The organism is Ehrlichia minasensis, assembly GCF_004181775.1.
Taxonomy (GTDB): Bacteria; Pseudomonadota; Alphaproteobacteria; order Rickettsiales; family Anaplasmataceae; genus Ehrlichia; species Ehrlichia minasensis.
This window is the reverse complement of sequence record NZ_QOHL01000008.1, coordinates 1-49,140: the sequence shown is the minus strand read 5'-3', so window position 1 is coordinate 49,140 and position 49,140 is coordinate 1. Positions and strand designations below refer to the sequence as shown.

The following is a 49,140-nucleotide window of genomic DNA, read 5'->3' as shown; positions in this document are numbered from 1 at the left end:
AAGGTACAACTTGTTCAACAGCAGGTGCTATACCAACTGGTATTTTTTCTCCTTTATCACTACTAGCATCACTTTCATCATCGCTATCGTATTCCTCACTATCACTAGATTGGCTATCATCTCTACTTTGCACAACACGTTGTTTTGGTATTACACCCTCTTGAGCAACATCAGAGCGAGTGAGCTCTCCTTGAGATGCCACCTGTTGTCTATCAATGGAAAACATATTATCCAATTCATGAAATTTTTGGGTCAATTCACCATGCAAATAATTTATTTCTCGCGGTAATGCATTCAATTGTTCATCATTAATTAAACGTATATATTGTTCAATTGCATTACTACATATTCTATATATTAAATCTCTATGTTCGTGTAAAATTTCTAATCCTTCTAACTCTCTTAATTCATATAAATCAATAGATAGTTCTAATAATTTCTTTAAATCATCTTGGTATGTTTTAACTAGCTCACTCTGATCTTTTAAATTACCATCTTTTTCCAAAACTTCTTTTAAAACTTCACTATGAGCCCCTAACGCACTGCTGAATGGTCCTAACAAACCAACAATATAAAACCTATGTTCCAAATCATTATGAAAACTAACAACTTTAGCAGATAATTTCCCTAATGCTAGCATTTTAAACATAAATTCATATTTATCAAATTCATATTTACAGACTTCACAAATTATACTCTTACATTCTGGAAGAAATTCTGCAGCACATATATTAACACCTTGTAAGTATAATTCTTGTAAATTAGTTTGATATTCTTTAACACATAACTCTAGAAGATCTCTATCAGCATTTCCATTATATAACATCTTCACCATTGATTGATGATACCCTAATAATAAGTAATAAGTATCAGCCATAACTTCTACAATACGTGCAATATCTTCTTGATCATTAACACCTATATATTCATAAATTCTGCCCTCTAATCTATCTATAGTACTTCTAGCATTTAAAATTTGAATTTTCAATCCTTGTGGACATAACTCACCCACTAAATCTAATAATGACCTTAAATTTTTTACTTTTTGACTCTCATGTGACCTACCATCTATTGAAGATGTACGTTGCTCACCAGGAAACATACTATCAGAAACTGCTGCTGCTGTTCTACTATGATCAGTACTTGCATGCATTACTCCACTACTTGGACTGGTACGAGTACCTTGTAACGTTGGAATATCACCATCTGCGTGCGTTCTACTCAATTGAGATTCAGATTCACTAACAGGACGACTACCATGATCACGTGTATCACCTCTATCCAATAACCTTGATGGTTGATGCTTTGGAACTGATACAACATCTTTATCTTGTTGAATATCTCTTTGAACTTGCCCAGCATGTCCATGATCAGGCCTATCATCCTTAGAGTGTGATGATGCTGCTGCACGTTTTTGAGCCTTAGAAGGTGATTCTTTATCACGCCACCTACCACTCTTTAAAGCATCTTCTAACCTTATCCCACCAACATAAGTTATGCAGCGGTTGAAATTTATCCCTTCAGCACGAGCACCATATTTTTCTATATCTTTATCAGATAGTGATATAGTACCGTCAGATTTCACAATAACATTGACTACTTGCTCTTTAGCTCCTTTTGGCACAATAGGAGTCCAATACAATTTAAGTTTTACAAATCCTTCAGTAACAACATAATTCTTCTTTTTCCCAACACTTTGTACATAACCCCTATTTTCATTAGAAAAATTAAATTTTACCGTATTTAATCCATGTGTTTTACAAAAATCACCATTCAATAACTGACCTATACGCAATTTAGCACTACACATATCAGCAGACAAGACACCACCTACTATATCAGCACGTACATCTTCGTATTTCATGCCTTTTCCTAATTTTACAAAAGGCTTTAACTCAGATTCACATTTGGATTTAATACCTAAATATTCTTCTTTACCAGCTATTAAAGATTCTAAAACACTAACTTTCTGATTCGCAAATTTTTCAGCAAGTTTCCCCTCATTATCAATAGATTCTGCAAGCATAATTGGAGAAATACTCATCTTATTTTTTGTATTAAGTAAAGCTCCACGAGATGCCAAGAATTTCACAAGTGCAACATGTTGCTCTCTGACAAGTTCAGGGTTAGACATCATAAAAATTAACAATGCATGTAAAGGTGTATTACCATTTTTATCTTTCCTATTAATGTTAGTTCCAGTTGACAATACTGCTCTAACAGCATCTTGTGACCCAGTAATAACAGCTTTACATAGTGACGAATTACCATGTATATCTACGTTATTTATACCAATAACTGCATAATTAGTGCGCAGGTAATCATATAACGTACCATTACCAGACTCAGCACAATTTACCAACATAGAATTAAAATCACACAACTCTGCTATTCTCTTCTTTCCTAACAACTCTTCTAGTTTCTTAAATAGAACATCAGCACAAGGAATACGTGGTATAGCTTCTATGCAATTTTCAAGTCTTGAATTTCTATTATTAAATAATAAATCTTCTAGTAATTCTTTATCTTTGTCTTTCAAAGCAGATATAATTGTCTCAAAAAGTTTTAATACTTTGTCATTACGAGCATTGATTTTCCCAGAAGCAATATCTTGACACAATTTCTGTAAAACATTATTGCCATCACCATCTGTATTAGCTAAAGTCTTTCTAAGACATTTATCATTTAATATTTTATTTAACCTTGAATAATTTGTATCAGCAACATCCTTATATTTACTCGCTTCTTCAGATAAAATACGTTCACAAACATCATAAAATACATTACTGAATCTATTCTGTAAAATTCCAGAATTCTCAACTAAATTACTAAGACTATAAACAGAATCACGTGCAAAAAAGTTATTTTGTGCAGCAGCAAGATTTTTTTCTTCTTGATCACTCATTCTAGAATGAGCCAATAATGAGCTCATAAACTCATCAATACCACTACTTTCAAGATCAACTTCTGAATCATTTAACCCCTTTACTAAATCACTCAATCTATCAAATACTTTACGACCTTCATTATTTTTATGATTAATATCAAAACCATAATCCATGCACAGTCTCAAGAATAGGTGTCGTAATTCTACATTAAGCAACATTTTTGGATCACGTTCAAAGTATCCTACAAACTGATGCAACATGTTATTTCCTTCACCATCAGTAACATTTGGATTTAATTTCCTGCCAGAATTCATACAAGATTCTATCAAATTAATATCACCACGTAAAAAAGCACGTTCAATAATAGATAGATCACTTGATAGAGTCTTGTGTTGAAATACTAATGCACTAGGAGCACTATTAATTGCCCTAATACACCTAGAAGTATCTCCACTTCGAATCAAAGATTCTATTTCACTTTGACTATCCAATATTGCTTTCTTACTGCTGCTAACAATAATTTCACTTTCCGGTAATAAATCATCTGATAGATCTTCTTCATCACTAAATGCACCCAGTTGTTTTGAACCTTGAGAATCAACAGTTCTTTCATGATCACCTGTCAGATGTGATCGCTCATCTACTGAATAATCATCATCACTATCAAAAGGCATCACAACCTGAGATGACAATGATGGCATATTATCTTCTTCTTCATCAGGTAGCGTAATTAATGGATCTAATGTCTCATCACTCTGATGTACTTCTGCTTGAACAACTTGAGTAGATGTTTTCAAAACAGGTTCTTCATCTGACATTTCACTATCACTTTGATATGCTGCTGACTGAACAGCTTGACCAGCAGTTCCTGTCATAGTTGTCGGAAAACCTAATGCAACGCTCTCTTCATCCTCAGGTAATCTAGTTAATGGCTCCGATGTCGCATCACTTTGAGGTACATCTGACTGACCAACTTGAGTAGACGTCCTCGTCATAGCCGTTGGAGAATCCAACTCAACTCTCCCTTCATCTTCAGGTAATTCAGTCACTGATGCCGCCTCACTCTGAGGTACTGCTGACCGAACAGTTTGAGGAAACGCACTTGATGGAGATTCACGTCCTGCAGTTTGAGATTCACCAGATGATAAAATATCTTTATACTCCTCAAGCTTAGCTTGATAAGCTAATAACCTTGCTTTTTCAACAGGATCACTAGTGTTCTTTATTACATTCAACAAAATTTTACTTAGTGCAGTCTCACCAACTCTTTCCTCAGAAACAAGTCTTTTCAATAATACATGTCTAAGTTGTACATTTCTACTCGCAAAAATAGCTCCCATCACCCGTGCATCATAACTTTTTTGTGGTAACCTTGTAATACTTTTATCTACCCTTCGAGATAATACAAATTCAAAGATTTCCTCACGCAGTCTAAAATCTGGTACTCTACTACTAGCAGCATAATCTAATAACCCTCTTCCTTTCTTATCTGAAACCTCTGCTAATTTTCCATTTTCTTTTAACAAATTTTGAATTTCAAAAATACCTTCATCATCTTTCATTGCACTTTGAGCACACAGATGAACTATATTAGCTCCATTTGCTGTTTTTGATGCTATATCCCCACATGGTTTAATCCTCTGATAAATCCTATAATCACCATGAAGTGCAGCATATTGAAAAAAAGACAATCCATCAGAATCTCTAACCTGATTAACAAGTGCACTAAGCTTTTTCTTATTACCTGTTTCTACTGCATGCTTATAAACTTTTGCAACTATCTCACTTAAAAACGCAACATTTTCTTTATCAACCGAGTGAAATATATTATCTTTCTTAGGATGAGCAGAACGTATAAAGTTTTCTACATTAAATTGTTCAATTACATAACCATACAAATCTGGATATTTCTTATAAACTTCATCTGCATTACTTAAAACTACACGTAACAGACATCCATCCACTTTCTTAAGCTTTGCTTCATTTAAAAGCTGACTGTACTGTTTTAATAGAGCATCTTTAATACAATTTATTACTTCAACATCAGCACCTTCCCTTACTGCAAAATCATATATTGTTTCAGAAGAACGAAATTCACATCCATAATTCTTTTTTAATTGTGCAGCAATTTCCTTATATGGTGATAATTTCACATCATATTGTTTTATCAACAAATTACCATCTTTTTCTATAAGTTGTTTTAACAATTCAACATGATTAGACAATATTGCACCATGAGGCAGTACACTCCCATGTAGTATTTCTTCAGGATTATCTCTTAAATAATCATGACATACATCTAATAAATCATTGAAACAAACAGCTAATCCTAAATCAGAAAGTGCTTTCCCACTTCTTAACTTAAATACTTCTCTTCCGCTTCTAATTAAACCTTTTAACAAAATTGGATTATTTAATTCAATAACTCTATCAATACTAAAATTCTCTTCAAGTATTCTATTATATGATTCAGGATTAAGACTAATAAAAGCTTCAAATGCCGTAGGACTACTTATCACTTTATTAAAAATTTTATTTAACAAATTAGGATCAGTAGTTTCAGCAACTATAGCTGATAAAATTGTTTCTAGGATTTTAATGTTAACATCTAATTTGCTATCAATAATACCTGTTAATTCATCTAATAACTCTTGCTCTGTATAATACTTAGTTAAACACTTTACAAAATTTTCATCATTCTGCTTACAAGCATAAGCGAACAAGCTATGTCCTACTATTCTATGCCTTTTTAAATTAATAGTATATTTATCAGATTTGGACTCAGTAGCATAGTATTTCAACTTAAACAATCTTTCCAGTAAATCACTATCTTTACTGTCAATAACATTTTTTATAAAAACTTCATTAGTCATTAAATTTCTTACTTGCGTTTTAGAATTCTCAACTCTATCAATAAAGTCCATACAAATTTTTTTGTATCCTTGCTGAAGCGCCATAGCAAAAGGAGTAATACCTTTCTCATCAGGTTGAAGAAATGCACTGACTAACACATCTAATGGAAATCTCTTATCACGCATAATATGTGCAGTTAAGTCAGGCTGCTGTGATAATATACAAGTATGAAAAATATTCTGATGACTGTCACCATATGCTTCTTTCAATTCCTGAGGATCAATCTTTTTAAGAAAATGCTGAATCATGTGTACGTTATTTCTAATAACAGCAGCTTGTAGAGGGCTACATACAGTAGCCATCCTATTTCCATTTAATGGACTCTTAATACTAGAAAATGCATCCTTTGTTTTCCTTTCATTCTTTATATTATTATATCCATTCTCTAACTTATCCCACTGCTTAGGGTTTCCAAACGCTGCCATTAAAGTAAATATACTATGCCCTAAATGTCCGTGACTTCGTTTTGCATAATTACTTGGATTACTACTAAAAGTATCAAGAATCTCTCTTTTAAATTTCTCAACATCACCATCTGCTACTGCTGCTACATATTGTGATAAAGCACCAAATTCATTAACTGTAATTTTCAGAGGAGCAACAGTACCAGAATCAATACCACCTCTCCTAGCTGAATCAACAGCTGATGTATCTCTTATTTTACTCCTAGCTCCATATAGCTGTGCAGGATCGAGCTTAACCTTTTTATTTTGTTCTACCAATGCAGGATAAGCTCGAGTACAATATTCTGAAAGTTCAGCATTACCACATACTACAGAATTATTGAATATATCGGATATTAACTCATCCCTTACTGATTTATCAAGACTATCAATAAAATCTTTGTTCTCTTTTAAAATACCTATAACATACCCAGAATCAATTCTTGAAATATTATTAAAAGACATTTTAAAAGTATTAATTACACTTCGATCTTGAGCATAATCTTGTTTAGCCTGCACTATAAGCTTCTTATGTACTGAAATTATATACCTTACTAAATCTTGCCTTGATAAATCTGACGCAACTTCTAATAAATTTTTTCCATCTTTTTCAGAATATACAAGAGTTGGATTGCCATCAATTAAAGATTTTAGTTTATCTACACCCCCATTACTAATACACTTAAAAGCAAAATCTACAATTTTATTTTTCAGTATAACTACATTATCGTACTGCAGCTGCGTAGATAAAGCACCACGCATAAGTCTAGATAATTCACTAAGCTGCTCAAATGAAGATTCTTCAAGAACACGATCAAACAAGTCACCACTATTAGCTAATATGTCGTGTAACCTTATTGAATTTGGCTGTGATATCAACATTGCAATAACAAGCTCAGGATGCATATAAGTTAAACCTTCCTGCTCTACATAATACAATATCGCATCAAATGCACATTTCACATCAGTCAGTACACTCAATAAAAAATCGACATCCCTTATCTTAATTATTCCATCTCCAAGATTTTTAACGTCAGGATTTTCTTCATCAATAACAGCTGAAAGCAAATTAACATTGCGAGACTCAACTGCATGTCTTATCGTACCAATATCAACACCTAATTGAACACAAATGGCGTAATATTTATCTGCACTTTCCACATCAGAAAATCTCTTATACCCTTTAATTACTCTAGAAATTAGCTCTGTATCACTTGTTGAATAACTACCAAACATTTCTTTACAATGCAAAAGCATAGAAAAATTACTATCAGTTAAGTTTTCAAACAATGCATACTTCAGCTCTTGTATTTCTTGCTGTATATTACTTTTTTCTATTTCAGTTTTTAACGCATCTATAGCTGCTTTTATTATGTTAATCCTTTTTCCTAAATTCTCTTCTGATTGCTTCAGCTGTTGTATCTCTAAACTTAATTCTGATGATAATCCTCCTACCTTACCAGATTCTTGCTTATTTCTTATTGTCTGTTGCAGTATTCTTCTATCATTTTCTACTTGCTTTAGCCTGTTCTGTTGTTCTTTTAATTGTTCACTTAATAAATTTTTTGATACAACAATTTCAGCATCCGACACCATTCTTTCTAATACTTGCAACCTTAATTTGTTCTTTTCTAGCAAATGTACTCTATTACTTTGTATTCTCCCTAAATCTAAATCATCAATCAACATTTCACAAACTGGTATTGGTGCTCGTAATCCATACTCTAATGATAGACCACCTGCTATTCTCCTTTGTTTCATTATGTCTCTGATAATACTCTCTTCTAGTGATGTTTGTGACTGTATTAATGCAATTCTATATGCTACTAAGTTTCTTAACTCTCTTGTCAATGACATCCCTGAAAGTTCCACTTTCGCTAATTGTTCTTTTTTATCTAATTCTAAAGATTCTTTTTTTATACTTTCTATCTGACTTCTCATGCTAGACATAGAGTTTGTCAAATCCAGTATTTCATGTACACATTCCAACTGCTTATTCAATAGACTTATTTTCTCACGAACCTGACTTGTTTGTTGTTTATCCTGTAACACAGTCAATTCATCTGATATTTTACTCCGTAATAACAATTGCCCTTCTAATACTTCTTTAATTTTTAAATCTTTATGTTTTTTAACCAACAACCGATCTTCAGCCATTAATTCATCACAATCTTTTTCTAAATCTTCTAATTTTTCATCAAATGACCGTGTTACCGCTTCATGCGGTAATATCTCACGCATTTTTGATATTTGATTTAAACATTGCTGTATAATTTTTTGCGAAGCTGCAGATTTCTCTTTCATATCTTGTAATACTTGTGAACTCATCCGCAATTTCACAACACCTAGACTGCTTAATAGTTCTTCATTACATATTTTCTTATCTTCATATTTTTGTAATAATTCTTTACATCTTTGTTCCATTTCAGCTAACATAACACGATTTAACGGTTCTTTGACTTCACTGATTACTTTACTAAAATTCGACACTATAGCCTTTAACTCATGATTCAAATCTACAACTGAATTTATCTTCTTTTGTACAATTGCTATATTATTTGAACTATCACCTAACATTTGTATTGCAGCTTTACAATCACGAATCTCTTTTTCAAGATCCTCTGTATTTACATTACTTAATCCCCCTGCTTCAGCATTTATCTTCAATTCATCCAATTTAAATTGCGCCATTCTCACTTTAGATATTAACCTATTTTTGCGTTCTTCATTGCTTTTTAATCGTTCTAAGCACGCTTTTAAAAAATTATCGTATAATTCATTACTAATAGTGTATTCTTCTGATGCTAGTTTTGATATATCCTTCTGGCATTTCAACAACCACTCCATACATTCTGTAACTTGATCTGATTTACATTTATTAATCAGATCTTTCCTATTACGCACTCCTTCTAAATATTCCTTAGGACTACTTCCTAATAACACTTCGAGTACAACATAATTACTATGTTTTATTGCTAAACTAATTACAGTATCATCACTCTTAGTACGTTGTAGTAGATCACCTTTACTTAATATTTCTCTAAAATCAATATCATGTTTTAAATCATCAACTAAATCAGATTGAACAAGCAAATGCAGCGGAGTTTCACCAAACCTGTTATTTTGCAATAACAAACGATCAAGCCATGTTACTTTTGATGACTTTTTATTACCATCTACGTATAATGACTTTAACTTATTGATTACGAGATTGACTACTTCTCTTTGACCAGGTTCAGCAGCATAATTCCCAAAAAGACAATGTAGTATATTACTACCATCATTTTCTACAGAATGAACATACTGATCTGCACTTTTCTGATTAAAAACTATATCACAACATTCATGATCATTAGAAAGTATAGCATTAAATAAAACATTACGACCGCGTACATCAACAACACCCCAATCAACTTCTTGTGACAACTTTGATCTACGACTTAAATTGTGTTTTTGAAATTTATTTAAAAAAACATATCCAGCCTTTGCAGCCATAAGTAATGGAAAATTTTTACCAACATCTTGGCTGTTTATTATATCACTATTACAATGCCTCAGGATTAAATCAAACATTTCAATGTATTTATGGTCATTCGTGTCCTTATACATTTTTATTATGTATTGTAATATGCCATTTGTACCATCTACACTACTATGCAATGCACGACCTTTACTAGCACTATTTGCAGAGTCAAGGAATTTTTTGACCTTTAATAAATCTCCAGATTTAACAGCATCGTGTAATGAACTATAATCTTTCATACTTTTTCCAACCTAAAACATTTCTAAAACATTATTAATCATACATTTAAAACTAAATAAATTATTATAGTATTAATAAAAAGATTAACTTTTTAAATAATTATACACCAGTCTTACATTATTAGCAATTTTATTTAATAAATATAAAAACATATCTTACCATATTAATAAAGATATTAATTTCTTATGATTAATCATACACTACAAAATCACATAATACTACTATTTAATAGCAGATATATTAAGCGGATCTATCCACACTACATTACCACTACTATTAGTGTATATCATATTCACTCTATTATTTTTTACATTAATAAACAAAAGAGCTGGTAAAGATAACAATTCCATCTCCATAATTGCATCACCAATAGTCATAGTTTTTACCACCACATCTTCCTCTATAACTAATCCAGAACCATCACTGTTATCAACATTATAATTGTCTATTTCATTACTATCAAATACGTACCCAAAACATTTCATCTGTGCCTTTACAGAATTTTTATTATGACGATATTTATTAATCTTTTCAGTCTTATGTTTCTGTAATTTACCACGCAAGTAATCTATAGAATTATCTATTGCATGATATGCTGTATCTGAAGTTTTAGAAATTCTAATAAATTCGCTTTTGATATCACTAATACTTATTGTAGAATTAAATAAATTTGCATCTTTAGATAAAGTTACTTTTACATTCACTGTTGAATCATCTGCAAAAAACTTTGTTATGTAATCCTTAACTGACTTTTCAACATAAGTCTTAATATTATCAGTAACATCAAAACCTCTAGTAGTAATCATTATCTTCATAATCATACCTTAACAAACTATACTAACAAATAATATGCTAAAACACTAAAAATTTACTATACATCATCATATCACTTTGATATAATGTGGTGGTTGTAGTATGGTTTCATGTATTAATATGTTAACAAATTCTATATTTTCTTTAACTCAAGACAACTTAATGTCTTACATGAATGAGGTACACACATTTCCAATCCTATCTCCTGAAGAAGAAGATAGATTAGCAAAAAATTGGTATGAAAACGGTACTGTTGAAGATGCTCATAGGCTAGTCACTAGCCATTTAAGACTAGTAGTAAAAATCGCATCAAGTTTCAAAAATTATGGGTTACCACTTATAGAGTTAATAATGGAAGGAAATATAGGATTGATGCAAGCTGTAAAAAAATTTAATCCTACACTCGGTTTTAGGTTGTCTACTTATGCAATATGGTGGATCAAAGCTTATATTAAAGACTACATACTTAAATCTTGGTCATGCATTAAAATCGGCACAACACAAGCACAAAGGAAATTATTTTTTAGCCTAAGGAAAATTAAACAAAAACTTTTTAAATATAATAACATCACGCAAGAAGATATAAAACTAATCGCAAATGAATGCTCTATCTCTGAACAAGAAGTAGAACAAATGAATAGGTATTTTACTTACAGGGATAGGTCATTAAATGAAGTAGTATTTTCCAGTGACAACCAAAAAGGAGTAGAATTACAAGAAATTATTAAATGTGATACACCAAACCAAGAAGACATATATCTGTTAAATGAAGAAGCAAGTCTAAAAGAAACACTTATAACACAGGCTTTATCAACATTAAATGAAAGGTATCGAGACATATTTATAAGAAGAAGATTGACAGAAAATCCAGATACTTTAGATGTATTAAGCCAAGAATACAAGATATCAAAGGAGAGGGTGAGACAAATAGAAATGCATGCTTTCACTAAAGTGAAAAATTTTATCATGCTTAAAAAGGAAGAACTTGGATTATTATTTATATAAGATAAAGCATTACACAGTAAGTCTTTAAAAATTCAAATAGATTGTTAGACATTTCTGTATTAATGAGTAAAAAGCCTATTATTACGATAATGTAACAAAACATTATTAGGTATTTCATTATTTAAACTGTAAACTCAACTAGTAAAGAAAGAAATTTTTAAAAAGATAAGTTATTTAGTAGTACTCTATTACATTTCACATAAACATTAAATAAAGTATATAATACACACATTAAAAGCAAGTTTTATCAGATTGCATAACACAAGATTATAACATATACATTTTTCACATTATTAAAATAAAGAGCTAACTATGAATACATCAACTAAAACAACCTTTACTTTAATGTAAATTAAGTAACAATAAAAAAAGATAATACAAAGCACTAGATATAAAAAGACAAATACTACACATACCTAGAAGAAAAAATAATTTTTATAGAATATAATTAAGATACTTAAAACTAGTATCCTTGTCTTGCTTTAAATCTTGGATTTTTTTTATTGATTACATAAATACGTCCCTTCCTGCGTACAACTCTGCAATCTTTATCCCTTATCTTTGCAGATTTAAGTGATCCAATAACTTTCATCTTTCTCCTATACCTATATATCAACAATAAAATTGTGCACTACACTTTGGCGGAGAGAGAGGGATTCGAACCCTCGATACGATTTAGTCGTATAACGGTTTAGCAAACCGTCGCCTTCAGCCTCTCGGCCACCTCTCCCGTTAACATTTTACAAAGTTATCTATAAAAATGCAGGGCGTAACGTATTATAAAACTTGCCAAGCAAATTTCAATAAAATTCTAACAATAAATTAACATTCTCAAGTACATCTTATAAATAATTTTAACATTACTAAAATAAAAATTCTGACAATATTGCTGAAGAAAAGTATTATTTATAAATTCTGCACATGTATTATCAGATTTAGATACAGTTATAGTATACTAAATAATGTTCCAGTACCTGTTTTTTCCTACCTTGAAAGCAAAGTTAATAATATTATGTACTAGAGAACGTGTTAATGTTATGTCTATAGTAAAATATTAAAAAAAACACAAAACAAACTGCTTCCTATATACCAAATCAAGAATATATAATACATCAAACATAAGAGTAATATTATTATGACAGGAAACTTTAGCAACAAAGAAAAAGCTTTCATCCAACAAAAAAAATTAGATGAATTCTCTTATACAATTGATGACATAATGACAAAATACCAAATAAAATTCGAAAATAAAATGGAAGATATAACATCTAATTTTTTAATGAATTTTCAACATTCTCTAGAACAAGAGCTAATATCATTAATAAAAAAAATATATTCTAACAACTCTCAAAAACTCAATAAATATCTTATTGAACAGTTATTAAACCCTAGTAGTTTACAAAGTTTAAATCAACAGGAAAAAGATATTATTGCTAAAATATTTAACAAAATTTCTTTCAGTATACTAGAAAATTTAGTTTTTTAATAAAATCTCAACAACAAAAAAAAGCGGTCTATATAACAATGGAGTCACATGCTAGAAAGTTCTATGTTGTGTATTACACGCAAAACTGTACCAACATCTCTACCTATTACATTATCAGAAGTAAAATCTTTCCTACGTATTAACAACAATCAGGATGACACATTAATTAACAACCTAATCACTATGGCATCTGAATATGCACAATGGTATATAGAAAAATCGTTAATGAAACAAACATGGGAAATTTCCTGTAGTGGATATATACCTGGGAAAATACAACTTCTATTTAATCCAATAATAAAAGTCAACCATGTAAAAATAACACACACAAATGGAACAGAAGAACTGATAAATCAAAAATATTATTACGTTGATACAATACAATCATATATTTCATTTAATAAACAAACTCATGGTAACAAAATAGAAATTGTATATGAAGCAGGTTATACAGACAATACATCAATACCAGCACAAATTAAACATGGTATACTGCATCACGTTGCCATATCATATAAAAATAGAGAATCAGAAAACATTAACAACCTAACCTTCATAAAAAACATATACTCCCCTTTTCGTGAACTAAAGTTAGTTTTATGACAGAAATAATAATTCTCAACTCAATTATAAAATTACTAAAATCAAATAATCATCTCATGAGTATTGTAAGTAACATATATGACATTATACCTAATAAAGTATCACTACCATATGTACACATATACATAAGTAACTTAAAGACACTCAATGCATTTAATAATAATATGTCAAAAATACAACTATCATGTAAAATCTACTGCTACCACTTTGGTACACTAAATAAAACACTAACTATAATTACTAATTTACTAGCACATTACAAATCTAATACAAATGATCTTAAGTATAAGATTATCCCAGAATACACGCACAACATACATCAGAATAACGATATTATATATGCATTATTAAATTTTACCATCTTAGCAGAAAAAACACATGTCAATACAATTACAAATTAAGGATTATAATAATTCTTTTTTTTCCTTAAATAATATAAAAAGCTTACGAATTAGTTTACATAATAAAAACGAGTATATTAAAAATATTCACTTATTAGGATGGAAAAGTGCTTTAGAAAATTCAGGCAACAAATACGTAATTTTTAAAATACAAGGTATTGTAGATTACTCACCTGCAAATCAGCTTTTACAACAATTTTCTTTTAATAACAACACTATTGAATTAAAAATAATTATCAATGAAAAAGAAACAATATCCGCAAAATGCACTATTGAACTTTATGAAAGATACTATGAATCAAGTAATTTTGACAATTTCAATACAGTTTTAGTAAGCTCTGAAAAAGTAATTTTTAATAATTATTAATACAATTAATTTATATTTTAATATATTAATATGTATTAAAATAGTTACAGTGTTACAACAACAACAAATATACAAGATAATAGATAGTTGTAATAACTATCATAAACTTTGTAAGATCAATAAAGAAATTATTGCTTTACTAAAGATAGCACAAGATGAATCTTTACTAAATGCTTTTTCTGAAGTTAAACATGAAGCACCAAAAGAAGAAGAAAAAATAGAGAAACAAGAGCTTGAAATTGAACAAGAAAATAATGCATTAATATTAGAAAATGATGACAACAATAAAGACACAGAAGAGATTAAAAATCAGATAAAATTAAAACTTAACATTCTTATGTCAGTAATTGCACACAAGATGGATCCTGTACAACGAGCAGGAGAAACTGTTCAATCAAACAAAAAAGATTCAAAAAGATTTGGTAGATCAGCAGCAAAAGATCTATCAATGGTAACAACAGCATTATTTAAAATGATTTTAAATCAAATAAAACTTATATTAGAAGTAGCAATTACAAATGAGAAATCTGAAAATCAACAACTTGATTTCCAAAAAGAGATTCATATAAACCCAGAACAACAATCACATTTACCTAATTTAATATCCCAAGAAGATAATCAACAAAGCAGAAGTAGATAAAACGAATCAACATTATATAATTACTAATATAATTAAAATACTTAAAGATAATATAAAAATAAAAATGTGACATCTGAATTAATAAAAGATTTATATGAATATATTAATATTTATGATGCATCTAATGTATCAATATAAAACATGCTTCTTCCACATAAATTAAAAGTTAAAGCAATATACCATCATATTGATAGATCAGAGAATATCAAAGAATTATTATATGCATATAAAAAATTAATTAAAATAAAAAAATATTTATATAAAACAAAAAAAATATCTAAAAAGATTAACACAATAAGCATTAAAAAAAAATTATGTAAAGAACATAAAAAAAATAATTTATCAACCCATATAAAAAAGGAAATAAAAAAAGAAATAAGAACTTTATTAATGTCAACCATAGCTCATGAAATGGATCCAGTACAACGACCTGGACAAACTGTGGATTCAAACATGAGAGGAGCAAGAAAATTTGGTAGAAGTCATAAAGTAAAAAAAAAAATAGAAATAAACGTAAATCAAAAAGTACATTTTTAAAATTACTTAATTTTCTATTTAATCTTATAGTACCAATGCCTTCATGTGTATTAAGTGCTGACCTAATTATCAAAAACTGCATAATAAAAAATTCACAATACATAATACACAAAAAAAATTACAGAAATTCAAAAGACAACAACAATAAACCAAGCAGAAAAATTACTGATAAAGCATTTCAACACATATCAATACGATAACATACTGATAAGTATGATTTATAGCATATTAATTAAACATCAAACAATACAACTAAAATAATAAACTACAAGCAGTATTACTCAGTACACAACATCTATAATAACGAAAATATATATCAAAATAACTATATTATTGACAAAAAATGTCTTATAATTTCTTAGACTTTCTAAAATTATGCTTTAAAACAGTATCACCAAATAACAAAATAATAAATAACTGGCATATCAAAATCATAGCAGACAGATTAGAAGCCACACTCAATGGAAAAATTAATCGATTAATAATTAATATGCCTCCAAGATTTATTAAATCTATATGCGTTAGTATAGCATGGCCATCCTGGATACTTGGCTTAAATCCTCAAACTAGAATTATAGTTGCAAGTTACTCTCAAGTACTGAGTGAAAAATTATCTTTAGATAACAGATATATACTACAATCTGAATGGTACAAAAAATTATTTCCACATGTAATATTATCAAAAGATCAAAACACTAAACAAAAATTTCAAACAATACAACGAGGTTATAGATTTGCAACATCAGTAGGAGGAAGTATTACAGGAGAAGGTGGAGATATTCTAATTATAGACGATCCAATGAACCCTATGCAAGCATTAAGCAAAACTTATAGACAACGTGTATGTCATTGGTTTGAACAATCATTTATGACTAGATTAAATGACAGAAAAAATAGCATTGTTATAATAGTAATGCACAGATTACACCATGATGATCTCACTGGATATTTACTATCAAAAAAACTCTATAATAAATGGCATTTACTATCGTTACCACTGATAGCAGAACAGAATAATACTTTCTATTCTATTACTTCACCATGGAAATTTAAACGTGGTAAAAAAACAAGAAACATTTTACATACAAGAAAAGAAGGAGACCTTTTATATAAAAAATACGGGAAAAAATACATTGAAGAATTAAAATCAGAACTTGGATCATATGCATTTGCAGCTCAATATCAACAAAATCCTATTCATTTATCAAATGGAATAATAAAATATGTATGGCTTCAAAGATATAATTCATATAACCATCATGAAGATACTAATATAACTCAAAGCTGGGATACAGCATCTTCTTCAAGTAAGACAAGCAATTATAGTGTATGCACAACATGGTCTTATAAAAACAATTGTTTTTTCTTATTAGAAGTATACAAAGCAAAACTAGAGTATAAATCATTAAAACAAGAAATTATCAATTTAGCAAATCATTGGAAACCAAACGCAATACTTATAGAAAAAAAAGCAAGCGGATTACAAATAGTTCAAGAATTAACCGACAATTGCACAATACCAATAATAGGTATTGTTCCAACAACCGACAAAGTAACTAGATTTTACAATATTATACCAATATTTGAATCAAGAAAAGTATTCTTACCAAATGATGCATCATGGCTTAGTAATTTCGAACAAGAATTACTATCATTTCCAAACACACAAAATGACGATCAGATTGATAGTATCACACAATACTTACACTGGGTTCAGAATAATATTACAAATACTTTCAACATAAGAGAAATATAGCAATGTATATCATTAATCTTGAGCACTATATTCCAAAATAACACAATTAATAAAAAATTAATTCATGAACTATATCAATTCTACAAGATATAAAAACTCCGAATGAAATAGAAGTAACGACACTTTTATTAAAAATAACCTCACAATTTTAAACATGACCTTACCGCAATACAAACATTGAACATAATAAGTTACTACCATTTTTTCTATATAACAAATTTAGCAATTTTGAACACTATTCAACAAAACAACTAAATCAACATCAAATTAATTCATAAACAATATTTGTACTACAATATGTAAATACTCTAAATACAATAGAGGCCATTATCACTGATGACAAATTAGTAATCTTCAATAATATTATAAATCATACAATACTACTATCATATTGATAGCAACAACATCTATTAATCACAATTTCACAAATACTTGAAAACGTCAAAAAAGTAACAATCATTGCTACACACTGCATAACAATAAGACGAATCATACATAGAGTATGTGCTAATATAAGATAACAATAATATTAGAATTTAAAATATTACTTTATATATTAGTCTTAAGTATCTTATATATTGATGTTATTAACTGAGTAAGTTCATTAGAATTAATTATAAAAGGTGGCATAACATATATTACATTATTAAGAGGACGTATCCATATATTTAATTCAACTCCTTTACTTATAATATCATTTTTATTAATTAATCCATCTTTTAATTCTATTACTCCAGTTGCACCTTTTACTCTAATATCACTCACATAATCTAACTGTTTAAACACTTCTAATTCTAACTTCAACTGATTTTCAATTAAGCTAATACTTTTTATCAAATCTTGACTTTCAAAAATATCAAGAGATGCATTTGCTGCAGCACAAGCCAATGCATTTGCCATAAAAGTTGGGCCATGCATAAAAGCATCCTCTATATTATCTGACAAAAATGCATCATATATCTCCTGTGTAGTTAAAGTTGCAGCTAATGTACAAAATCCACCTGTTAATGCCTTTCCAATAACCATAATATCTGGAACAATATTAGCTTGATCACATCCAAACATAGTACCAGTTCTACCAAAACCTGTAGCTACTTCATCCGCTATAAACAATATATTGTTAGCTTTTGCAATATCATAAATTTTTTTTAATATATTTGCAGAATGAATTAACATACCACCTGCTGCTTGCAACAGAGGTTCTAAAATCACAGCAGCAACTTGATCTCTTACAGAACATATTGTGTTTGCAAAATTCTTTACCTCATCTTCAGTACTTGGTAAAGGCAAAATAAATTGTGAAGGGTGGTATTTTTTGAACTTAGTAGTACCATGAATTTTAGTAGGATCAGATACTGACATACATCCCATTGTATCACCATGATACCCATTAATAAAAGATACAAAACTACACTTATTCTGATTGCCTAAATTTTGATGATATTGCACTGCCATCTTCATAGCAACTTCAACAGCAGTTGACCCAGAATCAGAAAAGAAAACTTTTTTTTGCTTAGGAGAAATTGCCACAAGTCTAGATGCTAAAACATAGCTCTGTTCATGTGCTAATCCAGAAAACATTACATGAGACAATTTAGCAACTTGATCTTGAACTTTTTGAACAATATGTGGATGAGAATATCCGTGACATACACTCCACCAACTAGATATACCATCAAGTAACCTTTTACCATCTTCCAATATTATATAACATCCAGCAGCAGATTTAACCTTTAATGGCAAAGGTGAATTTTTCATCTGTGCATAAGGCATCCAAATATTTTGATACCCTTTATTAAACCATTCACAATTATCAATATACATACTCACTTAATAGCACTTATTAATCATATACAAAAAAAATACGACAATACATACTTTTAGCAAGTAAAAACATATATGTCTAACAGAAATAATAAAATCATTCAATATGAAACTTCATTACTCATAACTAATAAAAAGTAACAACATAATTCCATATTCACATCACTTACACATTAAGCAATAATACTTTCACTTAAAAAATTAATACTAATTCTTAACTAATTCTCATTATTTTTAGATACACACAAACGCTTACTTCAACACAAAAAGTTACTGAAAAATCACATACAAGACAATAACTTGAGGTACATATTACATAAGACTAATATCTATTTTACATAGCACTCTAAATCAACTAACTCTTCCTATTTAAATGTAGTTTTGAACACTATTTATAAATACAAGCTACTAAAAAGTAACATAAATACTAGTGAATATATATCACATAAAAACTCATAGAAAATATTTAACAATTTTTACTGATCACTCAAACACATCAAAGAAGTATTACCACCTAAAGCTGTAGTGTTAATGGTAACTACTTTTTCTGTAAGGAATCTATGTAAATAATATGGACCACCTGCTTTAGGACCAGTACCAGATAATCCTTGCCCACCAAATGGTTGTACACCTACTACAGCACCAACCTGATTTCTATTAACGTAAACATTACCAACATTTATATTATCAATAATATTATCAACATTGCTTTGTACTCTACTCTGTACAGCAAATGTTAAACCATATCCTGTATCGTTAATTTCACTCAAAACTTTATGTAAATCTCCTTTTTTATAACGTATTATATGTAATATTGGACCAAACACTTCCCTTTTCAACTGAGATATACTTTGTATTTCATATACACATGGAGCAAAGAAATAACCTTTTTGACACTCCTCTCCTAATTTCACTTGACATAACAATTTACCTTCCTGTGACATTCTATCTGCGTGAGCTATCAACATCTCTTGTGATGCTTTATCTATTACAGGTCCTATATCTGTTTTTAATAACATAGGATCTCCTATAACCAAATCTTCCATAGCACCACAAATCATTTCAATTTGTTTATCTGCTACTTCTTCTTGCACAAATAATACTCTTAATGCTGAACATCTTTGCCCAGCACTTTTAAATGCTGATGTGATAACATCATCTGTAACTTGTTCTATTAATGCAGAAGTATCTGTTATCATAGTATTTAAACCACCTGTTTCAGCTATAAATGGAATAATACCACCTTCTTTTTCTGCAATAAATTGATTAATTACTCTAGCAGTCTCTGTCGAACCAGTAAATGCCACACCACCTATTTTGTCATTCTTTAATAATACTTCTCCTAACTCTTTACCATCACCTAATAATAAATGTAGCGCTTCCTTCGGTACACCAGCATCATACAACAACTTCACTGCTTCATATGCAATTATAGAAGTTTGTTCAGCAGGTTTTGCAATTACTGTATTCCCTGTAACCAACGCAGCAGCAATAGGACCAATAAATATTGCTAGCGGGAAATTCCAAGGAGATATACATACAAATACTCCTCTACTTCTAAAATAAAGATAATTATCTTCCCCTACAGGACCAGGTAATTTTTTAGATTGTTCTAACTCTTGTCTTCCAAGAACTGCGTAATAACGCAAAAAGTCAACAGTTTCCCTTATTTCAGCAATAGCATCAGAAATAACCTTACCACCTTCTCTAATGAGCAACATAATCAACTTTGCTTTATTTGCTTCTATTAAATCAGCAGCCTTCTCTAATATAGAAGCACGAGTAGATACTGGAACATTAGACCAGTCTTTAAATGCACCATATGCTATGTCTAAAGCTGATAATGCCTGCGTAGAATTTGCAAATAATGCTTCTCCAACAAGATCTTCAGAGTTATTTGGAGATAATACTTTTATAAAATTACCATCAAATTCCTCTCCATTTATAATTGAAGATGCTTTAAATTTACAATTTTGATAATTTTTCATCTCATCATTAAAATTAGCTAAAGTAACAGAATCAGTAATATCAATACCAGAAGAATTTATCCTTTCAGGACCAAATATATCTTTTGGTAACGGTATATTAGGATGAGGTAAATATTCCAATTCTTTTGCCTTTTCTAATGGATCTTCTATTAATTGCTCCAGTGATACATTACTATCATTTAACTGATTAATAAATGAGCTATTTGCGCCATTTTCTAATAATCTTCTAATCAGGTAAGGTAATAAATCTTGATAACTTCCAACAGGAGCATAAACTCTACATTTAATATTTGCTGCTAACTCCTGTGTTACATATGCATATAAACTAGTTCCCATACCATGTAACCTTTGGAATTCAAATCCTGGATGATCCTTGTTTGCCATTTCTAATATTGCAGCTAATGAGTAAGCATTATGTGTAGCAAAACATGGGTAAAAAGTATTTGGCTTACTTAAAATCTTATTAGCACATGCCAAATATGAAACATCAGTATACACTTTTCTTGTAAATACAGGATAACTACTTAATCCTAATTCTTGAGAATTCTTTATTTCATAATCCCAGTACGCACCTTTCACAAGCCTTACCATCATTTTGTGACAAGACCTTACTGAGATATCTTCTACAAAATCTAATACTGAAAATGCTCTTTTCTGATATGTCTGTATAGCTAATCCTAAACCTTCCCACCCATTTAAACTACTTTCAAAACGCAATTTTTCAAGTATCATTAAAGATATCTCTAGCCTACTCGCTTCTTCCGCATCAACACATACACGAATGTTATATTCCTTTGCTAATCTACATATTTGAAGTAATTTATCTACTATTTTATCTAATACATCATCTATCTGTGAAAACTCATACCTATTATGTAATGCGGATATCTTTACAGATACTTCATCATAATCTACTAACCTGCCTGTATCATGACCAACTTTGGATTTTCCTATACTATCAACTGCTTGCATATATTCATTAAAGTAGCTTTCTGCATCTTTTTTCGTTTTTGCAGCTTCTCCTAATATATCAAATGAATACAACTCACCTTCTCTTCTACTATTAAGTGCTTCAGTTATATTCCTTCCTTTTATAAAATATTTACCTAATGTACACATTGCTTGTTGTATTGCCTTTCTAATTATAGGCTCACCCATTGTTTTCAATAAATTATTTATTGTACCAAACCACTTTGCATTATCATTGCTCTCTTTTAATACTACACCACCTATAAACAAACCCCATGTTGCTGCATTAACAAACATAGACGAGGAACTACCTATGTGATTACTCCACATGCTATTTCCTATCTTATCCTTTATTAAATCATTTATAGTACAATCATCAGGAATTCTTAATAAAGACTCTGCCAAGCACATAAGAGCTATACCTTCTTCATTTGATAAGCCATACTCCTGCATAAACGCATCTATTATGCCTAAATTTTTATCTACCCTTATTTTCTCTATTATTTGTTTTGCAACACTATAAATCCTGATTTTAGAATCTTGTGATATCTCGGTTTTTTCTGTCAAATATCTTGCATAACTATTTTCTTCTGTACGATACAACATTTGCATCCGTTTACGTATTTCATTCGGCGCTTGTAATGCACTTATCATTTCCTATATCTCCCATTAATACCTACACTTGCAACAGCAATATATTTAGTTAACAATCAGAACACTCTAACAAAACAATCAACAAACTGATAGTTAAACATACATAAAAAATCAAACATTTTGTTTATCATAAATATTAACAATATTCTATAAAATTTTATATTTTTAAATGCTACATGAATACCTTAAATGACACTGCCTTGAAAGAATATAAAATCAGTAACACACATAACAAAAAATATATATCATACTTTAAACCCATTACCATAAAAAACAAACATTACTTAATCTCCTTATAATAACAAAACTATAATAAATAAACATATTTTAATTTTAACAATAACTTACGTTATTACATTCTATTTTTTAGAAGTATTTCTAACTTTTAGAAGCATATTTGACTGAATATAATCATTCTGATTTAGTATTTTCGTTAGTATAAACTACATATCTTAATTCATTAATATTCATCTATATAAATTGCGATCAATACTTAAGCTCATCAATAAAAAAATTATAGATATACACATATTTACAGCATAATAATGTTTATTTATCAGATTCAATTAACATACTATCACTGTCACTAAGTATACAATTTTTTCCTTTCATTTTTAAGTAAAGTAACATATCATACTGAAAGCAGTATAAAGAATTAGGTATTCAGTATGTTTAAGCTATTACATAAGAGGTTTTTAATTACTGGTGCATCCGGTGGTCTTGGTCAAGCTATAACAAAAGTTTTATCAAATGCAGGTGCCACACTTTGTATCTCAGGAACCAGAGAGTCTGTATTAGAGAAAATTGCTGAACAATATCCAAATACATATGTTCTACCTTGTGATTTAGCCAATAACGAACAAGTTAATAATTTAGTTGATAACGCTTGTAAAGCTATGTCTGGGATTGATGGAATAGTATGCAATGCTGGTATTACTTTAGATAAATTAACATTACGTACTACCGATGAAGATTGGAATAAAGTTATCAACACAAATTTAACAACGACTTTTAAGTTAAACCGTAATGCATGTCGTGCAATGCTAAAAAACAGTCAAGGAAGAATCATTAACATATCCTCAGTTGTAGCATTCACTGGTAATCCAGGGCAAACAAATTATTCAGCATCTAAAGCTGGTATGATAGCTATGAGTAAATCAATAGCAAGAGAATTTGCAAGCAGAAATATAACTGTAAATTGTATAGCACCAGGTTTTATTAAAACACCAATGACAGATGTGTTATCAGAAGAACAACGCAATAATATTCTAACACATATTCCTATGAACAGAATGGGTACACCAGAAGAAGTAGCTGCAGTAGTTTTATTCTTAGCTAGCGATGAAAGCAGATACATTACAGGTCAGACTTTACATGTAAATGGCGGAATGCTAATGTATTAATATAGTAAAAAAATGTTTTTTTTTAAAAAATCAACCCACAAAACTAAATACTACATAGCATTTTGTGCTAATATAATATATTTTGGAGTATTTTTATTTGCAATCTTTATACAATTAATAAGGTTTCCTTCAAAGCTTAGTACTAAAGATCTATTATTGATAAATGTATTAATGGTGTTATCAGCACGTATTGTTCTGTTTTTATTATCATCTTACGAGCTAACATGCACATATTACAATGATAAACAAAGTTCATTATCGCAATATAAAAAAGCAGCACATATAGCCGAAGTCATTAGCACTATACTTGCAATAACAATACAGGTCATTGCAGTAGCTCATGTAGCAAAAGGTGATTTAGAAATAGTATCAGACAAAAAATCAACAATTCACATTAAAGGAGCTGTAGATTTTGTTTCTATCCTAATAAAGTTACTAATAGCATCACCATTGCTGATATACTTTTACTATAATAGGATGAAAGAAAATCAACATCCAACACAACAAAAAAAAATAAAATATCTATTTTACCTATCTATAACATCACTAGTCATAAGCTATATAGCCTTCATTGGAAAAATTATTAATGTACTAGAACAGACACAATCTTTTTCATTATTTAATACAGAAAACTACAGCAATAATGGGCCTACTAACTTTCCTCTTGGACCAATAATTAGAATATCATGTATCGCAGCCAGTATCATTATATTATCAATAATCTTTGGAATAGAATCATCCATTAGCTCAGTACTTTCAGATACTACAACACACTCTCAATATCAAAGCTTAGAACAATCTGGTGGCTAAGGAGGGACTCGAACCCACGACCAAGAGATTATGATTCTCCCGCTCTACCAACTGAGCTACCCAGCCCCTTAAAGTTAAACTGTATAACATAAGATTTGAATAACTGCAATACAATTATTTAGCATTTATCACCAAAAACTTCTAATATAAATACTTATTGCATTACGATTAATATACAATTTAGGAGTTATTTTATGATATTAAAAAACATTTCCGCAACAAAAAATATATTGTATACTACCACGCTGGTATAAAATCTTATATATAAGAAAGTTTTTATGACAAATATTATTAAAAGAAAGTCTTCTAGTTATACAAAATTTCACCTAATATCAATAGTAATTATTTTATCACTATGGAATATATTCTTCATAATCAAATTAATCTCAAGCATTTCACAGCATACTAAAAATCTCATATTGCCATACACTGCAATATTATCAATATCTTCAATATTACTTTATGGTATTAACATAGCATACAACTTAAGCATAGTAATAAAACACTTGCAAGAAAAAGAAAAATTACCAAAAAAAAGTTTAGCACCTTTTATAGGTATAATTGGAGAAGGAGTAAGTTTATTAGGGATTAATATTATATCAACTATCGGAATATTAATTTTCCCATTTAATAATTATATGCGTATAGCTTCTTCTATATTTAGCATGTTATCCTCAGTGTTTATTATAGAATATGCTTCCATTTTTTTAAACACAAACATTAAACAGTACAAAAAATTAAAAAATGCAAATAAACCTACAAAACATACAGTCTGGTCAATGGCAAATTGGGTTGGAGCATTAATGATATCAATAGCAAATATAAGCTTTATATCTACAAGTTACCTTGTCAAACATGACAGCAGTGATATTTTTAAAATCGTACTATTCTCAGTATATATCTCAATTATAATCTCTTTACTCTTTTTGAAAAATGCACAAGAAAAAGATACTTTAACATCATCAATAACAGAAATAAAACCTACACAACTTAATGAAAAAGTAGAACAACAATACCTATTACAAACTTGAAATGTACAAATTACATATGTAAATACACTTTATAAATTTCACACAATAAATTTATTATTACACACAAATCACTAATGAGAAGTATACCAATCAATATACTCAATTATACTTACAATTTAATGCTATACATAGCTTAAGTAGAATAGAAGATATACTCAATAAAGAATAACACAAGATAATAGCTATCTCCACAACCTGCGTAATAATAGTAAATTACTTATAATAAAACAACACTTGTATACGCATATTTTATAACCTTATCAACTAAGTTCATAAATGACAACTAAATATACAAAAAAGTATCTGCAAATCAAATACTTAAATTTAATTATTAGCACTCAAGTGTACATATAACTGGAGCATGATCAGAAGGTGTATCTAGCCCTCTGAGTTCATCATGAATAACACAAGATAATAGCTTATCTACAGCTTGTGGTGATAATAGTAAATTATCTATCCTTAAACCTTTATTTTCTTGCCACGCACCAGCTTTATAATTCCACCAAGTAAATTTCTGATCATGCTCATTCAATATACGAAAAGCATCTGTAAACCCAAGATTTAAAATAGAACGAAACTTTTCCCTCTCATATTGATGAAAACATAATCTACCATCCATAATTTCAGTAGAATACACATCTATAGGGTAAGGTGCTACATTATAATCACCACCTAATATTAAAACCTCCTCCCTATTTAGTAAAAAAAGTGCACGATCTATCAATTGATCAAAAAATCCAAGCTTATACTGAAAAGCATCAGAATCAACACTTTGACCATTAGGAACATATATACTCGCAACACGCACTTTAACTTCATTATATAAAACCACACATTCTAAATAACGAGATTCCTGATAATTATAAATAAAATTTTCTGAGCTTAACTCATAACATAAACTAGATTTATCATTAGATGAAAAGATACTTGTAATCAATTGCCCAACTATAGGGTACTTTGTTATTACAGCCACACCATTTCTAGCTTTCTGACCATTCACATAACACTTATACCCTAAAGATTCTAAATCAAAAAAAGGAAACTGATCATGTGTACATTTTATTTCTTGCAATAATGCTACATCAACATCATATTTGACTAACCAACGACATAAATGATCCAACCTTTTTCTAATAGAATTAACATTCCATGTAGCTACCTTTAAAATCATTGTAATAAAAAAACCACTACTATCAAGTCAAATATTTGCCATTAATGTCAACAAATCTATGAGTTAAGTCACAAGTCCATACAGTTGTATCAAAACTACCTGTATTGATATCAACTTCAATATAAATATTTTGATTATTTTTTACATATTCATTGACAGAATTTCTATCATAAGTAGCACTAATTTCACCATCTACCAGTATAATACTATCACCTATTTTTAATGAAACTTCATTTTTATTAAATGGTTCACCAGCTTTACCTATAGCCATCATGATCCTACCCCAGTTAGCATCTCCACCTGCCATAGCAGTTTTTACAAGCAAAGAATTTGCAACTGAAAACCCTATTTTTCTAGCAGAACTTAATGACGCAGCATTTCTAATATTAATTGTAATAAATTTTGTTAACCCTTCTCCATCTTTTACAATAAAATGCGCAAGATCTAATAGAATATCCTTTAAAGCAGCCTTAAAATCATTAAGATCTTGATCATCAACAGAACAAATCTGCTTATGCTGAGCAAGATTAGTAGCAAATAGCAGCACTGAATCACTAGTAGATGTATCACCATCAACAGTAATACTATTAAAAGATATATCAACGTATTCTTTTAGTAATTTTTGCAGTACATCTGACTTGATATTAGCATCAGTAAAAATATATGCTAACATTGTTGCCATATTTGGTGCAACCATGCCTGAACCTTTACATATACCATTAATAGTAACTTTCTTACCACAAATTGAAACCTCTTTTGTCGCCATCTTAATAAAAGTATCAGTTGTAGTAATACTATCAGCAGCAGCATCCCAAGAATTTTCAGCACTACTCCAATCAGGATTCAGTATAATAGAAGTAATCTTATCAACAGGCAAAGGAACACCTATAACACCTGTAGAACAGAAATATACTTCCTCAGTAGCACAGCCAAACCTTTCCGCACATAACCTTGTAACCTCTTCAACGGCTTTATACCCACCAGTACCCACTGCAACATTAGAATTACCAGAATTAACAACTAAAACCTTCGCTTTACCATGAGGAAGTATTTTCCTACAATGTTCAACATTGCTACTAGACGTATAAGAAGTTGTAAAAACTCCTGCAACACTAGTGTTATCTGGCATTTTAACTATTAAAAGATCAAGTTTATCTGAAAATCCAACTATTTTTTTAATACCAGCAGCAAAAGAGTATAACTCTACACCATCAATATCAGGCATAACTGGAAAATCAGTAGGAGCAAGAGGAGAAAGTAAGAATCTAGGATGATCTGAAAATTTCTGACCCATTTTATATTACCAAACTAATTAAATAATACTCTTCAAGTTATATAAAGTATGGTTATATAATGCAAGATAAGTTATTAAAAAAAAACCAAATTTTAAGATAACCATACTAATTCAATACTAAAAATAAAAAAGCATTACCATAAATTTACTTCATACACACAATCTACTGTGATTATCTAATTCTACAAACCACATGAAAATCAAGTACCAATATCACTAATGAATATAGCTCAATTTATAACATCATCTTAAAGCTAGCAAATACAGCATGAGAACTCAATTGAAAGTCCTGAAAATGATATATAACAGAATTTCCATCTTCATCATAAATCTTATCTGTATCATATTTCCAATAATTTTTCAAACAGTTATATCCTACACATAAAGTCACTTTTTTATTATAAGCATAACATAATCCAACTTCATTTTGCATGCTCATACCATAATGAGTTGCAGCATTACTCCTAAATCCTTGATAATTGAATAAACCACCAATACCAACTCCATAACTTAAGTATGCTGTTAATTTATCATTAATAATGTAATCATATCCAAAATTAATAAGCGCAGTAACACTATTTATCCCAAATATACTTTCCATGTTCGATACATATACTTTCTTCCCAATAATTCTTTGTAATATATCAATCAAATCCATTTTTTCAAAATCTACTAATTCTTGTATTGCAGGTTTGATATGTGCATATCTTACTCCAAATTCATAGAAAAAATTATTTTTCAATTTATATCCAATAGCAGTATTAATATCTATGTTAAGTCGTTCATAATTTATATATTTTGATTTCAAGCTATCAGAATAATTTACACCAAAATTATACTCTCCCTTTATATAAAAAGGAACAGCTTCAGCATCAAAAGCAACTATAGCAACTATAGCAACTACAAAATACACAATGAAATATTTAAGACTTTTCATAAAAGAGTAAATATATTAACCATATATTCGATATATATTATTCATTTATAATAAAGTCAATATAGAAATTATTAGATAAATAACAACAAACCTATAGCAACCTTACTACTGTGCAAATACTTGCATCACTCATTACTTTTACTATATGCAATTTACACAATATATATAGATAATCAATAAGATAAAGAGCTTACTTCAATAATATAATTAATAAGAGTAATTGTGATAATAAACTAACAATACACTACAACAATAAATTTTATAAAAAAAAACAGAAATAAGGGAAATTTCAATATGTTATCTATAATACTCAAACATGAATATTAATATTAGAAAATAAACTCTAATCCAAATATCAGACCATAAGATCCTAAAATCTTACAATTCTTAAAAACAACATTATCTTTTTTAGACTTTGTATAACCAAAAAAATACTTATACCCACCATATATTGCAACATTATATAATATATATTTTAGCCCAATTACATTTTGTAACATAAAATTGCTTTTAATATTTGAAGATTCACTCTTTTTTGATAACTTATCAACAATAAGACCATAGGCATCAATACCTGATCCAAAATAAAATGCAAGGTCCCTTATACTAAAAAAGTTACCCATGTCATAGTACAAATTAAAGAAAACCTTATACTTATTATCATTCCAATATACAATTTCCTTTTTTAATGATTCCTCCACATTTTCAGTAACCATTTCTCTTTTAGCTATGTATACAAATTCCAGATCAGTTCTAAAATTATTTAATGATGCACTAGGACATATATAACCTAACTTTAACCCTATGTTATAACCAATTATATCATCTACATGTAAATCAAAATCTAAATACTTATCTGCAACCTTAAGTTCAAGTGCTTTTTTATCATATCCATAAGATCCACCAATATAAAAATTACGGACATGACTACTAACTGCATCCTTTGCAAACACCACATTTGAATTAATAAACAACAAAAGTATAATCTCCAAATATAAAAAGATTCTCATGAATGCACTATATTTTTATCAATAATTTGTATAATACAAACCATTATGTATATTGTCATTTAATAAAGTATTTTCATACCCATCCTAGAAATTAAGTTGCCATTCCAACAAAAATATAATAAAATTACAAGTTTTTTAATATACCCATTATATCTATGAAAAAAATAGTATTAGCTTACTCAGGAGGGTTAGATACCTCAGTAATATTAAAATGGCTCCAAGAAAACTACAATTGTGAAGTAGTAGTATTTACTGCAGATTTAGGTCAAGATGACGATATGTCAATTATTAGACAAAAGGCAGCTGCATTAAACGTAAAAGAAATTTTCATAGAAGATTTAAAAGAAGAATTTGTAAAAGATTTTGTCTTTCCTATGTTTAGAGCAAATACAGTATATGAAGGGTACTATTTGCTTGGAACATCCATAGCAAGACCATTAATAGCTAAACGACAAATTGAAATAGCAAAACTTACAGGAGCAGATACAGTAGCACACGGAGCAACTGGAAAAGGAAATGACCAAATCAGATTCGAGTTTGGCTACTATTGTTGTAATCCAAACATAAAAGTAATAGCACCTTGGCGTCAGTGGGAATTAACTTCAAGAAATAGTTTAATAGAATACGCAAAAAAACATGGAATTAATGTACCTTTAGATAAATCTAGTGAGCCACCATATTCCATAGATGCAAATTTATTACACACTTCATATGAAGGAAAATCTTTAGAAGATCCATATGTTGAACCTGATTATACAATACTTTCAAAATCAGTAACTCCAGAATTGGCTAGTGATACTCCAGAATACATAGAAATTTCCTTTGAAAAAGGAGACCCATGTGCGATAAACAATATATCTCTTTCACCTGCAAATCTATTAAAGCAATTGAATACAATAGGTGGCAAACATGGCATAGGGATCATTGATATAGTAGAGAATAGATATGTAGGTATAAAATCACGAGGAATATATGAAACTCCTGGAGGTACAATACTTTTACATGCACATCGTGCTATAGAAAGTATAACATTAGATAGAGAAGCAGCGCATCTCAAAGATGAGATAATGCCAAAATACGCTAAATTAATATACAACGGCTACTGGTGGACTACTGAGAGAAAAATGTTACAAGCATTAATTGACAAGTCACAAGAAAAAGTTAATGGAGTTGTACGTTTAAAATTATATAAAGGGTCTGTTATAGTTGTAGGACGAAAGTCTGAAAACAGTTTATATTCACATAACCTTGCAAGTTTTGATTTATCAGAAGATTATCACCATACAGATGCAGAAGGGTTCATTAAGATAAATTCTCTAAGGCTAAGGAATTGTTAACTTTACACTTCCTTAAATAACAATCTTTATAATATTATATGAGGGTTTTATTACAGTTTGATGAGTAAATTATCAGAGTGAATGTTATCTTTACTTAATGCTGTGTTGCAGTACTTCACATCTCATTATACACATTCTGCTACTTATACAGCATAAACGCAACGAATACTATTATAACAATAGCAAGAGTAGACAACACTACACTGATTATACTAATATTAATCAAATAGATAAATTATCATGAGAAAAATAGCACCAGCTTATAGTGTAAGACTTAGTAAAACCTAATTAATGATATAATCTAATAAAGAAGAGTTCTACAGAATACTACTTAAACTAGATTAGACATAACAAAGCTTATTAGGTTAATACCAAAAAAACTTTCATTTACCTTACACTTCTTACCACCATAACAAGATATTTACAATATCAATAGCACACTACTATTTTTCTCAATTTAAATCTACTATTACTAACACATTTATATAAGCCAATCAGTATTACACAATATTAAATTAATAATTCTAAGGTAACAATATCAATATTAATCAGTACTATAACTATCAAATAAATAATTTTACATTGCTTAACACTATCATTAATATAAACAACATTTATTTACTTCAAACATACGCTGAAAAAACACTACTGTTAAACACTATTCATTATACGTAACAATTTTTATTACATATTTAATAAGGTACTACCATTCAAGACATAATAGATCTTAAATTTTTACTACTATAAATAATACCCTCACATTAAGCAATATTATATCTATCAATAAATGACTTATACAGATTATTGACATTATTACAAGATTCACATCACATATTGAATTGACACCATATATAACATTAACACAATCTAATACAAAATATCTCCATTTTATGGTTTTACAATAATAATATATTAATATAAACTAACCTAATCTATCAATTGCATAAAATATTGCATAACTAATTGTCATTACAGATTAACGACTTACCTCATGCTGCCGACCAATTTTTAATTCCTCAAGATCACCTGTCAATTGTGAATCTAATAGAAGTTCCTTGCTTACTGCTTCATGTAAATATCCTATTCTACATTTAATCTCTGCATTTTTATCCATTGTAGCATTCATATTAAAAAAATTTGATAAGAAAATAGAAGACAATACACATACATATCCTAAAAATACAGTAGCTTTTAAAAGCATAGCCAGATCATGGTTGTTAGTAAAATCTAAAACTTCATGTAATACTGTCTCATATACAAGATTATAAAACCCTAATAATAGAAATAACACACTATTGGTTAATACCCACTTAGCATGAAACTTAAAATTAAAGTTTGGCGAATCTTTTGACTCAGAGTTAGTCTTAATACTTGTACATAAAAGTATAAATCCATAAACTATAGAAAATGTTGATGCAAAAATATTTAAAATACGAAGAGGAAGAGCTACAGCACTAAAAGGTAGCAATTGAGCACCTAATATTAGAATAACAAAAGACATACCAAAAAATGCAGCAGATTCACCAATAAAACCAATTGCTACAATTAACCTTTTGCGAGCTTCTATTTCTACTTTATCATTTCTGCTATTTTTTCTCTCACGTTTTATATTAACTACATTTAATATGTTACACGTAATATTAATTAGCTGTGCAATAAATGATATACACGCAACCATTAAAAAAAGATAGTTTGCTACAAATTTCATATCACCAGGTGCATACAAGCATATAAAAAATGCACCACTCAATAACACCAAATAGAATACTGACATTGCAATGTATGCCATTTGCCACTTATGAATTAATCTTGCATCAAACAGCTCAATTTTATTCTCCATAAATACTCCATTAGTAACACTTATATTACTATTATAAAAGATAACATAAATAAATATAACAATAAAATATTCACATTGTAATTTTAATATGATCTTGACCTCAAAATCATGAAGTACTACAGACTTAAAAATAATAAACAATAATCAAAACAGAGAAATTTGAACTAGATAATAAACTTATACAGCTTTAATACGATAAACTATATAAAATCTACTGTTTGATAACAATAAACTACACACATTATTGAAAAATTATAAACAAGAAAATTGGATATACTAAAATGATGAGAAATGCAGGGATAAGCCAATATTCTTGAAAAGCATTGCTGTGTGGATGTAAGAATGAAGTTTATAGGTCAATTTTTCTTAATGTAATTCAATCTGTTAATGATAAAAAAGTTCTTGCAATGGTATGTAATTTAGTATATTGAGTAATTACCAGTTAGGGTTTATGCTCTAGATATATGCGGGGTAGAGCAGTCTGGTAGCTCGACAGGCTCATAACCTGTAGGTCGCTTGGTTCAAATCCGGCCCCCGCAACTTTTGTTTTTTAGCTTATAAGCAAAGTATTTATCCATGCATGCTGCATGTACTCTGTATAACTCCTACTGTGTTTCTTGAAAACTTATTTTTTAGTGAATATAATCACTTTCTTGAAAGTTTGCTTTTTAATATATCTAGTTTTGTTGTTGACAATTTTTGGTAGTGGGATATACATGTGTAGTTTATTATTATCAAACAGTAGATTTTATATAGTTTATCGTATTAAAACTGCATAAGTTTATTACCTAATCTAAATTTTTTCTGTTTTATTATTGTTTAATTTTTCAGTACTGCATGATTTTGATATCAAAATTACATTAAAATTATAATATAAACTCTTTTGCACTAGTAAATACTTCTGTTTGTTAATCTACATATTCTTAACTGTAACTGACAGTAAACCACTAATAACATCTGCTATTTCCAATTCTATCTACATTTCAAAAACACTACTTAGATCACGTTCATATAACAAAACAGAACTAAACTTTTGTAAATTAAATCTACACTTCACATACACCTAGAAATACATTCTCAAGAATATTGATGCTATCTCTGCATCTCTTGTTGTTGTTGTGTACTAGCAGCTTTACCTGAACTAGGAGATACTGTCTGACCTGTAGCTGCTTGACTAACAGGTGGTATCCCAGAAACAATATCTTGAATTTCTGACTCTAAAATTTGCATCTGCTGATCAAAATCTTGCATACTAGAGTCAGATAATCTCTCAGTTGAACTTCCTGGAGTCAAAGAAGGAGACCGTGTAGCTTCTTGTGCTTGCTCTTGGAACGACACCATACTAGTAGATAAAGATACTTGACTTACAGTATCAATAGCACTTACTGACTCAACAGAACTACCACTACTTATACTAGAAAGTTCTGCAGCTTGATCTGCTTCAAGTTTCGCTTCAACTTTCATTAACTTCTGCACTAAAGGCTTACTAAAAATTCCACCTTTTCTATATTTACTATCAGGAGGAATACAGTCTGATAAGGATTGACCACCATTATTAGGGTTCATGAATGTCTCACTGCTACACTTTTTGATTAGCAATTTAGCACCTTTTAAATCACCTGTTAAAGCACAATGTGCAACAGTATCTCCATTGCCATTTCGTGTATTAATTATCTCAGACGCATCTTGACTACCTAGCCTTTTCACTGCTAACTTAAGTAAACTCTCAAACTTTGGTTTTAACTCTGGATTCACTAGAACTTGTTCACACATACTATGTAATACTGTATTACCAAGACTATCTTGAGCTTTTATTACATCACCAAGATGTTTTCTACTACAATTCTTTAATATTAATTCTGCAGCTCTACAGTCACCATTTTTTATAGCGTCATGTAAAGGAGTATCACCATCTCTATTCTTCAATTTCACCACATCATGTAACTGAGATTTATCTAAACCTTTAATGATGTACTTTGCTAAATCCTGATTACAAGACTGAATACCAAGATGTAATATTGTATTTCTTCGAACATCTGTTAAGCGTGATAATCCTGTCAATTCACTTCTAGACAAGTCACGCATCATTATCTCTGCAGAAGCATAATCAGATACTTGAATAGCCTCATGTAAAGGTGTTCTAAAATTAATATTCTGTGCTGACAAAACAGGTCCAAGACTACCAGAAGCCTTAGACATAGCAGATGATAAAAACTCTTTTCTATCCTTTGAGCTATCTAACCCAACACAAGCATGCAGTGGTGTTTCCCCCTTTTTATTTCTCGATGTTAACACATCCTTTACGTATCTAGGATGCACAACATTTAACATATTAACTGCAGACTGAACGTCTGGAGTCTGAGTGTCAGATTTCACAAGAGCAGCATGTAATGGTGTATCACCTGCGTCATTCTTAGCTGTCAGTATGTCTTTATTAGTCTTAATACTATTACGCGAAGTTAATTTACTTATAGCTCTCTGCTTAAATTCTTGCTCTTGATGAGTAACAACAGTATGTAATGCTGTGTTTCCACCTTGTCCAGCTTGACCAACATTACACCCTTCACTAACTAATGCTTTAATAGTCTTCAGATCACCATTTGCAACTGCAACCATTATCAAAGGATTTCCATTATGCATGCTAGATGGATCATTTACCTTTTCATTAACATCTCCACCAACACTAGCTAATGATTTGACAGCATGACTATTACCAGATATTGTAGCAGTAACCATTGGACGTATTTGACTATCTTGGTTAACTTCAGCTCCAAGATCTATGAATCTATCTAATACCTTATTATATCCACACTTTACACACTGATTCAAAATTTTACTGCTGTCTCCATCTAAATTAATATCTGCACCTTTGCTTATCAATTTATCAACTATATCTAGTACTGCACTTTCTTTTCCACCTGAAACTACTGAACTAAACAGTACAGAGTTACCCCTATCATCCAGACGATTAACATCTGCACCACTTTTAAGAAGATAATTTACTATTTGAGGATTTCCACCTTCAACTGCTAAATGTAAAGCTGTTTGACCTAATACATTTGCACGATTAACATCAACATCAGAACGAGTTAATATCCTTTTCACGAGAGCAGAATCTCCACTACTAACTGCATAATGCAATACAGTGTTTTCACTAAGTCCCATAGATTGGTTAATGTTAATACCAGGTTGACTTACCAATCCACGTACTACATCATTATTACCCCGAAGACATGCAAGGTTTAAGGGAGTAGGAGTTGATGAAGTACTCAAATTAAGATCATCTGGCGTAGCATTTTTGGCAAGTATTTTTACTGTTTCTTTGTCACCAAACAAAGCAGCCATATGCATTGAATTGTATCCATGTTCACTTGCTAAGTGTACTCTACCACTTACAGCAGCAGTCTTAACAATATCCCGTAATATATTGTTATTAGCGCATCGTACAGCATCATGTAATGGAGACAACATATAATCTGCTGATTGCACACTATTTATGAATTCTGAATTTGGTCCACCTAATATATCTGAATTTAAAAAACTTGATAAATCTACAGTATTACCTCCGTTTTTATCTAGTGTTAAAGATTGACCAAGAACATTTAACGGATAATTTGTTTCAAAAGCTTTTCTTAATGTACGAAATACAGCTTTGTTATCACAACGGCATGCAATATGTAAAGGTGAAACACCTTCATTATCTGCAATAACAAGTGAATTAGCTACAGTTTCTAAATTCTCAACATATGCTTTAGACAAAGATAAAACTTTTAATGTATCAACCTTTCCACCAGCAGCAGCAACATGCATAGGTGTCCTTCCATCGTTATTCTTTGCACTAGCATTAATACCTTTCTGTTTTAACACTGTTAATAGCGAACTTTTACCACCATGTTCAACAGCAAAATGAAGCGCTGTATTCCCATTTGCATCTACAGAATTAATGCCAACACCACATGATACAAATGTACCAACTACACCACCTCTACCTGTAGAAGCAGCAGTATGTATTGGAGCTAGACCGTTCACATTTTGCTCGTTCAAATCAACTCCTGCAGATTTCAGAGAGTTAACCATTGCTAAACTAACGTTCGGATTACTAACTGCATAATGAGCTAAATTATTTCCAAAATTATCACGTTGAGTAATTACACCTTTAAACTCATTATGATCCGCCACATGTTTTGCAAGTAACGAAAGTACATCTTGTTTAACATTTGCAGCAGCAAAATGCAAAGGAGTTCTACCCGCCGCATCTACAATTCCACAATCTAAATCACGTTGTGTAAACTGTGTTATATCAAATACAGAACAACTTGGATTCTGTGTAACAATATGGAAAGGAGAGTGATTATCAAAATTTGCAGTATCATGTAATCCATCAGGTGTGTTATCCATACAACGCTTCAATAACTCACTGGAAGCACTATGTGCAGCATAATGTAAAGGAAGATTACCTTCACTATCCAAAACACTATAACCGTCCAGTCCTGAATTCCCTTGAGAATCACTTACACCTTCTATAGCCGCTATTATCTCAGGATCAACATTACATGCATAAGCTACATGCAGTAATGTCATTACATTCCTACCACCTGCAACAGGAACATTTTCAATATCAGCATATAACGGCTCATTAATCTGTTCACCGATGTTTTCTACATTATCTTTTAAAAGTTTAACAATACTTTCTACTTCATTTTTAGATAACTTACCTTTAGAAGTAATTATCTTATCAGCAATATCACGTACTGGCCCAGAAGTAACTAATAACTCCTGATCAATTTGTTGATCAGTTAAAACTGCATCCCTAACTCCTGGCCAATTGGTACCATTTTCAAACTCTAAAACATCTTCACCATTACTTAACACATATGGTCCATACAAAAACTGTCTTTCAGTAATACTAAGACTTGCTCGACTACCAAGTGACTCATACAAAGGAGAACTAGGCAGAGATTGATCACCACCTTGTCCTTGACCAGGTATAGTATCATATTCACCACCTGATGACTGTACTATTGTAGACTGATATGATCCACTATCAATAGACGTATCACCTCCAGGAACTCCTACATCATCATAACTTCCCTGTGCTTGTGTCTCAAATCCAGAGACCGTGTCATACATACCAGTTGGTGACTGTACTATCGTAGATTGATATGACCCACTAGAAATAGATAAATCATCCTCAGGAACTCCAACGTCATCATATTCCTCTTGCACATATGTTCTTGGCGGTAATTCAGGAGGTAACTCCTCTTCTTCTACAACTGGCTCAGGAGTAGGAGTCTTTCTTTCCAAATCCACATCAGGAACACCCCTTTTATCTTTAGGTAAAATTACAGTATACAAATCTTCAGTATCAGGAGCAGCTACTCTTTCCCTGTCAGGCACAGTATTCCCACCAGCAGCACCTCCAACTGCTCCCTGTTGATCTTGATCCTGCCCTTGACCTTGACCTTGATCTTGCTGATTTGGATTCTGAATATCACCACCTTGTAAATCAGGATTGGTTTGATTTCCTTGTGAATCACCTTGTTTTGGATCTGCCATAAAAATTTCCCATACTAAATCATTACTGGTATCATTGTGTTAATATTTTTAAATAAAAATATAAATATTTTAATAATTAAATTGCACAAACAGTAAACATTACTTATTAAAAGTGGTACTAAATAAGTAATTATAAAATTGATATACAACTAAAAGGATAGCAACATATACTTAACAAAATATTTAATTACAATCTTCTGTTAATTACTTTAAGGTAAATAAAGCCTTAGAATGACAACATTTCATAAGTTGTATCAAAAATTTTTCGATGTTCTTGAATGGCAAAACGATCCGTCATCCCAGAAATAAAATCACAAATTACAATTGACCTATCTATCAGGTTAGCATCACTTGCTTTTATACTCCAGTCAAAAGGTAAAATTTGTGGATCATCATAAAAAACCTGGAATAACTCTTTTATTATACGCTTTACTTTATTTTTCACTCTCTTCATTTTATAGTAATTGTACAACCTAGCTCTCAAAAAATTCTGTAAATTTACTTTATACTGATTCATTTCTGCAGAAAAATGAACAAATATTTTACCTAATTTTCTAATATCATCTTGAGAAGATATCTCATATTCCTTAATATTAGTTGTAACTTGAGATATTATGTCTGCTATCATAATATTAATAGTCTTCCTTAGAAATTCATGTATAATTCGATTGTCAGATACGTTTAAATCAGTATTATCATCTATCACTTTCTTTAACACTTCTCCAATTAATGGTAATTCTAACAATTCATCTATAACTAAAATCTTTGCCCTTATACCATCATCAATATCATGCATATTATAAGCTATATCATCAGAAATTGCTGCTATCTGTGCTTCAGCACTAGAAAAATTATCAAGATCTAACTTATACTCTGAATCATAGTCTAATATAAATTTATGTATCTTCTTACTTGAGTTAACTCTATTCTTTCCTGTAACAGGACCATTATGCTTAGCAACTCCTTCTAGTGTTTCCCAAGTAAGATTTATACCATTAAATTTTACATACCTCTTTTCTAACAATGTCAATATTCTTAAAGCTTGAATGTTATGGTCAAACCCTAAATGATGCATAGTCATTTCATTTAATGCTTCTTCTCCTGCATGCCCAAATGGTGGATGTCCTAAGTCATGTGCTAATGATATAGCTTCAGCTAAATCTTCATTAAATCTCAATTTCCTACTTAACGATCTTGCTATTTGAGCAACTTCAAGACTATGAGTCAATCGTGTCCTATAATAATCACTTTCATAATTAATAAATACTTGTGTTTTATACTGTAATTTACGAAATGCACCTGAATACACAATGCGATCACGATCTATCTGATAACAGTTGCAGTATTGGTCTTCTTCTTCATGAAACACCCTGCCTTTCGTTTTAACAGGATTACATGCGTATTTTGCTAGATCTAACATAGTTTATAATTTGACACAGACAAAAAGTATGATATACTCACTTGTTAGTTTTTAATTCGGTATTGTATATATGTCAAACTTAAAGAGTGCAGACTTAACACTTACAGAAAACGCTGTAAATAAAATTAAGCACCTACTTGACCAAGAAGAGGATACAGGTTCTCTGTTGTGCTTATCTGTTTCTGGAGGTGGATGTTCAGGATTCCAATATAACTTCAATATTGCCAACATCAACACATTACTTGCTGATGATGAGGATGATGAAGATGATGATTACGATTTCCTCGATGAAGACGATGACGAAGAGTACGATGATGAAGATGAGTTAGAAGGTAAAAGCAGTGCACAGTTTACTGTTTTTGATGAAGAAACTGGAAAACCTTTATTATTAATAGATAAAGCATCAAATGACCTTCTAAAGCACTCTACAATAGATTATGTTGAAGACATTAATGGATCAAGATTTATTGTTAATAATCCAATTGCAAAGTCTAAATGTGGATGTGGTAATAGCTTCTCTATATAAGTAATGGTACAATTTTGAAAAAACGCGGTTCTTTCGTTAAATTTGTTTTAACTTTATTTTGCGCATTAACAGTTGCATTATTATTACGGACTTTTCTATTTGAACCGTTTCATATACCTTCCGGGTCAATGAAAAGTACGCTATTAGTAGGAGATTATGTATTTGTTAGTAAGTACAGCTATGGGTATAGTAGGTATTCTATCCCATTTTCATTACCAATAATAACAGGTCGCATTTTTTCCAAGTTACCAAAAGCCGGTGATGTTGTTGTGTTTCGTCCACCAAAACAACCAAATTTACATTACATAAAAAGAGTCATAGGGGTACCTGGTGACAAAATACAGCTTATCAATGGTTTTTTATATGTTAATGAAAACAAAATGAAGTACGAAAAATTAGATGACTTTATTGATGATGATGGAAAAGCAATTACACGATACCTAGAAACATTATATAATGGAAACACTCATGAAGTATTAGATGAAGTTCAAGATAGTTCACTTGATAATACACCACTATATAAAGTACCTGAAGGTCATGTTTTTGTATTGGGTGATAACAGAGATAACTCAAGAGACAGTAGGTTCATTACAGATGTAGGTTATATACCACTTGAAAATGTTGTAGGTAAAGCCCATGTAGTAGCATTATCATTTAAAAAGTCTGAAATTCGCTTTTTACCTTTTGCAATAAGGTTAGATAGAATATGGCATACTATTAGTTAGATTTATCATGATTTGTAAGAAAAAATTTTTATCTCCCATTATAAACCTGGTTCACAGTATTATCATTAATTGTAAAGGTATGTATATTACCTTACGTTATATGTTCAAACCAAAAGTAACACTAAATTATCCATTAGAAAAAGGTCCATTAAGTACAAGATTCAGGGGGGAACATGCATTGCGTAAATACAAAAATGGAGAAGAACGTTGCATAGCATGTAAATTATGTGAAGCAATCTGTCCAGCGCAAGCAATTACAATTGAAGCTCAAGAACGTGATGACGGTAGTCGTCGTACAGTACGCTACGATATTGATATGACAAAATGCATATATTGTGGCTTTTGTCAAGAAGCATGTCCTGTAGATGCAATAGTAGAAGGTCCAAATTTTGAATATGCGACAGAAACAAGAGAAGAACTTATGTATAATAAAAGTAAGTTACTTTATAATGGTCAAGTATGGGAAGAAGCAATTGATTTCAGGATTAAAAAGAACAGTCAATTTTATTAATTTGCACTATTCAAATACAGAATAGTATCTTGATTATAAGGCTATTTACTAATTCTAGTGCTTATAAGGTTTAACCGCAGGCTTTTAAGGCTTGCAACGTATTAACAAGTAGGTCGTTTCTAACTTCTAGTACCCTTTTATAATTTAAACATACACTATTTAATAATTCAATTGTCTCTTGATTTTTAGAAGATAATATAACATTCATACTAGACTTAACTTTCTTATGTTTACAATCCAACAGATTTATTAACACATTCTCTATACATTGAAGATCCTTTACCGTAGCAAGATCCGATTGTTCTAAATATTTTATTTGTATGTTAAGAATATTGACTATCTGTGATTTTATCTCAATAATATCATTTAATATAAACACTCAACCTCCTATATGTATTCATAGTTCTATAGGAGATTATCCATTACAAATCTCTACATTTTTACTTTACAACAATATATTAAAGTAATTAGTTAATAAAAATTAAACCTTTATTTAAATACAAAATTCCTTAATAACACACACATTATAATGAATGACATATAAAAATCACATCATATTTTTACTAGCACGAGAAGCACGCTTACGTTCGTTAGGATCCAAATATTTTTTACGTAAACGAACAGATTTAGGTGTACATTCAACCAACTCATCATCATTAATAAATGCTATCATTTCCTCCAAAGTCATTATCTTTGGTGGAACCAACCTTACTGCTTCATCTGACCCTGCAGCTCTTATATTAGTCAATTGTTTACCCTTCAATACATTAACATCAATATCATTTTCACGATTATGAAGTCCAACAATCATACCACAATATACTTTATCTTGCGGCTTTATAAACATAACACCACGATCTTGCAAATTGAATATTGCATAAGCTACTGCATCACCTTTATCAGTAGAAATGAGTACACCATTATTTCTAGTAGGAATATTTCCTTTATAAGGTGCATAGCTATGAAACAATCTATTCATAATCCCAGTACCATGAGAATCAGTTAAAAATTCTCCTTGATAACCTATAAGACCACGTGATGGAACCAAGAATACCATTCTTACTCTATCTTTCCCAGATGGACGTAAATCCCGCATATCACCTTTACGGAAACTCAATTTTTCCATAATAACACCGCTGTATGCTTCATCTACATCTATTACAACTTCTTCTATAGGTTCTAAAACCTGTCCTTTATCATCCTTTCGTAATAAAACACGAGGACGAGATACAGATAATTCAAAACCTTCTCTTCTCATCGTTTCTATCAATACCCCAAGTTGAAGTTCTCCTCTTCCTCCAACTTCATATGCATCACCCTGCCCTGTTTCTTTAACTGTAATAGCAACATTTGTTTCAGCTTCAGCTATAAGCCTTGCCTTAATGACAGTAGATGTTAATTTTATACCTTCCGTTCCAGCAAATGGTGAGTCATTGACACCAATAGTCACTGCCATAGTTGGAGGGTCAACAGGTGTTGACTTAATAGGAAAGTTAATGGAGCCATCAAGTATACTATCAGATACAGAAGCTTTCTCAAGACCTGCTACAGCAATAATATCACCAGCTTTTGCTTCCTTAATAGGTATACGCTTTAATCCTGAAAATGCCAAAAGTTTAGTAAGCTTACCATACTCAACAACCTCACCAGATAAATTTAAAACTTTAACACCATCATTAACACGTGCTGTACCAGTATATATTTTCCCTGTTAATATCCTACCCAAAAACTTATCTGATTCTAATAAAGTAAGCAACATGCTAAATGGCGCATTAGCATCATAAGCAACAGGTTTAACATACTGAACAATTGCTTCAAACAAAGGAATTAAGCTTTCTCTATTATCAGATAAATTTTTAATACACCATCCATTCCTTCCTGAAGCATATAATATTGGAAAATCTAACTGCTCACTAGTAGCATCCAAATTAATAAATAGTTCATACACCTCATCTAATACTTCATCTATCCTACTATCTGGTCTATCAACTTTATTTATAATCACTATTGGCAACAACCCAGCTTTTAATGCTTTCGACAGGACAAACTTTGTTTGAGGCATAGGCCCCTCTGATGCATCAACAAGCAACAGTACACCATCTGCCATCGATAACACTCTTTCTACTTCTCCACCAAAATCTGCATGACCTGGTGTATCAATTATATTAATTTTCTTACCCTGCCAGATAACAGACGTACATTTTGCTAAAATAGTAATCCCACGTTCACGCTCTAAATCATTATTATCCATTACTCTTTCAGCTACATCTTGATTTTCTCTAAATGTACCACTCTGCTTCAACATACCATCCAACAGCGTTGTTTTTCCATGATCAACATGGGCAATGATGGCTAAATTACATATCGACTGATAATCACCTTGCGATAACATAATATCTCTTAAATTCTAAAATTCTACACATTAACTTATAACACACATGTTGTTAATCAACAAATACTGATTTAATAATTATTTGTATATATTTATTAAAAATAAAAACTACAATGTGATGTCTTGAGACAAACATTATTTTAAATATCTATAAAAACATCACTACAAATTTTTAGTATTACATTCATATAAAACAATGTTATTCTAGTTGCTTAATAATTCTCACTTATTAATTAATAACATTTGCTTAAGTTAAAACATAGATATTTTAACTCTTTTTTTTATTTCAGTCGTATCACATGCATATTCTACTTAACAAATTAAAAATATGCTTACTGTATTTCTTCAATACTCAGAGAACGCGTACTACCAAACACAGTAACGTCTGATAACTTGCTTAGCACCATTTCCCCTCCCCCCCTTACAGACACATCTTTACCTAGTAGTTCACTTTTTGTTTCTGAACTTGTGTCATTTACTCTACTACCCCTTGTTATACAACAACATGTACAACAAGATTTATTCTTTGCAGATTTTGCTTCTAAAAATCTTATATTTATTCCTGAAAAACGCCGCAAGAACAATCTTTCATCAAACAAATGATCCCAAGGTCCTCCAACAACTCTAGCCAATACTAAATGACCATACCCACTAATGCATGACATATGAAAACACTTAGGTTTATTTTTAGAGAACAACCCACAAAAAGACTTACCATTACGCTTATCAACTTTTTCCAATACTGATTCAACAAAAAGTTTACTTTTTTCAGCTTCAACAAAAAAGTATAACGAAAGTTTTACATAATCTTCACAATGTTTACCAACTAAGTCAATTAATCCTTTGTCTCTTATAAATTTAGTAGGTATTCTACAATGAAGTAAAAATAAACTGTCAACATCATTTTTATTTTTAATAGGTACACATTTGCCTTTACTGCTATACGTTACTTGCACTACACCATCAGCAGTAGCTTCACCTATTTTATAAACTGAAGCTAACTGTACCATTTTAACAGATAATAGCTTTCTAGTTAAACTATTATTACAACCTTCAAGCGCGTCTAAATATTGATTACATAACATATACTACACAATAAATTACTACACTTTCCTTTCATAAACAATAAAGAGATTTTTCAAGGTATAGCATTATAGTATTAAAATTTTAAGCTAAAGTATTAATTAAACAACACTAATTAATAAATATACAAAAGATATCTATGATTTAATACATCAAACTTTTTAATTCAAGATTTACATGAATACTTACACAACATCATAAAAAATTTCCATAGACTAAAATTCAAACTCAGAATAAACAAATATAACTATTTTCAAACTACAGCATCACTCATATAACATAATAAGTTTATATAGTATCATAAAAGTTGTACATTATACAAAGCATAAATATATAGAACTTCAAGTTCTATACAATAAACTCACTACTAATTTTAACGCTAATTTATTAATTTTTTTTAATCATTGACTTTGATAACTTATCCCAATCAATAGTGTTTTTAATACTGTAGTAATCTTTCTTCAATTCTACTAAATCTGATACAAGTAATTGGGTACAGACTGAATATTACGTTATATAATTCTACATACTATACATATTATGTTGCCACATTCTTCGTCTTTCATGCTTCATATCAAGAAGAAACTACAGCATAATTCCCACTAACAAAATCTTACTTTAGATTTACAACTTGTAATAAACATAAATATTCATTAAATAATATACCACCAACACATCCACACACTTGCATAGATAACATTTATACTACTATCATGATTTATACACTTTATATGCAGCTACTATAACATTTTACTCATTAACTTCACTTTATCTAATATTAAGCTTCATCTTTACCTTTACACTAAGTAATTTTATTTTAAAGAAAACTTACAATATAAATAATGGATCTTTTAAACAGTTAATCACTGATGCTCCAACAAAAACACGTTATTCGTTTTATTCTTAATGTGTAATTTACCATTCTTATGCGTTTTAGTAGAACGTATAATCAACCTTCCTTGATAACTATTACTATCCATTATGTACACTTCTTTCTTTCAAATTAGTAATACGTGTTATATAAAACATATAAATTATTTTTCCCACTCACTCATTATCTAAACTCTTATTATCAAATATATAAAAAATGTACTTACTATGATTAGAGAATTTTACACAATCATAAACTTGAACAAAAAATATAATACTCTATTGACAAATATGTGTTTATTATAACAACTAATGATCTTCAACATAAAACATGTTATAACTACCGCATTAGTAATTCATTAATATACAGCTTACACATCTTAAAATAATTAAAGCAAATGTACAAACATTACATAGCTACAAGATCTTAGAAAAAACTGCCATAGTGTACCTATATAAAAATAAAAATTAATTACTAAAAAAATAACAAACAACTTACACTATATTACAACTTTTATATATTAACTAATATCAGGAAACACACTTTCAATACCTGTAATGGAAATACTCATTAATTCTGTCATTACTTGAAGTGCTAACTCGTCAGCACTCCCTACAGAGCCACCTCCCACCGCACTAGAAGATGATTGCGTGTGCATATAATTCCGAAATTCTGATTCTGTCATAAAATCTGCATCAAGTCCTGCAACGTCTTTTAAATCTCTCGCTTCATCAAAAACATCATCATATGTACCTCCACGTGGTCTAGCTAATATGAAATGACCATAATTACCAAAATTTGAAAAATATGGTACACTACTAGACAAATTTAATGACGCACGTAGCAAAAAATCTTCAACTTTGCTGTCTTCTACTAAAAAGTACATATGTAACTTAACATAATCAGCCAAATAACGATGCCTACCGCCAATTAATTGCTGCAACTTTTCATTGTCTTCTACTGTAGAATACGGCAACCTACACTTCAATAAAAATAATGTATTCCCCACTCCCCCTGCAAGAGGTAATTTTTTATCTTGATGACTGCTAGTAACCTGTACTTTCATTTTGCCATCATTTCCCATAACACCTATTGGATAAGCTGCCTTTAAATCCATGGTATCAAGACCTTCTAAGATCTCACATAACTGATTATTGTGTGCTCTTCTCTTCTTCAAATACTCATTACTTAACATACAAAATTACCATTATTTAATAACACTTTTACTATATATTTTACTATCTTATTATATAATACTACATATTTTGTTTTCTTTTGAAAATACATACATTTACTCTTAATCCTGAACTTCTACTATTCCATAAGCACCAATACAATATAAGTCACTACCATACAGCTCAACTATAAGATTACTATTTTCATGACCACAGATTTCACTAATGTAAAATCCAATATTACTTCATACAAGATAATAAAACATTTATATACCAATCAACAACAATCTCAAACTTGAATAACAAGTGCAATGTAAGTAATAACTGTACGCATGTACTCCTTAATACACACTCACAAATGCGATGAAATTCTATACACATTATTACCAAGTAAATCAACAGCACAGTCTAAGAAACATAAGTAATAATTACAAGAATATATACTGTACATGTCAGTAATGTAAGATTTACACTAAAGTTCACAAAATTTTAGAGAGTATTCATAACTACAAATTATTACATCAGACTATCCTTAGAATACACCAAATATACAACTCATTACTTACACTAATTTATAGAACCTCAAAAACACTATAATCAAGCAAACCAACCGATACTATGCTTTTAAATCATGTATTCAAACATAGATGTACATTCATATATATGAAACACTGAAGTTTTGACATTTTCTAACTTTTAAAACATAAAGCTCACAAAACTTTGACGAAGTCTCACAATTAAATGCATCAATTATTAGCATTAGACAATATTTGCATAACATCATTAAATTTTAAGTTTTACTTAATCATTTGTACTTACTCATACAGTAAAATTCTTACAGACTACTCTTATAAATAAACTACCTGACATTACTCTTTTTCACACACCTAAATATATACTGCACAGTTATACATATGAAATACTGAAGTTTTGACATTTTCTAACTCTTAAAACATAAAGCTCACAAAACTCTGACGAAGTCTCACAATTAAATGCAT

At 30.1% G+C, this 49,140-nt stretch carries 31 protein-coding genes and 3 tRNA genes; 15 read left to right on the top strand and 19 right to left on the bottom strand.

What is annotated here, in order from left to right:
* Window positions 1–10,006, bottom strand: a 10,006-nt coding sequence (locus DRF75_RS02395; RefSeq protein WP_205745104.1) for an ankyrin repeat domain-containing protein, incomplete at its 3' end; no start/stop codon positions are given.
* 222 nt (window positions 10,007–10,228) lie between these two features.
* Complete coding sequence (locus DRF75_RS02390) at window positions 10,229–10,822, bottom strand: HPF/RaiA family ribosome-associated protein (RefSeq protein ID WP_045171510.1); 594 nt, start codon at window positions 10,820–10,822, stop codon at window positions 10,229–10,231.
* A 100-nt stretch (window positions 10,823–10,922) separates the two neighbouring features.
* Here DRF75_RS02390 and DRF75_RS02385 point away from each other — a divergent pair, with 100 nt between their 5' ends.
* On the top strand, window positions 10,923–11,825 hold the full coding sequence (locus tag DRF75_RS02385; RefSeq protein ID WP_045171509.1) for an RNA polymerase factor sigma-32: 903 nt from the start codon (window positions 10,923–10,925) through the stop codon (window positions 11,823–11,825).
* 463 nt (window positions 11,826–12,288) lie between these two features.
* On the opposite strand, the gene ykgO is transcribed toward DRF75_RS02385, so the two are convergent.
* Window positions 12,289–12,417, bottom strand: coding sequence for a type B 50S ribosomal protein L36 (ykgO, locus tag DRF75_RS02380; protein WP_011155077.1), 129 nt, complete (start codon window positions 12,415–12,417; stop codon window positions 12,289–12,291).
* Window positions 12,418–12,464: 47 nt separating this feature from the next.
* Window positions 12,465–12,555 (bottom strand) — tRNA-Ser (locus DRF75_RS02375).
* 405 nt (window positions 12,556–12,960) lie between these two features.
* On the opposite strand from DRF75_RS02375, the gene DRF75_RS02370 reads away from it, so the two are divergent.
* The 6 genes from DRF75_RS02370 (at window position 12,961) to terL (ending at window position 17,615) form a co-directional block, all read left to right on the top strand.
* Window positions 12,961–13,311, top strand: a complete 351-nt coding sequence (locus tag DRF75_RS02370; RefSeq protein ID WP_129992596.1) for an ECH_0659 family protein — start codon at window positions 12,961–12,963, stop codon at window positions 13,309–13,311.
* A gap of 48 nt (window positions 13,312–13,359) precedes the next feature.
* A complete protein-coding gene (locus DRF75_RS02365; RefSeq protein ID WP_045171507.1) occupies window positions 13,360–13,914 on the top strand; it encodes a head-tail connector protein in 555 nt (184 codons plus the stop codon).
* Window positions 13,915–14,292: 378 nt separating this feature from the next.
* Complete coding sequence (locus DRF75_RS02355; protein WP_045171505.1) at window positions 14,293–14,682, top strand: phage tail tube protein; 390 nt, start codon at window positions 14,293–14,295, stop codon at window positions 14,680–14,682.
* Between the two features lie 49 nt (window positions 14,683–14,731).
* Window positions 14,732–15,322 (top strand): hypothetical protein, encoded by a 591-nt coding sequence (locus DRF75_RS02350; RefSeq protein ID WP_045171504.1) that lies wholly within the window; start codon window positions 14,732–14,734, stop codon window positions 15,320–15,322.
* A gap of 141 nt (window positions 15,323–15,463) precedes the next feature.
* A complete protein-coding gene (locus DRF75_RS02345; protein WP_235424738.1) occupies window positions 15,464–15,859 on the top strand; it encodes a hypothetical protein in 396 nt (131 codons plus the stop codon).
* Window positions 15,860–16,202: 343 nt separating this feature from the next.
* Entirely contained in the window at window positions 16,203–17,615 is a 1,413-nt protein-coding gene (gene terL, locus DRF75_RS02340) for a phage terminase large subunit (RefSeq protein WP_045171502.1), read from the top strand.
* A gap of 549 nt (window positions 17,616–18,164) precedes the next feature.
* Here terL and DRF75_RS02335 read toward each other — a convergent pair.
* Both DRF75_RS02335 and putA read right to left on the bottom strand, forming a co-directional pair.
* A complete protein-coding gene (locus tag DRF75_RS02335; protein WP_129992599.1) occupies window positions 18,165–19,439 on the bottom strand; it encodes an adenosylmethionine--8-amino-7-oxononanoate transaminase in 1,275 nt (424 codons plus the stop codon).
* A gap of 476 nt (window positions 19,440–19,915) precedes the next feature.
* A complete protein-coding gene (gene putA, locus DRF75_RS02330; protein ID WP_129992595.1) occupies window positions 19,916–23,050 on the bottom strand; it encodes a bifunctional proline dehydrogenase/L-glutamate gamma-semialdehyde dehydrogenase PutA in 3,135 nt (1,044 codons plus the stop codon).
* 668 nt (window positions 23,051–23,718) lie between these two features.
* On the opposite strand from putA, the gene fabG reads away from it, so the two are divergent.
* Together fabG and DRF75_RS02320 are read left to right on the top strand one after the other, a co-directional pair.
* A complete protein-coding gene (fabG, locus tag DRF75_RS02325) occupies window positions 23,719–24,453 on the top strand; it encodes a 3-oxoacyl-[acyl-carrier-protein] reductase (protein ID WP_129992594.1) in 735 nt (244 codons plus the stop codon).
* A gap of 12 nt (window positions 24,454–24,465) precedes the next feature.
* Entirely contained in the window at window positions 24,466–25,263 is a 798-nt protein-coding gene (locus tag DRF75_RS02320; RefSeq protein WP_129992593.1) for a hypothetical protein, read from the top strand.
* On the opposite strand, the gene DRF75_RS02315 is transcribed toward DRF75_RS02320, so the two are convergent.
* Window positions 25,254–25,329, bottom strand: a tRNA-Met gene (locus DRF75_RS02315). The genes DRF75_RS02320 and DRF75_RS02315 overlap by 10 nt on opposite strands.
* Window positions 25,330–25,541: 212 nt before the next feature.
* Here DRF75_RS02315 and DRF75_RS02310 point away from each other — a divergent pair.
* Window positions 25,542–26,294, top strand: coding sequence for a hypothetical protein (locus DRF75_RS02310; RefSeq protein ID WP_240729881.1), 753 nt, complete (start codon window positions 25,542–25,544; stop codon window positions 26,292–26,294).
* Window positions 26,295–26,625: 331 nt separating this feature from the next.
* On the opposite strand, the gene xth is transcribed toward DRF75_RS02310, so the two are convergent.
* From xth to DRF75_RS02290, 4 genes are all read right to left on the bottom strand, one after another.
* A complete protein-coding gene (gene xth, locus DRF75_RS02305) occupies window positions 26,626–27,465 on the bottom strand; it encodes an exodeoxyribonuclease III (RefSeq protein WP_129992592.1) in 840 nt (279 codons plus the stop codon).
* Between the two features lie 22 nt (window positions 27,466–27,487).
* Window positions 27,488–28,759: a bifunctional glutamate N-acetyltransferase/amino-acid acetyltransferase ArgJ gene (argJ, locus tag DRF75_RS02300; protein ID WP_129992591.1), complete on the bottom strand. Its 1,272-nt coding sequence runs from the start codon at window positions 28,757–28,759 to the stop codon at window positions 27,488–27,490.
* A gap of 235 nt (window positions 28,760–28,994) precedes the next feature.
* A complete protein-coding gene (locus DRF75_RS02295) occupies window positions 28,995–29,696 on the bottom strand; it encodes a hypothetical protein (protein ID WP_045171496.1) in 702 nt (233 codons plus the stop codon).
* Between the two features lie 329 nt (window positions 29,697–30,025).
* A complete protein-coding gene (locus tag DRF75_RS02290; protein WP_129992590.1) occupies window positions 30,026–30,706 on the bottom strand; it encodes a hypothetical protein in 681 nt (226 codons plus the stop codon).
* A gap of 155 nt (window positions 30,707–30,861) precedes the next feature.
* Between DRF75_RS02290 and DRF75_RS02285 the strand changes: the two genes are divergently transcribed.
* Window positions 30,862–32,043: an argininosuccinate synthase gene (locus DRF75_RS02285; RefSeq protein WP_045171494.1), complete on the top strand. Its 1,182-nt coding sequence runs from the start codon at window positions 30,862–30,864 to the stop codon at window positions 32,041–32,043.
* A 976-nt stretch (window positions 32,044–33,019) separates the two neighbouring features.
* Here DRF75_RS02285 and DRF75_RS02280 read toward each other — a convergent pair.
* On the bottom strand, window positions 33,020–33,883 hold the full coding sequence (locus tag DRF75_RS02280; RefSeq protein ID WP_052453683.1) for a hypothetical protein: 864 nt from the start codon (window positions 33,881–33,883) through the stop codon (window positions 33,020–33,022).
* A gap of 465 nt (window positions 33,884–34,348) precedes the next feature.
* Between DRF75_RS02280 and DRF75_RS02275 the strand changes: the two genes are divergently transcribed.
* Window positions 34,349–34,423 (top strand) — tRNA-Met (locus DRF75_RS02275).
* Between the two features lie 552 nt (window positions 34,424–34,975).
* Here DRF75_RS02275 and DRF75_RS02270 read toward each other — a convergent pair.
* Both DRF75_RS02270 and DRF75_RS02265 read right to left on the bottom strand, forming a co-directional pair.
* Entirely contained in the window at window positions 34,976–39,439 is a 4,464-nt protein-coding gene (locus DRF75_RS02270; RefSeq protein WP_129992589.1) for an ankyrin repeat domain-containing protein, read from the bottom strand.
* A 226-nt stretch (window positions 39,440–39,665) separates the two neighbouring features.
* Window positions 39,666–40,859 (bottom strand): deoxyguanosinetriphosphate triphosphohydrolase, encoded by a 1,194-nt coding sequence (locus DRF75_RS02265; RefSeq protein WP_045171491.1) that lies wholly within the window; start codon window positions 40,857–40,859, stop codon window positions 39,666–39,668.
* A 70-nt stretch (window positions 40,860–40,929) separates the two neighbouring features.
* Here DRF75_RS02265 and DRF75_RS02260 point away from each other — a divergent pair, with 70 nt between their 5' ends.
* The 3 genes from DRF75_RS02260 to nuoI are packed head-to-tail and all read left to right on the top strand — an operon-like array spanning window position 40,930 to window position 42,621.
* A complete protein-coding gene (locus DRF75_RS02260) occupies window positions 40,930–41,385 on the top strand; it encodes a HesB/IscA family protein (protein WP_045171490.1) in 456 nt (151 codons plus the stop codon).
* A 14-nt stretch (window positions 41,386–41,399) separates the two neighbouring features.
* Complete coding sequence (lepB, locus tag DRF75_RS02255) at window positions 41,400–42,110, top strand: signal peptidase I (protein ID WP_045171489.1); 711 nt, start codon at window positions 41,400–41,402, stop codon at window positions 42,108–42,110.
* Between the two features lie 7 nt (window positions 42,111–42,117).
* Window positions 42,118–42,621, top strand: a complete 504-nt coding sequence (nuoI, locus tag DRF75_RS02250; protein WP_045171488.1) for an NADH-quinone oxidoreductase subunit NuoI — start codon at window positions 42,118–42,120, stop codon at window positions 42,619–42,621.
* A 70-nt stretch (window positions 42,622–42,691) separates the two neighbouring features.
* Here the strand turns inward: nuoI and DRF75_RS02245 are convergent, their stop codons facing one another.
* The 5 genes from DRF75_RS02245 to DRF75_RS02225 form a co-directional block, all read right to left on the bottom strand.
* On the bottom strand, window positions 42,692–43,000 hold the full coding sequence (locus tag DRF75_RS02245) for a hypothetical protein (protein ID WP_045171487.1): 309 nt from the start codon (window positions 42,998–43,000) through the stop codon (window positions 42,692–42,694).
* Between the two features lie 168 nt (window positions 43,001–43,168).
* Window positions 43,169–45,013: a translational GTPase TypA gene (gene typA, locus DRF75_RS02240; RefSeq protein WP_045171486.1), complete on the bottom strand. Its 1,845-nt coding sequence runs from the start codon at window positions 45,011–45,013 to the stop codon at window positions 43,169–43,171.
* Window positions 45,014–45,345: 332 nt separating this feature from the next.
* The gene (locus DRF75_RS02235) at window positions 45,346–46,098 is read right to left on the bottom strand and encodes a DUF3023 domain-containing protein (RefSeq protein WP_129992588.1); all 753 of its coding nucleotides are present in this window, start codon (window positions 46,096–46,098) and stop codon (window positions 45,346–45,348) included.
* Window positions 46,099–46,959: 861 nt separating this feature from the next.
* On the bottom strand, window positions 46,960–47,076 hold the full coding sequence (locus DRF75_RS02230; RefSeq protein ID WP_129992587.1) for a DUF3023 domain-containing protein: 117 nt from the start codon (window positions 47,074–47,076) through the stop codon (window positions 46,960–46,962).
* 411 nt (window positions 47,077–47,487) lie between these two features.
* Window positions 47,488–48,162 carry a DUF3023 domain-containing protein gene (locus DRF75_RS02225; RefSeq protein WP_129992586.1) on the bottom strand — a complete coding sequence of 225 codons (675 nt, stop codon included), beginning with the start codon at window positions 48,160–48,162 and terminating at the stop codon, window positions 47,488–47,490.
* Between the last annotated feature and the right edge of the window lie 978 nt (window positions 48,163–49,140).

Coding starts and splice junctions, on each gene's coding strand:
- DRF75_RS02355 (WP_045171505.1), top strand. CDS start 14,293: ATGTCAATACAATTACAAATTAAGGATTATAATAATTCTTTTTTTTCC.
- xth (WP_129992592.1), bottom strand. CDS start 27,465: ATGATTTTAAAGGTAGCTACATGGAATGTTAATTCTATTAGAAAAAGG.
- DRF75_RS02265 (WP_045171491.1), bottom strand. CDS start 40,859: ATGTTAGATCTAGCAAAATACGCATGTAATCCTGTTAAAACGAAAGGC.
- DRF75_RS02230 (WP_129992587.1), bottom strand. CDS start 47,076: ATGGATAGTAATAGTTATCAAGGAAGGTTGATTATACGTTCTACTAAA.
- DRF75_RS02285 (WP_045171494.1), top strand. CDS start 30,862: ATGAAAAAAATAGTATTAGCTTACTCAGGAGGGTTAGATACCTCAGTA.
- DRF75_RS02235 (WP_129992588.1), bottom strand. CDS start 46,098: ATGTTATGTAATCAATATTTAGACGCGCTTGAAGGTTGTAATAATAGT.
- DRF75_RS02370 (WP_129992596.1), top strand. CDS start 12,961: ATGACAGGAAACTTTAGCAACAAAGAAAAAGCTTTCATCCAACAAAAA.
- ykgO (WP_011155077.1), bottom strand. CDS start 12,417: ATGAAAGTTATTGGATCACTTAAATCTGCAAAGATAAGGGATAAAGAT.
- DRF75_RS02320 (WP_129992593.1), top strand. CDS start 24,466: ATGTTTTTTTTTAAAAAATCAACCCACAAAACTAAATACTACATAGCA.
- terL (WP_045171502.1), top strand. CDS start 16,203: ATGTCTTATAATTTCTTAGACTTTCTAAAATTATGCTTTAAAACAGTA.
- DRF75_RS02385 (WP_045171509.1), top strand. CDS start 10,923: ATGGTTTCATGTATTAATATGTTAACAAATTCTATATTTTCTTTAACT.
- putA (WP_129992595.1), bottom strand. CDS start 23,050: ATGATAAGTGCATTACAAGCGCCGAATGAAATACGTAAACGGATGCAA.
- DRF75_RS02345 (WP_235424738.1), top strand. CDS start 15,464: ATGCTTCTTCCACATAAATTAAAAGTTAAAGCAATATACCATCATATT.
- typA (WP_045171486.1), bottom strand. CDS start 45,013: ATGTTATCGCAAGGTGATTATCAGTCGATATGTAATTTAGCCATCATT.
- fabG (WP_129992594.1), top strand. CDS start 23,719: ATGTTTAAGCTATTACATAAGAGGTTTTTAATTACTGGTGCATCCGGT.
- DRF75_RS02270 (WP_129992589.1), bottom strand. CDS start 39,439: ATGGCAGATCCAAAACAAGGTGATTCACAAGGAAATCAAACCAATCCT.
- DRF75_RS02365 (WP_045171507.1), top strand. CDS start 13,360: ATGCTAGAAAGTTCTATGTTGTGTATTACACGCAAAACTGTACCAACA.
- argJ (WP_129992591.1), bottom strand. CDS start 28,759: ATGGGTCAGAAATTTTCAGATCATCCTAGATTCTTACTTTCTCCTCTT.
- DRF75_RS02290 (WP_129992590.1), bottom strand. CDS start 30,706: ATGAGAATCTTTTTATATTTGGAGATTATACTTTTGTTGTTTATTAAT.
- DRF75_RS02310 (WP_240729881.1), top strand. CDS start 25,542: ATGACAAATATTATTAAAAGAAAGTCTTCTAGTTATACAAAATTTCAC.
- DRF75_RS02225 (WP_129992586.1), bottom strand. CDS start 48,162: ATGTTAAGTAATGAGTATTTGAAGAAGAGAAGAGCACACAATAATCAG.
- DRF75_RS02260 (WP_045171490.1), top strand. CDS start 40,930: ATGTCAAACTTAAAGAGTGCAGACTTAACACTTACAGAAAACGCTGTA.
- DRF75_RS02335 (WP_129992599.1), bottom strand. CDS start 19,439: ATGTATATTGATAATTGTGAATGGTTTAATAAAGGGTATCAAAATATT.
- nuoI (WP_045171488.1), top strand. CDS start 42,118: ATGATTTGTAAGAAAAAATTTTTATCTCCCATTATAAACCTGGTTCAC.
- DRF75_RS02295 (WP_045171496.1), bottom strand. CDS start 29,696: ATGAAAAGTCTTAAATATTTCATTGTGTATTTTGTAGTTGCTATAGTT.
- DRF75_RS02280 (WP_052453683.1), bottom strand. CDS start 33,883: ATGGAGAATAAAATTGAGCTGTTTGATGCAAGATTAATTCATAAGTGG.
- DRF75_RS02390 (WP_045171510.1), bottom strand. CDS start 10,822: ATGAAGATAATGATTACTACTAGAGGTTTTGATGTTACTGATAATATT.